Source organism: Deinococcus sp. YIM 134068 (genome assembly GCF_036543075.1).
Taxonomy (GTDB): Bacteria; Deinococcota; Deinococci; order Deinococcales; family Deinococcaceae; genus Deinococcus; species Deinococcus lichenicola.
Map to the genome: position 1 here is coordinate 1 of NZ_JAZHPF010000025.1, position 48,016 is coordinate 48,016.

The 48,016-nt window shown below is 69.8% G+C and carries 49 protein-coding genes; 26 read left to right on the forward strand and 23 right to left on the reverse strand.

All coding sequences use genetic code 11. The annotated features are described in order from the left end of the window. Positions 1 to 56: 56 nt before the first annotated feature. The gene (locus V3W47_RS16930; protein ID WP_331826405.1) at positions 57 to 809 is read left to right on the forward strand and encodes a serine/threonine-protein kinase; all 753 of its coding nucleotides are present in this window, start codon (positions 57 to 59) and stop codon (positions 807 to 809) included. A 98-nt stretch (positions 810 to 907) separates the two neighbouring features. Here V3W47_RS16930 and V3W47_RS16935 read toward each other — a convergent pair whose 3' ends face one another. Further along, positions 908 to 2,524: an alpha-amylase family glycosyl hydrolase gene (locus V3W47_RS16935; RefSeq protein WP_331826406.1), complete on the reverse strand. Its 1,617-nt coding sequence runs from the start codon at positions 2,522 to 2,524 to the stop codon at positions 908 to 910. A 91-nt stretch (positions 2,525 to 2,615) separates the two neighbouring features. On the opposite strand from V3W47_RS16935, the gene V3W47_RS16940 reads away from it, so the two are divergent. Next, complete coding sequence (locus tag V3W47_RS16940; protein WP_331826407.1) at positions 2,616 to 3,029, forward strand: hypothetical protein; 414 nt, start codon at positions 2,616 to 2,618, stop codon at positions 3,027 to 3,029. A 14-nt stretch (positions 3,030 to 3,043) separates the two neighbouring features. Here V3W47_RS16940 and V3W47_RS16945 read toward each other — a convergent pair whose 3' ends face one another. The 4 genes from V3W47_RS16945 to V3W47_RS16960 all read right to left on the reverse strand — a co-directional run bounded on the left by V3W47_RS16945 (position 3,044) and on the right by V3W47_RS16960 (position 8,725). Beyond that, positions 3,044 to 4,177: an LCP family protein gene (locus tag V3W47_RS16945; protein WP_331826408.1), complete on the reverse strand. Its 1,134-nt coding sequence runs from the start codon at positions 4,175 to 4,177 to the stop codon at positions 3,044 to 3,046. A 147-nt stretch (positions 4,178 to 4,324) separates the two neighbouring features. After that, positions 4,325 to 6,619: a DNA helicase RecQ gene (gene recQ / locus V3W47_RS16950; protein WP_331826409.1), complete on the reverse strand. Its 2,295-nt coding sequence runs from the start codon at positions 6,617 to 6,619 to the stop codon at positions 4,325 to 4,327. A gap of 220 nt (positions 6,620 to 6,839) precedes the next feature. Then, complete coding sequence (locus V3W47_RS16955; protein WP_331826410.1) at positions 6,840 to 7,532, reverse strand: hypothetical protein; 693 nt, start codon at positions 7,530 to 7,532, stop codon at positions 6,840 to 6,842. A gap of 185 nt (positions 7,533 to 7,717) precedes the next feature. Next, on the reverse strand, positions 7,718 to 8,725 hold the full coding sequence (locus tag V3W47_RS16960) for an MDR family oxidoreductase (protein ID WP_331826411.1): 1,008 nt from the start codon (positions 8,723 to 8,725) through the stop codon (positions 7,718 to 7,720). Between the two features lie 145 nt (positions 8,726 to 8,870). Here V3W47_RS16960 and V3W47_RS16965 point away from each other — a divergent pair, with 145 nt between their 5' ends. After that, positions 8,871 to 9,341 carry a hypothetical protein gene (locus V3W47_RS16965; RefSeq protein ID WP_331826412.1) on the forward strand — a complete coding sequence of 157 codons (471 nt, stop codon included), beginning with the start codon at positions 8,871 to 8,873 and terminating at the stop codon, positions 9,339 to 9,341. A 194-nt stretch (positions 9,342 to 9,535) separates the two neighbouring features. Here the strand turns inward: V3W47_RS16965 and V3W47_RS16970 are convergent, their stop codons facing one another. Beyond that, the gene (locus V3W47_RS16970) at positions 9,536 to 9,982 is read right to left on the reverse strand and encodes a hypothetical protein (RefSeq protein WP_331826413.1); all 447 of its coding nucleotides are present in this window, start codon (positions 9,980 to 9,982) and stop codon (positions 9,536 to 9,538) included. 251 nt (positions 9,983 to 10,233) lie between these two features. On the opposite strand from V3W47_RS16970, the gene V3W47_RS16975 reads away from it, so the two are divergent. From V3W47_RS16975 to V3W47_RS16985, 3 genes are all read left to right on the forward strand, one after another. Then, positions 10,234 to 11,376: an acyl-CoA dehydrogenase family protein gene (locus V3W47_RS16975; RefSeq protein ID WP_331826414.1), complete on the forward strand. Its 1,143-nt coding sequence runs from the start codon at positions 10,234 to 10,236 to the stop codon at positions 11,374 to 11,376. Positions 11,377 to 11,561: 185 nt separating this feature from the next. Further along, positions 11,562 to 13,787: a phospholipase D-like domain-containing protein gene (locus V3W47_RS16980; RefSeq protein ID WP_331826415.1), complete on the forward strand. Its 2,226-nt coding sequence runs from the start codon at positions 11,562 to 11,564 to the stop codon at positions 13,785 to 13,787. A gap of 218 nt (positions 13,788 to 14,005) precedes the next feature. Beyond that, positions 14,006 to 14,611 (forward strand): NAD(P)-dependent oxidoreductase, encoded by a 606-nt coding sequence (locus V3W47_RS16985; RefSeq protein ID WP_331826416.1) that lies wholly within the window; start codon positions 14,006 to 14,008, stop codon positions 14,609 to 14,611. 215 nt (positions 14,612 to 14,826) lie between these two features. On the opposite strand, the gene V3W47_RS16990 is transcribed toward V3W47_RS16985, so the two are convergent. Then, positions 14,827 to 16,242: an MDR family MFS transporter gene (locus tag V3W47_RS16990; RefSeq protein WP_331826417.1), complete on the reverse strand. Its 1,416-nt coding sequence runs from the start codon at positions 16,240 to 16,242 to the stop codon at positions 14,827 to 14,829. A gap of 489 nt (positions 16,243 to 16,731) precedes the next feature. Here V3W47_RS16990 and map point away from each other — a divergent pair, with 489 nt between their 5' ends. The 4 genes from map (at position 16,732) to V3W47_RS17010 (ending at position 19,403) form a co-directional block, all read left to right on the forward strand. Then, positions 16,732 to 17,493 carry a type I methionyl aminopeptidase gene (gene map / locus V3W47_RS16995; protein WP_331826452.1) on the forward strand — a complete coding sequence of 254 codons (762 nt, stop codon included), beginning with the start codon at positions 16,732 to 16,734 and terminating at the stop codon, positions 17,491 to 17,493. Between the two features lie 17 nt (positions 17,494 to 17,510). Beyond that, positions 17,511 to 18,071, forward strand: coding sequence for a 3'-5' exonuclease (locus V3W47_RS17000; protein WP_331826418.1), 561 nt, complete (start codon positions 17,511 to 17,513; stop codon positions 18,069 to 18,071). 278 nt (positions 18,072 to 18,349) lie between these two features. Continuing rightward, positions 18,350 to 18,610: a stage V sporulation protein S gene (locus V3W47_RS17005; RefSeq protein ID WP_442877241.1), complete on the forward strand. Its 261-nt coding sequence runs from the start codon at positions 18,350 to 18,352 to the stop codon at positions 18,608 to 18,610. A gap of 112 nt (positions 18,611 to 18,722) precedes the next feature. Continuing rightward, positions 18,723 to 19,403: a zinc metallopeptidase gene (locus V3W47_RS17010; RefSeq protein ID WP_331826419.1), complete on the forward strand. Its 681-nt coding sequence runs from the start codon at positions 18,723 to 18,725 to the stop codon at positions 19,401 to 19,403. A 115-nt stretch (positions 19,404 to 19,518) separates the two neighbouring features. Here the strand turns inward: V3W47_RS17010 and V3W47_RS17015 are convergent, their stop codons facing one another. Next, positions 19,519 to 19,896, reverse strand: coding sequence for a metal-sulfur cluster assembly factor (locus tag V3W47_RS17015; protein ID WP_331826420.1), 378 nt, complete (start codon positions 19,894 to 19,896; stop codon positions 19,519 to 19,521). Further along, on the reverse strand, positions 19,893 to 20,213 hold the full coding sequence (locus tag V3W47_RS17020; RefSeq protein ID WP_331826421.1) for a rhodanese-like domain-containing protein: 321 nt from the start codon (positions 20,211 to 20,213) through the stop codon (positions 19,893 to 19,895). The genes V3W47_RS17015 and V3W47_RS17020 overlap by 4 nt, the downstream gene beginning before the upstream one ends. 78 nt (positions 20,214 to 20,291) lie before the next feature. Between V3W47_RS17020 and V3W47_RS17025 the strand changes: the two genes are divergently transcribed. The 4 genes from V3W47_RS17025 (at position 20,292) to V3W47_RS17040 (ending at position 22,553) form a co-directional block, all read left to right on the forward strand. Then, positions 20,292 to 20,576: a rhodanese-like domain-containing protein gene (locus tag V3W47_RS17025; RefSeq protein ID WP_331826422.1), complete on the forward strand. Its 285-nt coding sequence runs from the start codon at positions 20,292 to 20,294 to the stop codon at positions 20,574 to 20,576. Between the two features lie 103 nt (positions 20,577 to 20,679). Continuing rightward, positions 20,680 to 21,021, forward strand: a complete 342-nt coding sequence (locus tag V3W47_RS17030) for a hypothetical protein (protein WP_331826423.1) — start codon at positions 20,680 to 20,682, stop codon at positions 21,019 to 21,021. A gap of 48 nt (positions 21,022 to 21,069) precedes the next feature. Next, positions 21,070 to 21,576 (forward strand): universal stress protein, encoded by a 507-nt coding sequence (locus V3W47_RS17035; protein WP_331826424.1) that lies wholly within the window; start codon positions 21,070 to 21,072, stop codon positions 21,574 to 21,576. Between the two features lie 224 nt (positions 21,577 to 21,800). After that, positions 21,801 to 22,553: a shikimate dehydrogenase gene (locus tag V3W47_RS17040; protein ID WP_331826425.1), complete on the forward strand. Its 753-nt coding sequence runs from the start codon at positions 21,801 to 21,803 to the stop codon at positions 22,551 to 22,553. A gap of 67 nt (positions 22,554 to 22,620) precedes the next feature. Here the strand turns inward: V3W47_RS17040 and V3W47_RS17045 are convergent, their stop codons facing one another. The 3 genes from V3W47_RS17045 to V3W47_RS17055 form a co-directional block, all read right to left on the reverse strand. Then, positions 22,621 to 23,622 (reverse strand): ABC transporter permease, encoded by a 1,002-nt coding sequence (locus V3W47_RS17045; protein ID WP_331826426.1) that lies wholly within the window; start codon positions 23,620 to 23,622, stop codon positions 22,621 to 22,623. A 103-nt stretch (positions 23,623 to 23,725) separates the two neighbouring features. Further along, positions 23,726 to 24,763 (reverse strand): ABC transporter permease, encoded by a 1,038-nt coding sequence (locus V3W47_RS17050; protein ID WP_331826427.1) that lies wholly within the window; start codon positions 24,761 to 24,763, stop codon positions 23,726 to 23,728. Between the two features lie 235 nt (positions 24,764 to 24,998). Continuing rightward, positions 24,999 to 26,576 carry an ABC transporter substrate-binding protein gene (locus V3W47_RS17055; RefSeq protein ID WP_331826428.1) on the reverse strand — a complete coding sequence of 526 codons (1,578 nt, stop codon included), beginning with the start codon at positions 26,574 to 26,576 and terminating at the stop codon, positions 24,999 to 25,001. Between the two features lie 445 nt (positions 26,577 to 27,021). On the opposite strand from V3W47_RS17055, the gene V3W47_RS17060 reads away from it, so the two are divergent. Beyond that, positions 27,022 to 27,549: a metal-binding protein gene (locus V3W47_RS17060; protein WP_331826429.1), complete on the forward strand. Its 528-nt coding sequence runs from the start codon at positions 27,022 to 27,024 to the stop codon at positions 27,547 to 27,549. Between the two features lie 7 nt (positions 27,550 to 27,556). On the opposite strand, the gene V3W47_RS17065 is transcribed toward V3W47_RS17060, so the two are convergent. From V3W47_RS17065 to V3W47_RS17095, 7 genes are all read right to left on the reverse strand, one after another. Further along, entirely contained in the window at positions 27,557 to 28,303 is a 747-nt protein-coding gene (locus V3W47_RS17065) for a class I SAM-dependent methyltransferase (protein ID WP_331826430.1), read from the reverse strand. 76 nt (positions 28,304 to 28,379) lie between these two features. Then, positions 28,380 to 29,591: a polysaccharide deacetylase family protein gene (locus V3W47_RS17070; protein ID WP_331826431.1), complete on the reverse strand. Its 1,212-nt coding sequence runs from the start codon at positions 29,589 to 29,591 to the stop codon at positions 28,380 to 28,382. 94 nt (positions 29,592 to 29,685) lie between these two features. Next, positions 29,686 to 30,810 carry an MGDG synthase family glycosyltransferase gene (locus V3W47_RS17075; protein WP_331826432.1) on the reverse strand — a complete coding sequence of 375 codons (1,125 nt, stop codon included), beginning with the start codon at positions 30,808 to 30,810 and terminating at the stop codon, positions 29,686 to 29,688. Further along, a complete protein-coding gene (locus V3W47_RS17080) occupies positions 30,807 to 31,952 on the reverse strand; it encodes an LptF/LptG family permease (protein ID WP_331826433.1) in 1,146 nt (381 codons plus the stop codon). Before V3W47_RS17080 ends, V3W47_RS17075 begins: the two co-directional genes overlap by 4 nt. A 117-nt stretch (positions 31,953 to 32,069) precedes the next feature. Beyond that, entirely contained in the window at positions 32,070 to 32,498 is a 429-nt protein-coding gene (gene fabZ / locus V3W47_RS17085; protein WP_331826434.1) for a 3-hydroxyacyl-ACP dehydratase FabZ, read from the reverse strand. Between the two features lie 78 nt (positions 32,499 to 32,576). Continuing rightward, positions 32,577 to 33,617, reverse strand: a complete 1,041-nt coding sequence (locus V3W47_RS17090) for a rod shape-determining protein (RefSeq protein ID WP_331826435.1) — start codon at positions 33,615 to 33,617, stop codon at positions 32,577 to 32,579. Positions 33,618 to 33,681: 64 nt separating this feature from the next. Beyond that, positions 33,682 to 33,906, reverse strand: a complete 225-nt coding sequence (locus V3W47_RS17095; protein ID WP_331826436.1) for a hypothetical protein — start codon at positions 33,904 to 33,906, stop codon at positions 33,682 to 33,684. Positions 33,907 to 34,277: 371 nt separating this feature from the next. Between V3W47_RS17095 and V3W47_RS17100 the strand changes: the two genes are divergently transcribed. The 4 genes from V3W47_RS17100 (at position 34,278) to V3W47_RS17115 (ending at position 37,501) form a co-directional block, all read left to right on the forward strand. After that, the gene (locus V3W47_RS17100; RefSeq protein WP_331826437.1) at positions 34,278 to 34,538 is read left to right on the forward strand and encodes a hypothetical protein; all 261 of its coding nucleotides are present in this window, start codon (positions 34,278 to 34,280) and stop codon (positions 34,536 to 34,538) included. A 207-nt stretch (positions 34,539 to 34,745) separates the two neighbouring features. Then, positions 34,746 to 35,570, forward strand: a complete 825-nt coding sequence (locus V3W47_RS17105; RefSeq protein WP_331826438.1) for a peptidase associated/transthyretin-like domain-containing protein — start codon at positions 34,746 to 34,748, stop codon at positions 35,568 to 35,570. A gap of 214 nt (positions 35,571 to 35,784) precedes the next feature. Beyond that, entirely contained in the window at positions 35,785 to 36,966 is a 1,182-nt protein-coding gene (locus tag V3W47_RS17110) for an acyl-CoA dehydrogenase (RefSeq protein ID WP_331826439.1), read from the forward strand. A gap of 85 nt (positions 36,967 to 37,051) precedes the next feature. Continuing rightward, positions 37,052 to 37,501, forward strand: a complete 450-nt coding sequence (locus tag V3W47_RS17115; protein ID WP_331826440.1) for a DUF4174 domain-containing protein — start codon at positions 37,052 to 37,054, stop codon at positions 37,499 to 37,501. A gap of 1 nt (position 37,502) precedes the next feature. On the opposite strand, the gene V3W47_RS17120 is transcribed toward V3W47_RS17115, so the two are convergent. Together V3W47_RS17120 and V3W47_RS17125 are read right to left on the reverse strand one after the other, a co-directional pair. Beyond that, positions 37,503 to 38,279 (reverse strand): class I SAM-dependent methyltransferase, encoded by a 777-nt coding sequence (locus tag V3W47_RS17120; RefSeq protein ID WP_331826441.1) that lies wholly within the window; start codon positions 38,277 to 38,279, stop codon positions 37,503 to 37,505. A 62-nt stretch (positions 38,280 to 38,341) separates the two neighbouring features. Then, positions 38,342 to 38,731, reverse strand: coding sequence for a S1 RNA-binding domain-containing protein (locus V3W47_RS17125; RefSeq protein ID WP_331826442.1), 390 nt, complete (start codon positions 38,729 to 38,731; stop codon positions 38,342 to 38,344). Positions 38,732 to 38,884: 153 nt separating this feature from the next. Here V3W47_RS17125 and V3W47_RS17130 point away from each other — a divergent pair, with 153 nt between their 5' ends. The 5 genes from V3W47_RS17130 to infB all read left to right on the forward strand — a co-directional run bounded on the left by V3W47_RS17130 (position 38,885) and on the right by infB (position 43,679). Further along, positions 38,885 to 39,481 carry a septum site-determining protein MinC gene (locus tag V3W47_RS17130; protein ID WP_331826443.1) on the forward strand — a complete coding sequence of 199 codons (597 nt, stop codon included), beginning with the start codon at positions 38,885 to 38,887 and terminating at the stop codon, positions 39,479 to 39,481. Between the two features lie 231 nt (positions 39,482 to 39,712). Next, a complete protein-coding gene (gene rimP / locus V3W47_RS17135; RefSeq protein WP_331826444.1) occupies positions 39,713 to 40,192 on the forward strand; it encodes a ribosome maturation factor RimP in 480 nt (159 codons plus the stop codon). A gap of 102 nt (positions 40,193 to 40,294) precedes the next feature. Then, positions 40,295 to 41,479 (forward strand): transcription termination factor NusA, encoded by a 1,185-nt coding sequence (nusA, locus tag V3W47_RS17140; protein WP_331826445.1) that lies wholly within the window; start codon positions 40,295 to 40,297, stop codon positions 41,477 to 41,479. 9 nt (positions 41,480 to 41,488) lie between these two features. Continuing rightward, the gene (locus V3W47_RS17145) at positions 41,489 to 41,821 is read left to right on the forward strand and encodes a YlxR family protein (RefSeq protein WP_331826446.1); all 333 of its coding nucleotides are present in this window, start codon (positions 41,489 to 41,491) and stop codon (positions 41,819 to 41,821) included. Positions 41,822 to 41,876: 55 nt separating this feature from the next. Further along, the gene (gene infB / locus V3W47_RS17150; RefSeq protein ID WP_331826447.1) at positions 41,877 to 43,679 is read left to right on the forward strand and encodes a translation initiation factor IF-2; all 1,803 of its coding nucleotides are present in this window, start codon (positions 41,877 to 41,879) and stop codon (positions 43,677 to 43,679) included. A gap of 99 nt (positions 43,680 to 43,778) precedes the next feature. Here infB and V3W47_RS17155 read toward each other — a convergent pair whose 3' ends face one another. Continuing rightward, positions 43,779 to 44,567, reverse strand: coding sequence for a hypothetical protein (locus V3W47_RS17155; protein ID WP_331826448.1), 789 nt, complete (start codon positions 44,565 to 44,567; stop codon positions 43,779 to 43,781). 463 nt (positions 44,568 to 45,030) lie between these two features. Between V3W47_RS17155 and V3W47_RS17160 the strand changes: the two genes are divergently transcribed. Next, a complete protein-coding gene (locus V3W47_RS17160; protein ID WP_331826449.1) occupies positions 45,031 to 45,357 on the forward strand; it encodes a hypothetical protein in 327 nt (108 codons plus the stop codon). Positions 45,358 to 45,415: 58 nt separating this feature from the next. Continuing rightward, positions 45,416 to 47,704, forward strand: a complete 2,289-nt coding sequence (gene secD / locus V3W47_RS17165; protein WP_331826450.1) for a protein translocase subunit SecD — start codon at positions 45,416 to 45,418, stop codon at positions 47,702 to 47,704. Positions 47,705 to 47,782: 78 nt separating this feature from the next. On the opposite strand, the gene V3W47_RS17170 is transcribed toward secD, so the two are convergent. Beyond that, positions 47,783 to 48,016 (reverse strand): hypothetical protein (locus V3W47_RS17170; RefSeq protein ID WP_331826451.1); only part of this gene is annotated, 234 nt, incomplete at its 5' end.

Sequence of the window (48,016 nt, forward strand, 5' to 3'; positions counted from 1 at the left end):
TTCCCCCCGCCCACCTCCCTACCGCCCGGCACCCCTTGTGAGTTAACGTTGCCGCAATGCCGTTGGCCGGTCGGGTGGTGGGGGAGGGGGTGCGCCTCGTGCGGCCCCTGGGGCGCGGTTCGCACAGCGTCGTGTACTTCGCGGTCGGTCCCGATGGAAAGCCCTGCGCGGTGAAAATCTTCGAGCGGGGCCTCTCCCCGCACGCGGCGCGCGAGTTGCGGCACGGCGTGGACCTCGATCACCCCAGGCTCGCCCGCGTCCTGTGCGCCGTGCAGGTGGACGAGCGGCCCGCCCTGGTCGTGTCGCTGGCGCGCGGGATCACGCTCTTCCGGCGCTACGAGCGCCGCCCCGCCCTGACGCACGACCGCCGGGCCTTCCTGCTCACGCTCGCGCACCTGCTCGGGGCGCTGGACCACCTGCACTCGCGCGGGCTGGTCCACCGCGACATCAAGCCCGAGAACGTCCTCGTGGAACCCGACGGCAGCGCCACGCTGGTGGACTTCGACCTCTCCGGCCCCATCCGCGAGGTCTTCGCCACCCCCACCCGCCTGGGCACCCCCGCCTTCCAGAGTCCAGAGGCGGCGCGCGGCGAACCGCTCGGCCCGGAGAGCGACCTGTACGGCGTCGGCGTGCTGCTCGGCTGGGGCCTGCACGGGTCGCTCCCCGAACCCGGCGTCTTCCTGCCCGTCGGCTCCGATCCCCTCTCCCCCCTGTACGCCGACCTCACCGACCCCCAGCGTGCCCGCCGCCCCTCCGACGCCGGGGCCGTGCGGGGGGAGCTGCTGAGGCTGGCGAGCCTGCCGCATTGAGGGGAGGGACAGATCAAGCCGTTTGCCCGTCCTCGACGATAGACGTGAGGGGCAGGCGATGTGAACTCACACAGCCTGCCCCCTGAACCTTCCGTTCCCTACCGCAGAATCCGCGCCTCGTTCGCCCGCAGTGGAGAGCCGCTCCCCGGCGTGTCGTTCAGGCTGCTGAGGACCACGCTTCCCCGCGCGAGTTCGCCCACTTGCCGCTCCTCCCCGCCGAAGTTGAGGAGGACGGTCAGGCGCTCGTCGCCCAGCGTGCGCTCGAAGGCGAACACGTCGGCGTGGCCGCTGTCCAGCGGGCGGTAGTCGCCGCCGATCAGGGCGGGATGCTCGCGGCGCAGGCCGGTCAGCGTGCGGAAGTAGTTCAGGTCACTCGTCGGGTCGTCGTTCTGTACCTGTACGTTCACCCGCTCGAAGTCGTCTGCGAGGGGCAGCCACGGGGTCGCGTCCGCCGGGGCGAAGCCTGCATTCGGTGTGGCGTCCCACTGCATCGGCGTGCGCTCGGGGTCGCGGCTGGCGCTCGGCACGTCGGGTTGCTGAAGGCCCGCTGGGTCCACCATCTTCTCCAGCGGGACGGGCACGTTCTCCATCCCGATCTCGTCGCCGTAGTAGACGGTCGGCGTGCCGCGCAGGGTCAGCAACAGCGTCTGCGCCACCCGGTACTGCGCGGCCCCCACCCGCGTCTTGAAGCGGTGCTGGTCGTGGTTGCCGAGCACCCAGTTCGGCCAGGAATGCACCGCCCGGCACGCCGCGTCGTACATGTCCGCGAAGGCGCGCACCTGTGCGGCGTCCCAGGGCATCAGGATGAGGTGGAAGTTGAAGGGCAGATGCACCATCGGCGCGTCGCGCGTGCCCGCGAAGGGGAGCAGCCGCTCGACCGGGAGGTAGATTTCCCCCACCATCATGCGGTCGTGCTCAGGCGTCGAGAACTCGTCCAGTACCTGCCGCAGCTCGCGGATGTACGTGTGCGTCTCCGGTTGGTCCTGCGTGTAGATGTGGAGCAGGCTGTTGTGTTCGACCTGTCCCGGCTGCCACTCGGGGTTCTCCGGCTCGTCGAGGAAACGTTCGTCCTCCGCCAGCAGCCAGATCACGTCCACCCGGAAGCCGTCCACCCCGCGCCGCATCCAGAAGCGCAGCACGTCCGCCATCGCCGCCCGGACCTCGGGATTCCGCCAATTCAGGTCAGGCTGAGAGGGCAGGAACTGGTGGAGGTAATACTGCCCGCTCACCTCATCCAGCGTCCACGCCCCGCCCCCGAAGAAGGACTTCCAGTTGTTCGGCGGCCCGCCGTCACCTGCCGGGTCGCGCCACACGTACCAGTCCCGCTTGGCGCTGTCCTTGCCCGTCTGCGCCTCCTTGAACCACGCGTGGTCCGACGACGTGTGATTGGGCACGAAGTCGAGCATCACCTTCAACCCCAGCCGCTTTGCCTCTGCCACGAGCGCGTCGAAGTCCTCCAGCGTGCCGAACAGCGGGTCGATGTCGCAGTAGTCGGCCACGTCGTACCCGAAGTCGCGCATGGGGCTGGTGAAGATGGGGGAGAGCCACACCGCCTCCACCCCCAGCGAGGCCACATAGGGCAGCCGCGCCGTGATGCCGCGCAGGTCGCCCACGCCGTCGCCGCTGGCGTCCTGAAACGAGCGCGGGTAAATCTGGTAGATGATCCCGCTCTGCCACCACTGGAGCTGTCCGGTCAGGGAGTCGGCTTGCGTCACACACAGAGCGTAGCAGGAAGGGGAGGGGACTGAATCGATTCAGAAGAGTTGCGATTTAGGGAGAGCATGTGAGCGGCTGTAGCCTGACCTCATGGCCGAGCAGGAACCCGACCGTCTCGCTGGAACGGCCCGCGATCTGGGTCTTCCCTATGACGAGAATGACCAGGACTGGGGAATTATGTACGCCGACCACACGCGCCTTCCCGAGTTCATCGCGTACTACCGGGAGCGTTCCGCCGAGTTCAACTGGGGACAACGCTATGACGTGGGAGAACTCATCCTGGCCTCCGCAAACGATGCCATCGTGGAGAGGCATCCACACGGCGATCTCCTCCCCACGATCTTCGAGTTGCTGGTAGCTGACCAGGACCACCCGGCAACTCGAATGCTCCTTGAGTATTGGTCGAGCCTCCACTCTGACCCGGAGGCCATCGGCGCGGATGAGGTCTTTCCCATCTCCCGTCTGCTGGATAGGTTGATTCAGGAGACGGGCGGGAAAGAGTAAGCGGTCTCGTTCCCTCAATCCCCCGGCGTGTCGCTCCCCAGCCTCACCGTCACGTCCGCGCCGGGCACACCCCCAGCTTGCGACACCTCCCCATGTCCCACATCGCGCAGGACGGCGGCGGCGGCTTTACCCGTGACGGTAGTGGGCACGTCGGCGCGGGGGGCGTCGGCCACCTGCACGTTCTGATAGCCCAGGCTCTCCAACTGAGCCTTGAGACGGCGGGCGGAGCCGTTCGGGGCACCGACGTTGACGACGACGACGCTCAGGGTACGCGGGTCGTTCGGGTCGCGGAAGTGATCGCGGACGATGGCGCTCAGCCCCGCGCGGTCGGGCACCCACGTCCCCCCGCCGCCGTAGTCGCCGGGAACGCTGTGCATGTTGACCTTCGGGCCGCTCAGCACCGAGCCGAGGAGCGCCCCGACCTCCTCCCGCGTGAGGTTCGACTTCGTGTTCGCGTCCAGCGCCCCGACCATGCCGGGCAGCCGCCACCAGTTCAGCGGACTTCTTACCTGCCCGACCATCGCCGTGAGAAAGGTCTGCTGCCGCGCCACCCGCCCGATGTCGCCCAGGTTGTCCTTGCGGAAGCGCAGGAAGCCCTCGGCCTGCTGCCCGGTGAGGTGCTGGAGACCCGGCTGGAGGTCGATGTGGAGATTTCCCGCGTTGTCGTCGTACTTCATGCGCTGGGGCACGTCCAGCGTGACGCCGCCCGCCGCGTCGGTCAGCGAGCGGACCGCGTGCAGCGAGAGCAGGGCGTAGCCGTCCACCCGCACGCCCGTGAGGCTCTGCACCGCGCCGACGAGCATCTCCGGCCCGCCGTGGACGTTCGAGCCGTTGATCTTGCCCCAGCCCCAGCCGGGAATGTTCATCCACGTGTCGCGCGGGATGGAGAGCAGGTTCGCCGTGCCGTCCGGGTGAAATTGCGCGAGGACGATGGTGTCGGTCAGGCCGCCGTAGTCCTCCGGGGCCGCCGGGTAGGGCCACACCGCGCTGGGCGGGTAGGTCGGCGTCACGCCCGCGAGCAGGAGCGTGGTCGGGCCGTCGGCCTTACGGGGCAGCGCACCGTAGCGGGCCAGGGCGGGCGCGGCGGGCGAACTCAGGGCGACGAGACCCGCGAGGGCGAGTAGAACGAGGAGGGCGGCACGGCGCACGGGGCGAGTGTATAGCGTCAACGGGCAGCGGGAAGCCCACCCAAAGGTTGACTCGTCCGCGTCCCCGTCCATCCCCAACAGCCCGGCGACTTGGCCTCCTCCTCGGTGGTGTTTTCCCGCCTGCTGGCAAAGTGCCGAAGGGACGCCCTAGCCGTCCAGCGCCGTCAGCACCGCGTCCACGATGCGTTCGCCGTAGGCCTCGATGCGTTTCTCGCCCATGCCGGGCAGGCCGCGCAACTCGTCCAGCGTGCGTGGCTGGCGGGCGGCGAGGGCTTCCAGCGTCGCGTTCGGGAAGATGACGAAGGCGCTGTGGCCCGTCTCGCGGGAGAGTTCGCGCCGCAGTTCGCGGAGGGTGGCGGCGACCTCTGGGTTGGAGGAGGCTTGTGGCTTGTCGCCTGTGGCGTGTGGAGAGAAGAGGGGGGTGGGGCTGGCTTCCCGTTCGGCTGGGGCTGTCTTGATCGCTGAGGCTGTCGTGACCGCAGGGCTGATCTGACCGCCTCCCCGCAGAACGCCGAGCACCGCCGCGTTGCCCGCTGTCCCGCGCTCGGCCACCGTCGGCTGACGGCTGACGGCTGACGGCTGACGGCTCCCCGCCTGCCCCCGCACCACCTCCAGCACCTCCGCCCCGTACGCCTCCAGCTTGCGCCCGCCGACGCCGCCCACGCTGCCCAGGGTGTTCAGGCTGCCGGGCCGCAGCTCGGCGATAGTCTTGAGGGTCGCGTCCGTGAAGATGACGTAGGGGGGAACGCCCTGCTCCCGCGCCCTGCCGAGCCGCCACTGGCGCAGGGCCTCGAAGAGGGGGCGGTCGTGGGCGTCCACCGGGGCGCGGCCCTGCCGGGCGGAACGCTCACGCCGCTCGGCTCTGGGGGCCAGCGCCTCCTCGCGCATCTGGAAGGTCGTCTCCCCCTTTAGGAGTGCGCGGGACTTGGGCGTCGCCATGAGGCCGTGGTGCTCCCCCGCCGCGAGGTAGCCGAGGCTGACGAGCTGGCGCAGCAGCCCGCGCCACGTCTTCTCGTCGTGCCCCCGCCCGACGCCGAAGGTGGGAAGCTGGTGGTGGCCCATCGCCCGCACCTTCTCGGTGTCGCGGCCCAGCAGAACGTCGGTGAGGTGCGCCGAGCCGAAGCGGTTGCCCGTTCGGACCGCCGCTGAGAGGGCCATCTGCGCCTCGCGGGTGGCGTCGCGGACACGGGGCGGGCTGAGGCACACGTCGCAATTGCCGCACGGCTCCTCCAGCGTCTCCCCGAAGTACGTGAGCAACACCTGACGGCGGCAGGTCGCGGCCTCGCAGTAGGTCAGCAGGGCGTCGAGTTTGGCGGCCTCCACGCGCTTCACGTCGGGCGGGGCGGCGCTCTGGTCGAGCATCCGCTTGACGTTCACCACGTCCGAGAGGCCGTAGACCATCCACGCGGTACTCGGCAGCCCGTCGCGCCCGGCGCGGCCCGTCTCCTGGTAGTAGCCCTCCATGCTCTTGGGGAGGTCGAGGTGGGCGACGAAGCGCACGTTCGGCTTGTCGATGCCCATGCCGAAGGCGACCGTGGCGACGACGATCAGCCCCTCCTCGTTGAGGAAGCGGTCCTGCGCCATGTTGCGCTCACGCGGCGAGAGGCCCGCGTGGTAGGGCACGGCGTCCACCCCCTGCGTCTGGAGCCACTTCGCCGTCTCCTCCACCGACTTGCGCGAGAGGCAATAGACGATCCCCGCGTCCCCCCCACCCGTTCCGGCCCCGTGCTCGGCGCGGATGAAGTCGAGGAGCTGGGTCTTCGGCCCCTCCTTGTTCGCCACCCGGTACTGGATGTTGGGGCGGTCGAAGGACGAGACGAACTGCGGTGCCCCGTGCAGGCCGAGGACGTGCAGGATGTCCTCCCGCGTGCGCTCGTCGGCGGTGGCGGTGAGGGCCACGCGCGGAAGGTGCGGGAAGCGCTCGGGAAGGACCCCGAGTTGCCCGTACTCGGGCCGGAAGTCGTGCCCCCACTGGGAGACGCAGTGCGCCTCGTCGATGGCGAAGAGGGCGACGGGCGCGCGGGCGAGCAGGTCGAGGGTGCGGGAGAGCAGCAGCCGTTCCGGCGCGACGTACAGCAGGTCCAGTTCCCCGGCGACCAGAGCCGCCTCCACCTCCCGCACCCCCTCCGGGCTGAGGGTGGAGTTCAGGAAGGCCGCCCGCACACCCACCTGCCGCAGCGCGTCCACCTGATCCTTCATCAGCGCGATCAGGGGCGAGACGACGATGCCCACCCCAGGGCGCAGCAGCGACGGCACCTGATAGCACAGGCTCTTGCCGCCGCCCGTCGGCATCAGCACGAGCGCGTTGCCGCCATCGGCCACCGTCCGCACGATGTCGGCTTGCACGCCCCGGAAGGCGTCGTAGCCCCAGACGGACTTCAGGACGGAGAGGGCACGCTGGTCGGTGGCCGTGCTGTTTGAAGGGGAGGCAGCGGCGGTCATCGGGTGCAGGATAGCGCGGCGCGGTTATGCTGGCGGCGTAATCGGGGAAGCGGTCAGCCGTCAGCAGTGAGGGAGACAGGGACTTAAGCGTTTCCAGACCCGTTCAGCCCAACGAGGAACAGGGTCTTTTCGCTTCTCCCCCCTTGCGGGGGAGGCCGGGTGGGGGGAGGCTAGCGCCAGCTTGCCCGATCTGCAACAAATTCCCTCAACCCCCCTTCACTCACCGCCCCGGCAACTGACTCACCAGCTCGTCCGAGGTAAGCCAGGTCGTCTCCACGTCGGTGGTGGCGCTCATGCTGCCGCTGGCGCTGACACCGCTGAGACCGTAGCTCGCGTTCACGACGACGCCGACGACGTTCCAGCCCGCCTTCGCGGAAACGTCCACGGCGACGGGAGCGGACGACGCCCCGATGAGGGAGCCGCAGTTCAGACTTCCCGTGAGGCGGGTGGCGCGGTCGGCGTAGAGCCACGCGCGGGCGCGGAGGGTGGCGCGGGGCGGAACGTAGGTCACGTTCAGGTCGGCGGCGAGGATGGAGCGCGTGCCCGCCGTGTCCTGCGCGCTCAGGGTGGCGAAGCCGTAGCCGCGCGCCGCCGCGTCGCTGCTCGTGACGGTGCCCGTGCAGCCGACCTCCGAGAGCGCGTCAGGAGCCGTCCGGGTCAGGCCCGCGAGCGCCGAGGCGTCCGGCAGCGTCAGGGTGAAGGTGCCGTCCGCTACCACATCCGCGCGGGCGAGCGTCTGCCCGGAGGAACCGGGGAGGCTCACCGTGCCCGTGCCCGACCACGTTTGCACCGTGCCCCGGACGGTCGTGGCGGGCGGCTGGTCCTCCGGCGCGGCAGGCAGGCTGGCCGAGCCACAGGCGGTGAGGGCGAGGGCGGCGCTGGTCAGCAGCGCGAGACGCGGCAGGGTGTTCATCTGCCGCTCAGCGTAGGGGTGCCGGGGGTGAGATGTCCGCGAAGAGGCGTACACGGCCACCCCCACCGCTCACCCTCCGGGGGACTTGACGGGAATCGTTCGTCGCTTCGCCGCAACCTCCGCCGGGAGGCCGCGCCGCCCAACTCGTGCCTGCTGGCGGCTGGAAGCTGGCCGCTGGCCGCTCCTTAACCGCCGATCTCCACCACCGTCCGCCCACGCACCCGGCCCGCCAGAATCTCCTCCGCAAGGGCGGGCACATCACTCAGGGGACGAATCTGGGTCACGCTTGCCAGCCGCTCTGCGGGCAGGTCACGGGCGAGGCGGGTCCACGCGACTCGGCGGCGCTCCTGCGGGCAGTTTACGGAGTCGATGCCCAGCAGGCTCACGCCACGCAGGATGAAGGGGAAGACGGTGGTGGGCAGGGCGCTGCCCCCCGCCAGCCCGCAGGCGGCGACGGCCCCGTGGGCGCGGGTGCTGCCAATCGCTCCGGCCAGCGTGTCCCCCCCCACGCTGTCCACCACGCCCGCCCAGCGCTCCTTCTCCAGCGGACGCTTCAGCGCGGGCACCTCCTCACGCCCGATCACGTTTGCGGCCCCGAGGGAGCGCAGGTAGCCTTCCTCCTCCCGCCGCCCGGTGCTCGCCGTGACCGCATGGCCCGCCGCCGCGAGGAGGGCCACCGCCGTGCTGCCCACACCGCCCGCCGCGCCCGTCACCAGCACCTCGCCGCCGCCCGGTGCGACGCCGTGCTCCTCCAGCGCGAGGACCGCCAGCATTGCCGTGAAGCCCGCCGTGCCCACGCTCATCGCCCACTCGGGGGTGGTGCCGTCGGGGAGAGGGACCAGCCACTCCGACCGGACCCGCGCGTACTCGGCATAGCCGCCGTCCTGCCGCTCGCCGATGCCCCAGCCCGTCAGCACCACCGGGGCACCGGGCTGATGTGTGCCCGTCTCGTCCATGACCACCGTCCCCGCGAGGTCGATTCCCGGCGTCATGGGATAGGACTTCAATACGCCGGGTTTGCCCGTCACGGCGAGGCCGTCCTTGTAATTGAGGCTGGAATGGGTGACGCGCACCACGGTGTCCCCGGCGGGCAGGTCGGCGGGCGTGAGGGTCTGCATCTCGGCGCGGAAGCCCGCGTCGTCCCTCACGGCGCGCAGGGCACGGAACTGGTCGGGCAGGGTGGATGGCGTCATGGGTGGGACCTCCTCGGGGAGAGCGGTGGAATTGAACGTGCCGCCCAAGCCTAGCGTGGGAGGGTCCGGCACGGCGGGATGTGGGAAACTGGGGCGACTCCGCACCCCAGCGCAAGCCGCCCAGCCGCCCCGACCGGAGGACCCGATGAGCGCCCCGTCATCTCCCGCCCCCACCGACGACCTCTCCCCGCTGGAGCAGAACCTCGCCGCCCTCTCGCCCGGACGCCGCGACTTCTTCCGGCTGGTGATCGGCGTGACCCGCGCCCTGTTCGTGCTGCTCTGGCCGCTGCTGTGGGCCGGGTGGTGGGTGTGGCGCGCCCTGGGAAGGTCGGTGGCACCTGCGCCGAGCCGGGCATGGCTGGAGAGGCCGGGGCACCCGCTCTACGTCCTCGGGGCGGGGCTGGCGCTTGCCCTCGGCCTCGTCTGCACCATCGGCATGTGCTTCTGGCCCTTCATCGCCGCGCTGTGGGTCCTCCACACCCTGCCGGGGGCGGCGGCGCAGGGCGGGGGCGCTGAGTCGCGGGTGTGGCTGTGGGCGCTGGGCGCGGCGCTGCTGGAGGCGGCCATGCTCGCCGTGTATGGGCGTCACATCCGCGCGGGGCTGTCGGGTCGGTAAGACGACGTTCGTTCGGGCCAGGAGCGGACTCCAAGCTCAAGCGTCGGAGGAGACTTCCTGCGAACGTTGCAAAAGGCAGAAGGCCAACAAGGAGAGTCCCCTGCCTTCTGCCTTCGACCTTCCCAGCCATCCACCTGCACAGGAGGTCTACTCTCATTCGGCTGACGGCTGAGAGCTAAGAGCTGACCGCTCCCCTACAGCACATCCTCGAACTCCGTCACCGCATACGCCAGCGCGTCCGTCGTCGTCGCCTGGTGGCCCGCCCACGCGAGCCAGAGGGTGTGCAGGGCGTGGCTCACATTCAGGAGGGCCGTCTGAACGCTCGGCGTCGGCTCGTCCTCGGCGGCGGCCAGCGTGACGGTGAGGTGGAGCTTGGCATTCAGATACCGCGACTGCTCGCCGCGCAGGCCGTCGTAGACGTACACCACCTCGTCCCAGCCGGGGTGGAAGCTCTGCCAGATCAGCCGCGTCACCGCCTCGTGGCTGCCGATGCAGAGGTATTCGGCGGGCACCCCCTCGGGCGTTCGCAGCCCCCGCTCCTGACACAGCCGCGTCGCGAGGCCGCTGACATCACGGTCTACAGCTTCCTGAAAGCGGGCCTGGATGACGCTGCGGGCGGAGTCGCGCGAGTCTTTGGACATAGTGAATGGAGTATATTCTGTTTCAGGCGAAATGTAAGGGCGTGAATTTAGCCCGGTCCCGTGCCCCTCGCCCCCTGTGCACTCTGGTCTGCGGGAATGTGAAGGTCAGGTCGGCCTTCTCCTGCTCCTGCCCGAGACAGGGAAGAAAAAGTTCAGTCCTGCTGGCTACTGGTCGCTGACGGCTGAAAGCTGAAGGCTCTCCACTACCCACGCCCCACATCCGCCCCCTCGCCGCGCGCTACCCTGCCCGCGTGACGCCCGTCCTCTCTCCCACCGTGCAGGACGTGACCGAGCGGGCCGTGCAGGCCATCCGCGACCATGCCGATGCCTGCGAGGCGGCGCAGGACGTGACGCCGGGGGCAGCGGCGGCCCTGCGCGCGAGCGGCTACACGCGGCTCACGCTGCCCACGGAACACGGCGGGCTGGGGGCCACGCTTGCCGAGTACGCCACGGCGCAACTCCGGCTGGGCGAGGCGAACGCGGCGCTCGCGCTCGTGCTGGCGATGCACACGCACGTCGTCGGGTCGACCTTCCAGGGGGGGACGCTGCCGGAGCCGATGCTCGCGGCCCTCGCGCGGGCGAGCGTGGAGGGGCGGCTGGTAAACGCGCTGGCGAGCGAACCCGAACTTGGCAGCCCCTCTCGCGGCGGGCTGCCCCGCACGACGGCCACGCCGGACGGGTCGGGCGGGTGGCTCGTCACGGGCCGCAAGACGTGGGCGACGGGGGCACGCGCGCTCGGCCTCGCCGTGGTGAGCGCCGCCACGCCGGAGGGAACGGTGGCCCGCCTCCTCGTGCCGATGGACGCGCCGGGGGTGGGAATCGAGCAGACCTGGGACGGCTCGCTCGCGCTGCGGGGCACGGGAAGCCAGGACGTGACCTTCACGGCGGTCCGCGTGCCCGGCGACCACCTCTCCCTGCCCGGACCGCCCCACCCCTCGGGAAGCGCGTGGTTCTGGACGGCGATTGCGGCGACGTATCTGGGCGTCGGCTTCGCGGCCCTCCACGCCCTGACGGCCTACGCGCGGGAACGCGTGCCCACGGCCCTGGGTGCCCCCATCGCCACGCTGCCACGCGTGCAGGAGAACGTGGGCCGCATCGCCACCGACCTCGCCGCCGCCCGCGCCCTGCTGCTGGAGGCGACCCGCACGTGGGACACCTCGCCGGACGAGGGGGCCGTGCCGGGCCTCGCCGCCGCAAAGGCCTATGCCACGAATGCCGCCGTGAGCGCGACCGACCTCGCCGTGAGGGTGGCGGGGGGCGCGGCTCTCACCCCCGCGCTGCCGCTGGAGCGCCTGCTGCGTGACGCCCGCGCGGGCCTGACGCATCCCCCGGCGGACGAGGTGAGCTACGGCAGCGTCGGGGCGCGGTGGCTGGGGGTGGAGGCGCGGCGGTAAGCGCCTGTCGGGGACGGGTTTTCATATACGTCGAGACGTGCTGGGACGCCTGTGGCGTCCACCCCCCACCCGGCCTCCCCCGCAAGGAGGGAGGAGCTACACCCAATTCTTGAGACACGCTCCGAGGGCTGACCTCATAGGTGCGATACCGAACCGCGCCCCCAGTCCCTCTATCCTGATCCCCGATGCGCCTCCTGCCCCGCCACTCCCCGTCCTCGCAGGCCGCGCGGCTGGCGCTTTCGGCGTTGGCGGGGTTGCTGCTCGCCGGGGTGCTGGCGCGCGGGGCGGTCAGCGTGGTGCTGGCGGTGGTCCCGCCGGGCCAGCCCTACGTGCGGGCGGTCGTGGGGACCCTCGCCGCGCTGGCGAGCGTGGTGCTGAGCTTCGGGGCGGCGGGGGCGCTGTCGGCGCGGGCGCTGCCGCTGGCGCGGCTGGGGCTGACGCGCGCTCAGGCGCGGGCGCGGGCGGGCCTCGCGGCGGGGGCGACGGCGGGACTGCTCGTCGTGCCCGTGGGCGGGCTGATGGGGCTGGCGGGTGTGTACCGGGGCGGCCTGCTGGGGGACACGCTGGGCGGGGCACAACTCGCCCTCCTCGTCACGCTGGCCTGCACGGTGTACGGCCTGATCTCCGGGGCGGTCCTCGGCCTGCTCACCCTGCGGGCGGGGCTGGCGTGGCGGCCCGCTCTCGGTGGCGCGGTCGGCTTCGGGGCGGTGGGGGCTATCGGCGGAACGCTTCTCGGCTGGGTGGGCGTGCCCGACGTGCTCGCGGGCGGGGGGTGGACGCTCCTCGCCCTCCTCGCGGCCTTCGTGGTGGCGCTTCAGGTCGTGGGGGACAGCGCGGTTGCGGCGGGGATAGACGCGGCGGCGAACAGCGCCCGGCACGATACGGCGGACGACCGGCAGCTCAAGCTCACGCTCGCCGCGCTCGGCCTCTCGCTGCTGGGGGTGTGGGGCCTCGCGGAACGGGCCGTGAGCTTCGCACAGACGCGACCGGGCCGCGCCGAACCGCTCGCCGTGCCCGCCGTCTCCGGCCTGCGCTGCCCGGCCCCGACCGATCCCCTCGAACTCGCCGTGTGGCGCGTCACCACGGGCGGTGGGCGGCCCGACCTCTCGTGCGGGACCGCCTTCCTCGGCTTCCTCCACACGCCGAACCCCGACCCGGCATACAGCACGCAGCCCCCGACCCCGCATGGCGGCTTCGACGGCCTCGCCACACAGATCGCGGGCGCGAGGCGCGAGGTGCTGTTCGCGGTCATGGAGTGGGCGGACGACCCCCGGCGCGGGCCGGGCGCGGTCATTGCGGGCGGGGTGGCCGAGCTGTACCGCCGGGTGGAGGCTGCCCCTTCCGCCTATCCCGACGGCGTGACCGTGCGGGTGGCGCTGGGAAACTTCCCGGTCACGGCCAATCTGGAGTGGGGGTCGCAGGTGTACGCGGCGACGCGCGACCTCCTCGCGGCGGGCGTGCCCCTGCGCGACGAGAACCTCGGTTGGCGCGTCGAGGTCGCCAACTACGCGGGCACCTTCCCGCACAGCCACGCCAAGCTCCTCGTGACGGACGGCGTGTGGCTCACCGTGATGGGCTTCAACGTCGGGCCGCTCCACCTGCCCTCGGCCACCACGGGGGGGCACGGTGGCGACGTGCGCGACCTCGGCGTGAGGGTGCGCGGGCCGGTGGCGCGCGACGGCCTGACCGTCTTCGACGACCTGTGGACCCGCAGCACGACGCTGGAATGTGGTCCGGACGTGACGCCGCGCACCGTCCGCGCCTCGTGCCGCAGCGGGGAGGCGGGCGTGGCCGGGCATCCGCAGGGGACCGACCGCCTCCGCCCCACGCCTGCCGGGGACGAACGCGCCTTCAGCCTCTACCGCCGCGAGGGCTTCCAGATGGCCGACGAGGCGCTGGTGGCCCTGCTGGACGCCTCCCGCACGAGCGTGGACCTGATGCACGTCAGCTTCTCCATGAACGTGCGCTGCAACCTCGCGCTGCTCAACCCGCGCCTCTGCACTTACGACGACGCCCCGCCATGGATGCGTGCCCTCGTCCGGGCCGCCGAACGGGGCGTCACCATCCGCGCCCTCCTGTACGAACACAGCTTCCTGGGGCTGGAGAACCGCATCGGTCTCGCCGCCTTGCGCCGCGAGCTGCGGAGGCGCGGGCTGGAGGGGCGGCTGGAGGCCCGCTGGTATGGAGGTGGTCTCCACGCCAAGACGATGCTCGTGGACGGACGGATGCTCACGGTGGGGAGCCAGAACCTCCACTACTCCTCGTGGACGCCGCGCGGCCTGAACGAGTACACCCTCGCCACGACCGCGCCCGCCGCCGCTGCCGGATACGCGCGGGAGTTCGCCTTTCTGTGGGGTGGGTCGGAGGAAGCGGAGTTGCCGGGGTGGCTGGGAGGGGACGGGGAGGAGTGAGGGGCAGCCTGACCCGTGCGGCGTTCGTGCGGCGTTGGTCGCCTCCCGTGACCGGAAGGGCTGGTCTCGTCAGGAAAGAGGCGCGTCCCGGTGACTCTTCGGGGGGTTCTCCTCCCCGCCCGCTACACTCGCCGCGTGTGCCGCGCCGGACATCCCCCGTCACTCCACGCTCAACCCGGAAGCGCGCGGACTCCACCCTTTTCCCAGGAGGCCCACCCATGAACATCCTGCTTCTCGGTGCCACCGGCATGGTCGGCTCCCGCATTCTGACGGAGGCACGCTCGCGCGGGCATACCGTCACCGCCGCCTCCCGCCACGGGGAGACGCGCGTGGACGCGAACGACCCGGACGCCCTGCGCCAGTTGCTCGCCGGTCAGGACGTGCTGATCGTCGCCCTCGGTCCCAGCCGCACCGACCCGGACGCGCCCCGGCTGGTGGACACCTACCGCCGCATCCTGGAGGCGGCCCGGACGACCGGCACCCGCACCCTCTTCGTGGGCGGCGCGGGCAGCCTGGAAGTCGCGCCCGGCGTGCGCCTCGTGGACACGCCGGAGTTTCCCGACGCCTACAAGCCCGAGGCGTTGCAAGCCGCCGAGGCCCTCGCCTTCCTGCGCGGCGAGGAGGGCTTCGCGTGGACCTACATCAGCCCCGCCGCCGACATTCAGCCCGGCGAGCGCACGGGCGAGTACCGGACGACCGGCGAGGAGTTGCTGACCGATGAGGGGGGACGAAGTTATATCAGCGCCGAGGATTACGCGGTCGCGCTGCTCGACGAGGTGGAGATTCCCCGGCATCCGGCGGGCCGCTTCGGCGTGGCGTACTGAGGGCGGCCAGCCGCCAGCTTCCAGCGTCCAGCGGAATGTGAGATGAGGGGCGAGGGCGAGGGAGGGCAGAGAGGTCAAATCCACCCGTTTTGCTGACGACTGCTCGGCGCGTGTCGGACCGCCCCCGGCTCATGGCTCCTCTCTCCTTGTGGGGGAGGTCGGGAGGGGGTGGCGAGCGCCGCTTGTCCAGCTCTTCGCCTTCCAGCAGGCCCTTCTTACCGCGTCGGTACCTCCGGTTGCGGCTGCGGCACGCCCTCGCCCTTCCTCACCACCCCGCCCCTCGGCAGCAGCAGGCTCAGGACCAATCCGGTGGCGACCAGCCCCAGCGCGAGGAGGTAGGCCCGCCGCAGTCCCTCCGCGAGCGCCACCCCCCCGACCTCGATGGCGGCGGGGCCGATGAGGAGGGCCATCCCCGCCACGCCGAGCGCCCCGCCCATCTGCCGGGCGAAGAGGACGCCGCTCGTCACCGCTCCCAGCTCTCCCTTTCCCGCCCGCTCCTGCGCGGAGAGGAGCAGGCTGAGCATGGAAAAGCCCATCCCGATACCGACCACGAAACCCAGCGCGGACGTGACCCACAGCGGCGCGTGGACGGCGAACGTCAGCACCGCGAACATCACCGTCAGCACGACGAAGCCGAGTTGCGAGAGGCGGGCCAGGGGCACCCGCGTCAGCAACCGCGCGCTCAGCATCGCGCTCAGCGTCCACCCGACGAGCATGGGCGTCAGAATCGCGCCCGCGCCCGTCGCCCCGCCCCCGCCGACCCCCTGCGCGTACAGCGGCAGGTACGCGATGACGCCGAAGTACGCCCCACCGCCGAGCAGGTTGCCCGCGAACGCCACGCGCGGCACCCGCTCCCGCAGCGAGCGCATGGGCAGGAGGGGGTCCGGGTGACGGCGCTCCAGCAGGACGGCGGTCCCGAAGGTCAGCAGCCCCAGCGCGACCATCGCCCACAGCCGCCCCTCCAGCCCCCAGACGGTCAGCCCGCTGCCCAGCGTGAACAGCGCCGCCCCGGTCCAGTCCAGCCGGGCGGGACGCGGGGTGCCCGTCTCCCGCAGGTGCCGCCACGCGATGAGGAGGGCCGCCACCCCGAACGGCAGTGAGGCGTAGAAGGTCCAGCGCCACGACAGGGTGTCCGTGAGCCAGCCGCCCAGCAGCGGCCCCACCAGCCCGGAGACGCCCCACACGCCGCTGATGAAGGCCTGCACCCTGCCGCGTTCGGCCAGCGCATATGTCTCCCCGACGATGGTCAGCGTCAGCGGCAGCACCGCCCCCGCCCCCAGCCCCTGCACCGCCCGCGCCGCGACGAGCCATTCCATGTTCGTCGCCAGCCCGCACAGGGCGCTTCCCAGCAGGAACAGCACCACGCCCACGAGATACAGCCGCCGCCGCCCCACCACGTCCGACGCGCGGCCCCACAGGGGACTTGATACCGTGCTCGTCAGCAGGTACACCGCGAAGGGCAGGGCATAGAGCCGCTGCCCACCGAGGTCCGCGATCACGCTCGGCATCGCCGCCGCGACCACGCTCGCCTCCAGCGCCGCGAGAAACACGCCGAGCACCAGCCCGGTCGTCGCCAGCCGCCGCGCCCGCCACTGCGCCGGGGAGAGGGGAGGGGGAGTCGGGGCGTTCATGGGAGGCAGGCTAGCGCGCGGTCGGGGAGGCGGCCTGCGGGTGTCGTTAAGGTGCGGCTTTCGGCGTGCATGACCACAATCGATCGTCGTTCTACCCGCTGGGGACGCGCCGCCCGCTCCCCCTCAAGACGCTCGATGTGCAACAGAAAGCCAGCGTGCCAGATGTACTCTTTTCTCCCTCCCTCCTTGTGGGGGAGGGTCGGGGAGGGGGGTGACGAGCACCGCTCGTCCTTCTGCCAGGCAGCGAAAACGCCTCCACTCCCCATGTGCAATTCATATCGAGCGTTCAAGCAGCAGGAGTTAAAACACGGGCCACAACCCTTGTTCTCCTCTCGCCTCGTGAGGCTTGCAAAGCTGCGAAGCGGAGAGGGTCAGGGAACGTGTCACCAGCACCGCCGCCCCCCCCACCCCGACCCACCCTCCTCGCCGTGCCAACTACCCCTTTTCACCCCGGAGCGCGTGCTAGCCTCCTTTCTTATGAGCCGTGTCATGAGCCGTGTCGCGCTGAAATCCACCCGCGAGATCGAGGCCATGCGCCGGGCGGGGGCGCTCGTGGCCGAGACCTTCCGCCTCCTCGACCCCTTCGTGAAGCCGGGTGTGACGCTGGCCGAACTCGACCGCATCGCCGAGGAGCACATTCGGGGGGCCGGGGCCGTTCCCGCCTACCTCGGCTACGGCCCGAAGAACAACCCCTTTCCTGCCACGATCTGCGCCTCCGTGAACGAGGTCATCTGCCACGGCATCCCCGGCAACCAGGTGTTGCAGGAGGGCGACATCATCGGCGTGGACATCGGCGTGCTGCTGGACGGCGTGTACGGCGACGCCTGTTACACCTACACGGTCGGTCAGGTTCGGCCCGAGGTGCAGGGCCTCGTGGACACGGCCCGGCAGTGTCTCGCGGCGGCGCTGGAGGTCGTGAAGCCCGGCAACCGCACGGGTGACATCGGCCACGCCATCCAGTCGCTCGCCGAGTCGCGCGGCTACGGCGTGGTCAAGGAGTACACCGGCCACGGCATCGGCAAGCGGCTGCACGAGGAACCGACGATCTACCACCACGGTGCCCGCTACACCGGCCTCAAGCTCCAGCCCGGCATGGTCTTCACCGTCGAGCCGATGATCAACCTCGGCACGCCCGACACCCGCCTCCTGCCCGACGGCTGGACGGTCATCACCGCAGACAAGCAGCCGAGCGCCCAGTTCGAGCATACGGTCGTCGTGACCTCGAAGGGGCATGAGATTCTGACGTTGTGACGCTGTAGGGTGCGGGGGTGGAACCCTTCGGGCGTTACCTGAATGTCGTGGACGTGGAGGCGACCTGCTGGGAGGGTCCGCCGCCGCCCGGCCAGGTCAGCGAGATCATCGAGGTCGGGCTGTGCGTCATCGACACGTTCACGCTGGAAAGGGTCGCGCGTCACCGCCTCCTCGTGTGCCCGCAGCGGTCCGAGGTGAGCGCGTTCTGCACGACGCTCACGGGCTGGACCGCCGAGGAGTTGGAGGGCGGCCTGTCCTTCCGAGGGGCGTGCCAGCTTCTCCAGCGCGACCACCACGCCGACCTCCGCGCGTGGGCGAGCTGGGGCGACTATGACCGCCGCCAGTTCGAGCGCCAGTGCCTCGCGGAGGACGTGCCCTATCCCTTTCGCAACCGCCACACGAACGTCAAGGCCGAGTATTCCCGCGCGCACGGGCTGACGAGGAAGCTCGGCATGGCCGAGGCACTGGCCTACGCCCGCCTGCCACTGGAGGGCCGCCACCACCGGGGCGAGGACGACGCCTGGAACATCGGGGCGCTCGTGCTGTCGCTGATGGAGCGGGGGGCGTGGGTGGAGTAGGCCGCAGCGTCTCTTTGCAGTAAAGGTTTTACTGGTGTGGACGAAATGCTTTGGTCGTGATCGGGAAGCTGCCTTTTGGGAGAGATGACTCCGCCGTGCTGGAAACAGAACACGGCTGTACACCTGGGGAGGCTCATCGGAGGAGCTGAGATGGCACTTCACTCAACCCCCCAGATGGGTGGGGGGTGGGGGGAATTGCCGACCCTACAAAATGAGTTTATGTTAGAAGCATTAACACTCTCCCGCCGGGGGCGGTCAGCCCTGTCGAAATCCTCCGCGTGTCGGGCAAGTCGCGGCCCAACGCCGTAGCGGGCGCGGTCGCGGCGCTCTTGCGGTCGCGCGGGCAGGTGGAGGTGCAGGCCATCGGTCCCGCCGCCGTGAATCAGGCGGTCAAGGCTCTTGCCATCGCGCGGGGCTACCTCGCGGGCGACGGCCTCGACCTCACCGCCCAGCCCGCCTTCGTGAAGCTCGATATGGACGAGGAGGAGCGGACCGCCGTCCACTTCTTCGTCCACGCGCTCCGGGTGCCCGCCCCTTGAGGATTGACTGGTCAAAGGTCTGTCCCCACCTCCCTTCGCTCAATCCTCTTGACCGCTTCCTCACGAAACCTGAGTGGGGTCGGCTAAGATATGGGCAGGAGGAAGACCATCCATGATCTTCGGCCCGTATACCTTTCTGATCATCATCATCTTCGTCGCCTCGCTGCTGATTCAGGGTTACCTGAGCCGGACGTACGGCCAGTGGGGGCGCGTTCGCAACACCCACAACATGACGGGCGCGCAGGTGGCCCGCCTGATGCTCGACGAGAACGGCCTGTCGCATGTGCCCGTGAACGTGGTGCCGGGCAAGCTCTCGGACCACTACGACCCCATCCGCAAGACGGTGAACCTGTCGGAAGCGAACTACCACGTCCCCAGCGTCTCGGCGCTGGCGGTGGCCGCCCACGAGGTCGGGCACGCCATTCAGGACAAGGTGCGGATGCCTGCCCTCGTGCTGCGCGGTCGCCTCGCCATGCCGCTGAGCCTGGGCATGAACCTCGCGCCGCTGCTGCTGCTGGCGGGCGTGTTCATGAACCTGACCGGCCTGCTGTGGCTCGGCGTGATCCTGTTCGCGGGGGCGCTGCTGTTCCACCTCGTCACCCTGCCCGTGGAGTTCGACGCCAGCCGCCGGGCGCTCGCCTACCTGAATGGGCGCGGCATCGTCGCCGGGCGGGAGAGCGGGGGCGCGCGGGCCGTCCTCACTGCCGCCGCCCTGACCTACGTCGCGGGCTTTGCGATGGCGCTTGCCCAGCTTCTGAACGTGCTCGGCATCGCGCGCAGCCAGAGCGACTGAGAGCTTTCAGCCGTCAGCGATCAGCCTTCAGCAGGAAGAGACGCCTCAGCTCCATGCCGGGGCGTCTCTTCTTTTGGCTGATACCTGACGGCTGACGGCTGAGAGCTGACCGCTCCTACACGCTGAAGCCGAACATCCGCATCTGGCGTTTGCCGTCCTCCGTCATCTTGTCCGGTCCCCACGGCGGCGTCCACACGAACTCGACGTTGACCTCGCTCACGCCGTCCAGCCGCCCGACGGCCATCTCGGCGTCGGCGCGGATGAGGTCCTGCACCGGGCAGCCCACGCTCGTCAGGGTCATGGTGATGTCCACCACGCCGCCCTCGCCCACATCCACCCCGTAGATCAGCCCGAGGTCCACGACGTTGACGGGAATCTCGGGGTCCTTGACGACCTTGAGGGCCTCCAGAATCTGCTCCTCGGTGGGCAGCCCCTCCAGCGTCGTGCCCTGCGCGGTGACGTTGGCATCGGTGATGTTCGTGTCGTCCCTCATGTCTGTTTCCCCCCGGTGGGCAGGCCACCCTCCGCCCAGGCCAGCGTGCCGCCCGCCAGATTGACGACCCGTTCGGAGTCGTAACCCCGGTCAAGCAGGTACTGACCCGCTCGGGCGCTGCGTGCTCCGCTGCGGCAGATCATCACGAGGTCGCGGTCCTGCGGCAACTCACCGTACCGTGCCTCGAACTCGCTGAGGGGCACGAGGCGCGCACCCTCGGCGTGAAGCTCCTCGTACTCGTGGCCCTCGCGCACGTCCACGAGCAGCGCGCCCCCCTGCACCATCCGTTGCCCCTCCTCGGGCGTGACCTCTCTCATGGGCATCAGCATATCCCACGCGGCCCGGCGGCACTGTGGCTGGTGGAGGAACCTGCGCGGTGGGCGTACATTGACCCCATGCCCCTGTCTGACGGCGTGACCGTCATCGACCTGCGCCCCGAGGACCTGCGACGGCGCGAGCCTCTGGACCGCCTGACACCCCTGCCCGTCCGCGCTGTGCCCCTGGACGCCATCGAGGACGGCACCCACGGCCTGAGCGCCGACCTCGGCCCGCTCGTCGTGGTGTGTGAGCGCGGCGTGCGGTCGGGGTTGGCGGCCCGCTACCTGCGCGCGGACGGGCTGGAGGCGACCGCCTACCCCGGAGGTGTTCCGGCGCTGGTTGACGAGAGCAAGACGGGCTGAGCCGCCAATTCTGTTTCCTGCTGGTCGCTGGAAGCTGGCTGCTCCTCCACCTTCTGCAAGAAACGCTCAAGCTCCCGTCCCGCTCCCGCCTCTACCCTGAGCCGTGGACGTTTCCCCCGAACAGTTCGAGCGCATGGCGAAGGCCACCCACGCCGCCTACTCCGTCCAACTCGTGCCCAGCCTGCACCTGACGCTGGAGCCGGGGCCTGAGCCGGAACAGGTCCGGTTCCTCCTGCGGCGGCAGACCACCCCCTCCGCCGAGACCTTCGGGGCCGCCGCCGTGGTCCTCAAGTCCGGGGTGGACGCGGATGGGGTCGAGGCCTTTCAGCGCGTGCTCGATCACCTGCTCGAACTCCATGAACGGGACGCGCTGCCGCCCCTGCCGGAGGAGGCCGAGGCACCCGTCGTCTGCGAGTACGGGGCGGAGGGGTTCAGGGCATCGTAATCAAGCCCCGGTAATGACCTGGTAACGGGCCGCGCCCACGCTCCGGGCATGTCCAGCGACCCGTCCCATGAGCTGTCCGCTGACCGGAGTTCCGCCCGGCCCACTGTCCTCGTCACCACCGACCTGAGCGCCCTGGGGGACCACGCCCTCGCGCACGCCGGGGCGCTCGCCGCCGGGCTGGGGGCGGAGGTGTGCGTGCTGTACGTGCAACCCGACCCGTTGACCGCCGTCGCCGACGGGATGGTCTACATTCCCCCGACGAGCGAGACAGACTTGCGGGAGGAACGGCACCGCACCGAGGCCGACCTCGCGGGCCGCCTGCCCGGCGCGCGGGTACGGGTGGAGCAGGCGACCGGGCGACCGGTGCCCCACGTCATCCTGGGGGTGGCGCGGGAGGAGCACGCCCGCCTGATCGTGATGAGCACCCACGGACGCGGCGGCCTGAGCCGTGCCCTGCTCGGCAGCGTGGCGGAGGCGGTGGCTCACCACGCGCCCGTCCCGGTGCTGCTCGTGCGCGCCTCTCATACCGTGACGGTGTGGCAGCGGGAGGGATGAGGAGAGTCGCCGAGCCGGGGGCGACCCCTCCACCCCTTCGGGGCACCTCCCCTCGAAGGGAGGCAGAACCCAATAGGCTTCCCTCGAGGGGAGCTGTCGGCGAAGCTGACGGAGGGGTTCACCCGCCGCGTCGCCCGACATCACTCGTCCAGAGCCGTCACGGTGGCCCCGCACGCTTGCTCATGCCATCCAGGTTCCTCCCGACGCACGGTAGACTCGGGGCGATGACCGCCCACAACGACGCGCCCCTCGCCCTCGTCGGGCACAGCCCCGCCGCCGCCCGTGCCCTGCGGGACGTGGGTCTCGTCGCGGTGAGCGTGCCCGGCGGCGATCTCGGCGCAGTGATCGGTGCGTGCCGCACCCTGCGCTTCTCGGGGGCGCTTGTTCACGAGTCTCGGGAGGGGGCGGCGGCGGAGGCCGTCACCCCGGACACCAGCGCGCGGCGGGCGGGACGGGTGGATGCCGTGGCGCTGACGGGGGCGGGTGCCCACGGCACCTATGCCCTCGCAGATGCGCTCTCAGACGCGGTGGAGGCGAGCGGGTACGCGGCGCGCGGCGCGGGTGCCCTCCTCCTCGGCTCGGGGGGCGACCTCGCGCGGGCGCTGCCCCTCGTGCGCTTGGGCCTCGGCAGCGTGGCCGTCGCCGCCGACAGCGCCCCCGAGGCCGAGCGTTTCCTGCGCGACCTCCCGGCGGGCACGCGCACCTTCACCCTCAGCCGCCACGACCCCGCCCTCGCCTCCCTCGCCGAGCGGGCCGACCTCGTGGTGCTCACGGGCGGCACCCTGCCACCGGGCCTCCTCCAGCCCTACCACACCCTCGCCGACCTCACCGGACGCGCGGGGACCGGCCAGAGCGGTGCCGCCATCCTCGACCTTTCCGCGCTGCCCGCCCTGCGCCTCGCCCGCCAGCTTCTCCACGCGACGGGGCAGCGGTACAGGGCGGAGGATTTGACGGGGCTGGTGGCCGAGTTGGCCTGATGAAGGCAGATGGCAAAAGGCAGAAAGCTTTTGTGGCCTTCTGCCTTCGACCTTCTGCCTATGCCGCCTACTGCGTGCTCCTCGGGTCCAGCACGTCCCGCAGTCCGTCGCCGAGCAGGTTGAAACCCAGCACGGTCAGGAAGATGGCGAGGCCGGGGAAAACCATCGTCCACGGCGCGTCGATGTAATACTGGCGCGAGTCGCTGATCATGGTGCCCCACTCGGGCAGGGGAGGCTGCGCGCCGATGCCGAGGAAGCCGAGCGCGGCGACCTCGATGGTGGCGGTGGCGATGCTCAGGGCACCCTGCACGATGAGGGGCGAGAGACTGTTGGGGAGCACGTGCCGGAAGATCATCCGCCCGGTGCCCGCCCCCAGCGCCCCCGCCGCCTGCACGAACTCGCGCTCGCGCACACTCAGGACCACCGCGCGGGCCAGCCGCACGTACACGGGCACCTGCACGAGCGACACGGCGAGCATGGCGGTGACGAGCTGCGGGCTGTTCAGCGCGAAGAGACGGTCCAGCGCGGCGATGAGCAGGGGCGGGTTGTCGCTGGAGAAGATGGAGGCGAACCCGATGGCGAGCAGGATGCCGGGAAACGCGAGCATCACGTCCGACAGGTAGCCCACCACCGAGTCGAACCACCCGCCGAAGAAGCCCGACAGCACGCCCAGCAGCGTGCCCACGATCAGGGCGAGGACGGTGCTCACCACGCCGACCTTGAGGCTCAGCCCGGCACCGTGCAGCACGCGGGTGGCGACGCTGCGCCCCAGGTTGTCGGTGCCGAAGGGGGCGGCCCAGGCGTTCACGGTGCCCGTGGCGGGGTCGCGGTACGTCTCGGCCACCTCCGGGTTCCACAGCGCCCCCACGCTCGGCGGCTTGAGGTTGAGGCGGTAGTTGCGGTCGGTCGTCGGGTCGTAGGGCTGGATGACGGGCGCGAGCAGGGCCAGCAGCACGAACAGGGCCACGATGACGGCCCCGACCTTGCCGGGCGTGGAGCGCCGGAAGCGCCGCCAGAAGATGCTGGGCTGACGCTTGGGCGCGGTGCGGGGAGGGGAGAGGGTGGTCATGAAAACCTCGGGGGTTAGGTGTGAGGGGAAAGGGGTTGGGAAAAGATGCGGGATGCGGAGACGTTCGCCTCTCCCTAATGCCTGACTCCTCAACCCTGACCCCTCACCTGTATTGAATGCGTGGGTCCAGCGCCGCGTAACTCAGGTCCACGAGCAGGTTCATCACGCTCACCACGAGGGCCGCGAAGATCACCCCGCCCTGAATCACCGGGTAGTCGCGCTGGCTGATCGCCTCGTATACCCACGAGCCGAGGCCCGGCCACGAGAAGATCGTCTCGGTGAGGACCGCGCCGCCGAGCAGCGCCCCCGCCTGCAACCCGATCACCGTGACGACGGGCAGGAGGGCGTTTCTCAGGGCGTGCTTGAGGGTCACGGTGCGTCCGGCGAGGCCTTTGGCGCGGGCCGTGCGGACGTAATCCTGCCCCAGCACTTCGAGGAGGCTGGAGCGCGTCAGCCGGGCGATGATGGCGAGCGGGATGGACCCGAGCGCGACGGCGGGCAGGATCAGGTGGCGCAGCGCGTCCCACGCGGCGGCGGGCTGGCCTCGCAGGAGGCCGTCCAGCACATAGAAGCCCGTGATCGGCTCCAGCACCGTCTCGTTGCCCAGCCGCGCGCTCGGCGGGAGCCAGCCCAGCCGCACCGCGAAGAAGTACGACAGCAGCAGCCCCAGCCAGAACACCGGCATACTCACGCCCACGAGGCTGACCGTGGTGGCGAGGTTGTCCCATGCGCTGTTGCGCCGCAGCGCCGCGATGATTCCGGCGGGCAGACCGATGGCGAGGGCGAAGAGCAGCGCCGCGAGGCTGAGTTCGGCGGTGGCGGGAAAGCGCGAGAGCAGTTCGTCGCGCACCGGGATGTTGCTCTTGATGCCGCTGCCGAGGTCGCCCTGGACGAGCTGACCCACGTAGCGGGGATACTGCGCGTCCAGCAGGTTGGCGGGGTCGCGGTAGTTGATGAACCACGGCTTGTTCAGGCCCAGTTGCTCGCGCAGGGCGGCGGAGGCCTGGGGTGTGGCCCGCTCGCCCAGCAGCGCGGTCGCCGGGTCGCCGGGAATGGAGCGCACGAACGCGAACACGACGACGCTGATACCCACGAGCACGAGCAGCGTCCGCAGCACGCGGCGGATGAGGTAATTGCCCAAGAGGACGCCTCCTTTCTCAAATAAACAACGACAGAAACACGTTGGCTCTACTTCTGCTTTTGCCCCTCCCCCTTGAGGGGGGAGGCCGGGTGGGGGTGAACAGGCAGAGCGATCACGCAAACGAACACGTCAACTCCCCATCTTCTTCTGACCGCTGACGGCTGAAAGCTGACCGCTCCCACATCAACAACGCGCGGGGCGGGCCACCCTTCCGCCCGCCCCGCCCACCCCGCGTTTACCGCTTGCCCGTCACGCTGATGGTGTTGAACGCCTCGCTGCCGAGCGGGCTGGGAATCCACCCCTTGACGTAGGAGCGGGAGGCGGCGAGCGGCTGGCTGTGAACGACCGGGATGCGGTAGTTCGCGTTGTACGTGATCTCGTGAATCTGCCCGTAGACCTTCGCCTTGTCCGCCTGCGACACGGCGGCGCGGCCCTGTTCCAGCAGGCGCTGGAGCTGGGGCGGGTTCCAATTGATGTCGTCGCTGGCGTTGGCCCCGTAGTAGGCGCTGTAGAAGTTGTCGGGGTCGCCGTAGTCACCCGTCCAGCCGATCATGTACATGTCGAAGCCGGGTTCCTTGTTGCGGTCTTCGAGGTACTTGGCCCAGTCCTCGGTCTTGAGGTTCACCTTGATGCCGATGGCGCTGAGGTCGGCGGCGATGGCCTCGGCGATGGGCTTGGGCGTCGGGAAGTACGGGCGGCTGACCGGCATATACCACAGGTCGAGCGTGAAGCCGTTCGGGAAGCCCGCCTCGGAGAGCATCTGCTTGGCGGCCTGCGGGTCGAACTTGTAGTCGGCGGGCACGTTCTTGGAGTTGGCCCACGCGAGCACCGGCGGCAGGAAGGAGGCGTTGCTCGTGCCCAGCCCGTTCCAGAAGGCGTCGGCGATGGCCTTTTTGTTGATCGCCATGCTGATCGCCATCCGCACCTTGTCGTTCTTGAGCTGCTCCTTGCGGTTATTCAGGCTGACGAAGCCCACGTTGAAGGAGGGCCGCTTGACCGCCACGAGGTTGCGGTCGGCCTGCACGCTCTTCAGCGCGTCGGGCGTGAGGTCGTTGGCGAAGTCGATGGTGCCCGCCTTGAGTTCGTTCAACCTCTGCGACGGCTCCTTGATCGCGCGGACCACGAGCTGGTCCACCTTCGCCTTCTCGCCCCAGTACAGCTTGTTGGGAAGGAGCGTCACGCGGTCGCCCGTGCGCCACGTCTGAAAGATGAACGGCCCCGTGCCGATGGGCTTGCTCGCGGGCGTGCCGTACTTCGCGCCCTCCTTGCGGATCGCGGTCGGGCTGGCGATGCCGAAGTACCCGGCGGCGATCACGTTGGGAAACACCGAGGAGGACTTGTTGAGGTCTACCCGCACGGTGTAGTCGTTCACCTTCACGATGTTCTTGATGACGGCGGTAGCGTCGCCCTTGTAGCCGCCCAGCAGCTCGCCCACGATCTCGAAGGTGCGGCCCTGGTCGCGGAAGCCGTAGGGGTGCGCCTTGTCCCACCAGCGGCCCAGGTTGAACACCACGGCGTCGGCGTTCATGGGCGTGCCGTCGTGGAAGCGCACGTTCCGGCGCAGCGTGAAGGTCCACTGGGTCGCGTTCGCGTTGCTGCGCCAGGCGGTCGCCAGGCCGGGCGCGAGGTCGGTCGTGCCGTTCTTGAAGTCCACCAGGGTGTCGTAAATCTGGCGCTGCACGAGGATGCTGATGCCGTCGGTGATGTTGCCGGGTTCCAGGCTCACGGGGTCGCCGTTCGCGCCGAACACGAGGGTCGCGGCCCCGGCGCTGGGAAGGGCGGCAAGCAGGGCGGTCAGGAGCAGTTTCTTCATGAAGCCTCCGGGGCACCGCCGCACGACGCGCCCCGCCCAACATGGGAGGAGTCGGACGTGAGCGGCAAATAAAGGGACAACGTGCGTTCAGGGTAGGGGTGCCCCGAGGTGGTGTCAAGGATGAGGCTGGGGAGGCTGTGGAGGACGCCCCGATTCTGTGTAGGGCCGGGTGGTGGGGTTGCCCCGTCGTTCCCCTCCTCCGGCCTTTGACACGAACGCTCGATGTGAACCAGAGACCGGGCAGGAAGGGCGTGTTCGCCGTCTGGCAGGAGGACGAGCGGTGCTCGTCACCCCTCTCCCCGACCCTCTCCCGCAGGGGGAGAGGGAGAAGAAAGCACTTCTGGCACGCTTATTCTCTATACATAGCAAGTGTCACGAGGGGAGAGAAGAGATCAACGCCCAGGCTCGCCTTGCCTTCTCCTCCCCAAGCGGCAGAATGCGGGGCGTGCCCAGCGGACGTGTCCACAACCTCATCAATATCGCCACCTACAGCGTGCTTGCCGCCGGAGTCCTCGTCGCCACCCGGACGGGGCTGCTCACCGTCACGCCCGTGCAGGCCCTGAACTTCACGCTGGGCTTCGCGGCGGGCACCTTCCTGCTCTCGCCCGACCTCGACCTCGCGGAAGGGCGGGTGGACAGCAAGCGGCACTGGGGTCTGCTCGGCGTCCTGTGGGTGCCCTACGGCATGATCTTCAGTCACCGGGGCCTCTCGCACACCTGGGTCGTCGGCCCGCTGACCCGCCTCGCCTACGTGGCCGTGATCGTCGCCCTCGTCGTCGGCCTGCTGCGGACCTTCGTGCCGGACCTTCCCCTGCCGCGCATCCCCGAGCCGATCAGCCTGAAGTTCCTCGTGCCCATCCTCCTCGGTTACTACCTCAGCCAGTGGCTCCACCTCATCGCCGACGGGGTGAGGCCCGATCACGGGATGCGGCGGGGAATGCGCGAGGTGCGGAAGGTGCGGCGGCGGTTCTGAAAGGAGGTCACTCCTCCCTCCGCCGCGTCTGGAACACCATCACCTCACTCGACTCCTCCAACGGCCCGCCCTGAAAGCTGCCGCTCACGCGCGGGGCCTCGAAGCCCGCGCAGCGCAGGAGCCACTCGACCTCGTAGCGCGTGTAGTACCGTTGAGTCAGGGTGTAGTGGCGTCGCCGGAGGGTGCCGTCCGGGGCCGCCGTGTCCGCGAAATACTCGGTGGTGACGTGCTGGCGCGGGCGGTCATGCCGCTGGACGAGGAACACGTCGGTCCGCGAGCCGTCCGGGGCGTGGAAGGTCTCGCCCTCGTGCCGGACGGTGTTCATCTCGCCGAAGCGGGGCACGTACAGATCGAAGACGAACGCGCCACCGGGCCGCAGGTGCGCCCGCAGGTTCTCCAGCGCCGCCAGTTGCTCGGACGGCGTGTACAGGTGCATCAGCGAATTGAAGGGGGCGATGACGAGGGGAAAGCGTTCCTCCAGCGCGAAGGTCCCCGCCTCCCCTTGCACGAACTCCAGCGTCAGCCCGCCCTCTGCCGCCCGCACACGCCCGCGCTCGATCATCCGCGCGCTCGGCTCCAGCCCGACCACCCGCATACCCCGCCGCGCGAGGTAGGCCGTGACCCGCCCCGTGCCCGCCCCGACCTCCAGCACCGGCCCCCCGGCCCGCTCCGCCACGCCCGCGTAGAAGTGCAGGTCGTCGCGGTACACATCGTACTGGTGGTCGTAGAGGTCGGCGAAGTCGTCGTAGTTCACGGGGAGAAGGGTAGTGGGTTGTGGTCCGTGGGGAGTGGATGAGGGTCTTTCCCACTTCCCACTCCCCACGGACCACTCACCGTTCCCCGAACCGGGCCACGAACGCCTCCCGCGTCACCACGCTCAGTTGCGGGTCGCGGGGCGGCCCCTCCGTGCGGTAGGCGCGGCGCAGCACGCCCGACCACGCGCGCAGGCGGCGGGCGTCGGCAGATTGGAGGTTCTGTGTCTCGAAGCCGAGGCGGGCGAGCAGGGCGGCGAAGGTGCTCACGCCGAAGATGACCCGCGCGTCCGCGAGTTCGGGCCGGGTCTGGAGGTCGCGGGCGAGGTCGCGGAAGTCTCCCTGCGCGAGCCGGAAGCTCCGGCGCAGCCCGAGGTCCACGAGGAGCGGGCTGTTGAGGTGAAGCTCGGCGGCGGGGGTGCCCTTCGGCACGGGTGTCCCGTCCGCCAGCGTCACGCCCTCCAGCGCAAAATGCGTCGCCCCTATGCGGAACAGGTTGTCCGCCCGTCCCCCCACGGGCTGGATGCCGCCCGAGCGGTCCACCACCCGGTCCAGCTCCCACAGCAGGCGGCGCGGGAGGTCCCGTGCGGTCAGCGGCGCGGCTCCGTCCAGCTCACCGAGTGGCACGAGGTCGTATCTCCGTCCCCACAGGTCGGCGAGGAGACCGGGAAGCGCGGGCACCGTGTTCCGTGCTCCCGGCCCCGCGTCGTGGAGGACGACCACCGCGCCGGGGTGGGCCAACTTGTTGACCCGCGCCCGCACGCTCTCCGGCGTGGACGCCGGGTGCCAGTCGCGCCCCTCCACGCTCCAATGGGCACCTGTCATGCCCGCCGCGCGTTGACCGAGCAGGGTGGCGAGGGTGTAGCCGCCGTGCGGAGGACGGTGCAGCCTTACCCGTCGCCCGGTCACGGCAGAAACGCGCCGTGCCGCCCGCACCGGGTCGAGGAAAGCTCCCCACGGCGTCCGCAGCCAGGCGTGGACGTGCCGCGCCGCGTGGGGTTCGACCTCGTGCCCCTCCGCGAGCATCCGGGCGATCAGGTCGGGGTGGGCCTCTGCACGCCGGGCGATCACGAAGAAGGTCGCCCGCGCCCCCACATCCCGCAGCGCGTCCAGCACGGCGGGCGTGGTCGCACGGTCCGGCCCGTCGTCAAAGGTCAGGGCCAGGGCTTTTTTCTCCTGCCTGCCCTCGCGCACCAGTCCCCAACCCAGCCGCTGCACGAGCAGGAAGGGGAGGCCGACGTACCCCAGCAGGGCGAGGGCACCGAGTCCCAGCCAACTACGCCGTTTCATATCACCTCCGAGAAGATTTGAAGTGTTCTGTATGGATGAAAACCCGCTCTCCCGCTGGTCGCTGGCGGCTGGAAGCTGGCCGCTCGTCGCCCCCTCACTCCCGCCCCAGCTTCCGCAGCAATGCACACGCCACCCTATCGGCGGCGTCGGGCACCCCGAGGCGAGCGGCGTTCGCGCTCAGGCGGGCGTACTCGTCCCCGTCGAGCGCGCGGAGGACGGCGGGTCTCAGGTCCGTGATCCCCCGCGCCCACAGCGCCGCCCCGTGCCGCAGGAGGTAGTCGGCGTTGTGTTCCTCCTGCCCCGGAATGGGGTCGTGGACGACGAGGGGGACGCCCAACGTCGTCGCCTCCGCCACCGTCAGCCCGCCCGCCTTGCCCACCACGAGGTCGGACGCGGCGAGCAGTTCCGGGAAATCGGTCGTGAAGCCCAGCGCGTGAACGGTCGCCCCGCCCACCCGCGTGACCCCCCGCTCCCGCGCCCCCGCCAGCACGAGGACTTGCACCCTCTGTCCCAGGTTCGTCAGCTCCGCCAGAACCCGCTCCAGCGCCCGGTAAGTTCCCGTCCCCCCGCCCGACACGAGGATGAGCGGCTCGCCCGGCCTCAGCCCGTGCCGCTCGCGGAGCGCCGCCTTGTCCGCCCCGATCAGCTCCCGGAACCTGGGCGAGATGGGAATGCCCGTCACGGCCACCTTCTCCGGTGAGAGGCCGCGCTCCACCATCTGCTCCCGTGTTTCCGGCGCGGCGACCATCACGAGGTCTGCCTCGTGCCGGACCCAGTGGTGGTGGACGCGGTAATCGGTGACGACAAGCGCGTTCAGGAAGGAGCGGCCCGTGCGCCGCCGGGCGGTTCCGGCCAGCGCCGCCGACGCCCAGTAGCTGCTCACCACCACGTCGGGCTGGCTGTATTCCAGGTCGGCGAGCATTCCCCGCACCCCCACCCAAGAGAAGGCGCGGCTGATGAAGTTGACGGGGTGGTCGAGGTCCGTGAGGCGGTAGAACCCCCGGTACATCCAGGGCGCGTGCCGCAGCTCGAAGTCGTACAGGTCCACCGTGACCTTCCGCTCGGCGGGGTTGAGGTACGTCACCGCGTCACTGTGGCGCTCCTCGAAGGCCACGCCCCGGTCCCGGAGGGCCTGCTGCACCGCCTGTTGCGCCTGATGGTGCCCTGAGCCGATGGACGCCGACACGAACAGCGTCCGCAGGGGAGCGTCCCCCCTCACGCCCGCCTCAGCAGCCACAGGCCCGCTCCCGCGAAGACCACGTTCGCCAGCCACACGCCGAGTTCGGGGAGGGCGGGCAGGCTTCCGGCTACCGTCAGCCCGACGAAGAACAGGAGATAGTAGGCGACGGCGATCATCAGCGCGATGCCCAGCGACACCCCCAGCGTCCGCCCGTAGCGCAACGCGAAGGGCAGGGCCGCGAGCGCGAGGACGAGGTTCCCGAAGGGCAGCGCGAGCTTGCGGTTCAGGTTGATCCGCGCGTCCCGCCGCTCCGCCTCGGGCACGCCGGGCGCGGTGAGGGCGGTGACGAGCTGCGGCCAGCCCTGCGAGTCCGCCCCGATGGCGTCCGCGTACTGGGCGAAGGTCTCCTGCCGCGAGAGGCCGGTGTCGAGCGTCAACGTGTCCTCCGCGCGCTCGGGCAGCACGACGCTGGGAAAGACCTCCGCCACCGCCGCGCGGAAGGCCGCCGGGTCGTTCTCCGGCACGCGGGCGAGATTCGCCGCCGCCCCGTAGTTCACCGTGAAGACCTGATAGCCCGTCAGATTCAACGTGTTGCCCTCGAACGTGCCCGCGTCCGCGAAAATCACCGTTCCGCGCCGCAGGTCGCCGGGCTGCCAGCGTTCCACCCGCACGCCGCTCATCCGCCGCGTCCCGTGGTCGTACCCCGCCAGCGACAGCGTGAGGCCGCCGCGCAGGTCGAGCGTCTGCCCGACGAGGCGACTCAGGCCCGTGCCCGTCAGTACGTCCCAGTACAGGCCGCGCGTCTCCACGTTCGCCCTCGGGGCCACCCACAGGCTGAGCCACACGGCGAGGGCCGTCACGAGCGCAGCCACCACCGCCACGGGCCGCGCCACCCGCCCCAGCCCAATGCCGCCCGACTGCACCGCCACGAGTTCGCGCTCGGTGGCGAGCCGCCCGAACGCCACCACCGTCATGAGGACGACCGCCATCGGCAGAATCTTGACGAGCGTATCCGGCACCTGAAGGCCGATCCACCGCCCCACCAGCCCCACGGGCACCCCCCGGAGCCACTGGCTGCTGACGAAGAAGTACCCGAAACTCAGAATGGCCGTGAACAGCAGCGTGCCCGACAGGAGGGGCGGCAGCAGCTCACGGAGGACGTAGCGGGTGAGGCGGGTCATGGTGCCCCTGCGGGGCGGGAAGTGGGAAGTGGGGAGTGGGAAGTGGGAAAGACGTGGTGCAGGCCCAAAGCTTTCGCCCAAACCTCCACTGACCACTGACCACTGACCACTACCCCCTCACCCCTTGCCCACCGCAAACAGAATCGTCGCCTCCGCCGCCACCACGCCCTCCACCTCGGCGCGGCAGGTCGTCTTGCCCAGGCCACGGCGCAGGAACTCCAGTTTGGCGTGCAGGTGCAGCTGGTCGCCCGGAATCACCTTGCGCTTGAACCTCGCCCCCTCCACCCCGGCGAGGTAGCCGATGGTCCCCGGCTCCATCTGGTCGTGCAGACAGAACATGCTCGCCTGCGCCAGCGCCTCCACGATGAGGACGCCCGGCATCACCGGCTCCTGCGGAAAGTGGCCGGGGAAGAAGGGTTCGTTCACCGTCACGTTCTTGAGGGCGTGGACCCCGCCGTTCCCGGCCATGAGCACCCGGTCCACGAGGACGAAGGGGAAACGGTGCGGCAGGACCTTGAGCACGTCCTGAATGAGCAATGGTTCCATAGTTGACCTCCTGTGAGGCAGGGGAGAGGCCGGGGCGCATGGGTGGCCCCGGTGGAACGGCGGAAGGTGGCGGCGGGGCTAGCGGCGCAGGTAGTGGTCGCTGGACACGAGGCTGTCCCCGAGAAGCGGGATCATCTCCAGCGCCATACCCGTGCCTACTGCGACGGCCTCCACGGCATTGTCGGCCACGGTCACGGGGATGTTGGTCGCGCGGCGGATGAGTTCGTCGAAGTTCCGCAGCAGCGAACCGCCCCCCGTCATCACGATGCCCCGGTCGAGGATGTCGCTCACGAGTTCGGGCGGGGTGATCTCCAGCACGCGCTTGACGCCCTCCACGATCTGCGTGACGGGTTCGTGCAGGGCCTCCACGACCTCGCGGCTCTCCAGCGTGATCGTCTTCGGCAGGCCGTTCACGAGGTCGCGCCCACGCACCTCGGCGGTCAGGTTCTCGCTGTCGTCGAGGAGCATCGCTGCGCCGACCTTGACCTTGATCTCCTCGGCGGTGCGCTCGCCCACGAGGACGTTGTGCTTGCGCCGCACGTAGCGGATGATGCTCTCGTCGAACTCGTCGCCCGCTACCCGCAGCGACTCGCTGACCACGATGCCGCCCAGGGAAATCACGGCCACGTCGCTGCTGCCGCCGCCGATGTCCACGATCATGCTGCCCACCGGCTCGGCGATCTTCAGCCCCGCCCCGATGGCCGCCGCGAGCGGTTCCTCGATGAGAAAGGCCCGCCGCGCGTTCGCGTTCAGCGCCGCGCGCAGCACGGCCCGCCGTTCCACGTCGCTCACGTTGCTGGGCACGCCCACCATCAGTTGCGGTTTGATGCCGAACATGCGCCCGGCCCCGCCCTGCACCTTCTGGAGGAACATGGTGATCATCTTCTCGGTCAGGCCCTCGTCCGCGATCACGCCGTCCTTGATGGGCCGCACGGCGATGATGCCGCCCGGCGTGCGCCCGATCATGCGGTACGCCTCCTCGCCGACGGCCTTGACCTGCTTGCTGTCGCGCGTCATGGCGATCACGCTGGGTTCCTGAAGAATCAGGCCCCGGCTCTTGCTGTAAATCAGAAACGTCGCGGTGCCCAGATCGATGCCGATGTCTTCAGAAAACCTCACGCCATGCCTCCGGTCAAAACGTCCCAATCGTAGCACGCGCTATGAAGACGGCCTGAAGCCGCCCTCAGCCACGTGGTTTGCAGTATGCCGCCAGCCCCGCGAGCAGACTCGTCAGCGCCATCAGCCCCAGCGCGCGGGTGAAGGTCGCCACGCCGCCGAGGCCCACCTGCCCGCTGAGCACCGTCTCCAGGCTGCCAACGGAGCGCAGCCACAGCGGGGCGTTCGGATTGAGCGAGGCGAAGACGCCCAGCGTAAGGGCCGCCAGCGCCGCCACCATCAGAACGAGCAAGACGACAAGGAGCCACCTCAGCGCCCGCATTCCCGCACCGCCACCCGAACTGTCGCCGTCATCGCGGGCATTGTAGAGACTGTGGGCGCGGGTTGAAGCCAGATGAGGGCGACGGCCTGACGATATAGCCCTGATCGTCTTTTCGTGACCAAGTGAGAGTCTTCGTGGGTGTGAAGAGATAAGCAAGTGTCGCTTGCTCCCCCCACCCGGCCTCCCCCGCAAGGGGGGAGGAGCTAAAAAACCTGGGCGCTCGAAGAGTTTCGGCGAGGCGAGCGCCCTTCCAAACCAGCCCGTAAAACCTCATCACTCATCGCTCGACACTCATCACTTGCCCTGACGAGCCTCCCAGCCAACGCTCTACACTCCGCCCCGTGACCCCGCCGCCCCTTCCCGCCCGAGTCCGCGTCACCCGGCCCCCGCTGCCGCTCGCGCCTGCCTTGAAGACGGCGGCGGCCCGGCTGTGCCCCGCTGCCCCGCTGGACGCCCTGACCGCTGTGGCCCTTGCCATCGCGGGCGGCGCGGTCATCGGCGCGGCCTTACGGTGGGAGGGTGGGGAGGCATTGGGCATGGATGTCGGCTGGAGAGGACGTGGTTTGGAGGAGGCGTTGAGAGAAAGTCTGGCTTCGGGTTGAGGTTGAGGGAAGCCCGGCAAAGTGACGTAAAGGGTTCAAGACTTCTTCGTGGCGTGGAGACGACGAACGCCGCTCCAGCGTTCTTTTTTGCTCGGAGCAGCCCTCTTCGCAAAGGCTTGAAGAGACCTTAACAACACACCCTTAGCCTTCCTCCAATTGCGGTCCAGACGAGAAAAAGCGTCACTCAGGGCCGAGGAGAACTTCCCCATGACCCAGCGCCAGATCATCACCCCATACCCCGCCGACGACCACGACCACCACGATGACTTCAACAACCTCGGCCTGACGGCGGACGTGAACATGCTGTCGCGCCCGGTGGTGGACCGTCGCCGGGTGCTGGCGCTGGGGCTGCTCGGCATCGGGGTGCTCGTTGGCTGCGGCACGGGGGCCGTCACGCCGAGTACCGACACGGCCACGGGCACAGGGACGGGCACGGGCACCGCCGACTGTCCGACCACCATTCCAACCGAGACCGCCGGACCATACCCCGCCGACGGCTCGGTGGCGTCGGGGCAGTCGATCAACGTGTTGACGCGCTCGGGCATCGTCCGTTCGGACCTGCGGACCAGCCTCGGCACGGGAAACACGGCGTCGGGCGTGCCTCTCACTCTGACCCTCAAGCTCGTGAACACGAACGCGAGTTGTGCGGCGCTGTCCGGCTACGCGGTGTACATGTGGCAATGCACGCAGGGCGGCAATTACTCGCTCTACAGCTCGTCCATCGTCGGCGAGGACTACCTGCGCGGCGTGCAGGCGTCGGGGGCGGACGGCACCGTCACCTTCACGACCGTTTTTCCCGGCTGCTACGCGGGCCGCTGGCCGCACATCCACTTCGAGGTCTATCCGACCCTCGCCTCGGCCACCTCGGCGGCCAACAAGATTCAGACCTCCCAGCTCGCGCTGCCCGAGGCCACCTGCCGCGAGGTCTACGCGACCAGCGGCTATACCAACAGCCCGGCAACCTCAACCGCATCACCCTCGCCAGCGACAACGTATTCAGCGACGGCTACAGCACCCAGATGGCGACCGTGACGGGCAGCACGTCGGCGGGCTACACGGCCAACCTGACGGTGGGGCTGGCCCGCTGAGAATCGTTTAGGCAGAGTCGTCCGGGTTCCGTCGGGGAGAACATCTCAGGCGGAACCCGGATGCTTTTACTTTTCTTCTGCTGACGGCTGACGGCTGACGGCTGACCGCTGACGGCTGACCGCTCCCCCAACGAACGCCCGTTTGCTAGCGTATCCCCATGACCGCCACCGCCAGCCCTCCCGACTCCGGCATGGGGTTCGCCCTCTCCGACGACCAGCGGCTGATCGTCTCGCACGTCCGCGACTACTGCCGGGCAAGGGTCGCGCCGCTGGCCGCCGGGTACGACCGCAGCGGCGAGTACCCGCGCGAGCAGCTTCGCGGCCTCGCCGACCTCGGCCTGCTGGGGGCGACCGTGCCCGAGGCGTGGGGCGGGGCGGGCCTCGACGCCGTGACCTACGCCCTGTGCCTGGAGGAGATTGCCGCCGCCGATGCCTCCGTCGCCGTGATCGTCTCCGTGCAGAACGGCCTGCCCGAGCGGATGCTCCTCAAGTACGGCACGGACGCTCAGCGGGAGAAGTACCTGCGCCCGTTGGCGACGGGGCAGCACATCGGTGCCTTCTGCCTCACCGAGAGCGGGGCGGGCAGCGACGCGGCGAGCCTGCGCCTGCGGGCCGAGCGCGATGGGGACGAGTGGATTCTGAACGGGGCCAAAGCCTGGATCACGAGCGGCGGTCAGGCCGACACCTACCTCGTGATGGCGCGGACGGGCGGTCCCGGCGCTCGCGGCGTGAGCTGCCTCGTGGTGGAAGGGGATACGCCCGGCCTCTCGTTCGGCAAACCCGAGGAGAAGATGGGCCTGCACGCCGCGCACACGACCACGGTGACGTTCGACGGGGTGCGCGTTCCCGCCGGGAACATGGTCGGGGAGGAGGGACAGGGCCTGATCATCGCGCTCTCCAGCCTCGACTCCGGGCGCGTCGGCATCGCCATGCAGGCGCTCGGCATCGCCCGCGCCGCGCTGGAACACGCCGTCCGGTACGCGAACGAGCGCGAGCAGTTCGGGAAGAAGTTGCGCGAGTTCGAGAACGTCGCCTCCAAAATCGCCCGTATGTCCGCGCGCATCGAGGCCGCCCGGCTCGTGGCGCTCAAGGCGGCGTGGCTGGGGGAACAGGGCCTTCCGCACGGCAAGGAGGCGAGCATCGCCAAGCTTCTCGCCTCGGAGGCCGCCGTGGACGCCACCCGCGACGCTATCCAGATTTTCGGCGGCAACGGCTACAGCCGCGAGTACCCCGTCGAACGCCTCTACCGCGACGCGAAGGTGACGGAGATTTACGAGGGCACCTCGGAGATTCAGCAACTAGTCATCAGCCGGGCGGTGTTCGGGGAATTGATCGGATAAGGGAGGGCGGACGGATGAGGGCGCGTGCGGGGCTGCTTGAGCTTGCCCGTGTTGTCATCCCACCTGGGGCGGGCAGGCTGAGAGTATGGCTGTCCGTGTCCTCCCCGTCGCCCTTGCCCTGCTGAGCGTGGGTGTGGTAACCGCCGCCCCCTTCACCCTGAAGACCGCCGGGGGCACGCCCTGGTCATTGGCCTCCGTGCTGGGGCGTGAGCGGGTTCTCGTCGTCAACAACCCCACCGTGTCCTATCTCGCGGAGGTGCGGCGGCAGGACGTGGAGTTGCAGGTGCGCGACCTGCGGGTGGTGGCGCTACTCCCCCCCGGCGACGCGCGCCTGAATGTCCCACGCACCCTCATGCTGACCCTGCTCGCCGACCCCGGCGGACGGGCCGGGGCACCGTATGGCCGCACAGCCCTGATCGGCAAGGACCGGGGCGTCAAGGCCCGTTACCGAAGTCTGCCCGACCTGGAGACAGTGCTGGGGCTGATCGACACGATGCCCATGCGCCAGCAGGAGCGCCGGGAGCGCGGGCGCTAAATCAGGGACGTACGGCCAGCGCCCGCAACCGCACATAGTCGGCCACCCAGTCCTGCCCGTTCCACAGTCGGGGCCGGGCCAATTCCTCGGCGTGAGCGAGAACCGCCGCCCGTTCGTCGTCATTCAGGGGTGAGAGCCATCCGCCCGCGAACCCTTCCAACCACGCCCGGAAGCCGTCCGCGCCGCTTAGGACCGAGAGGCGGCCAAAGAGGTGCAGACGTTCGACGCGAAAGCCTGCCGCCTCCAGAGTTGTGGCGAGTTCGCCCGGACTGGGAAAGACCCACGGGTGCGCCAGCGCGGGCAACCCCAGGTCCGCCAGCGCCCCCTCCACCGCCTCCCGCACACCGAGCACGTTGCCCACCCCGCCCATCTCCAGCACGAGCCGTCCGCCGGGGCGCAGGGCCGCGTGCAGGTTGGCGAAGACGGGAGGCAGCGGCCTCATCCAGTGCAGCGCCGCATTGCTGAACACGGCGTCGAACTCCTCACGGAAGGTCAGGAGGTGTGCGTCCCCGACCTCGAAGGTGACGCCGGAAGAGCGTGCCCGCGCCCCAGCGATCATGTCCGGCGAGGCGTCCACGCCCGTCACCACCGCGCCGCTCCCCGCGATGTGGGCCGTCAGCTCGCCCGTCCCGCATCCGAGGTCGAGGATGCACTCACCCGGCTGCGGCACGAGCCAGCCCGACACGAGGTCGCGGCTCGACTCGTAGACGAAGGCGTGGCGGTCCCGGTAGTGCCTGGCCTGCCAGTGGTCGGTCGGGGGTGGGGCGTCGGGCATCATGGGTCGCTCCAGGGATGCGAAAACCCGCCCGGTGGGGGGCGGGGTCGTGAGAGGAGGGCGCGTTATTTCTTGCGCTTGGCCGTGGCGGGTCCCTTCTTGCCGCCGCCCCCGCTGCCGCCACGCTCTTTGGCGTCGCGCATGAAGGAGCGCAGCTTGGCCTCGAACTGCGGACTCTGGCGACCGATGGCGCGGGGGCGCGGAATCTCCTCGGGTTCCTCCAGCAACTCCTTGATGGAGAGGTCGAGGCGGCCCCGCTCGTCGCGGCCCAGCACCTTGACCTCCACGTTCTCGCCCTCCCGAACGTGGTCGTGGATGTTCCGCACAAAGGAATGCGCGATCTGCGAGATGTGGACGAGGCCGGTCTCACCGTTCTCGAACTGGATAAACGCACCGAAGTCGGTGACGCGCGTGACACGGCCCTCGACGACCGCGCCGGGGTCAAGCTGCACCAAGGGTGCCCTCCTGAATCAGCATGAGGCAGAGTCTACACCATGCCCCGGTGACCTGCACCCCGGCGGATGAGGAAGCTTAAGAAGGAGGTCGCCCCCTCCCCGCGCCGGTCCACTCCATCCGCGCCAACACGCCCACCCGTTACAGTGAAGATCATGAAGCTTCGCGGCACGCTCGGCGGCCTCAACCTCCTCCTCGAACCGGGCGACACGGCGGCGGGTGTCACGGGCGCGCTCGCCGCCCGCGCCGACCTGCTGGGGTCGCACGTGACGCTGGAGATCGGGGGCGACACCGACCCCGCCGCGCTGGAGGCCGCGCTGAGGGCCATCCGGGGCGCGGGGGGCACGCCGGGCCGCGTGCGGGCACCGCGCGTGACCGTGCCGGGGGCGGGCGACGACGGCAGCGCCCGGACCGTCATCCTGCCCCACGGCCTGCGCGCGGGCTTCCGGGGCGAGTACCGGGGCAGCGTGGTCATCCTCGGCGACGTGAACCCCGGCGCGGAGGTCGTGGCGGGGGGCGACGTGATCGTCATGGGTGCCCTGCGCGGCGTCGTCCACGCGGGCTACGGCGGGCACGCGGACGCCATCGTGTGGGCGCGCCCCATCGCCAGCGCCCAGATTCGCATCGGCGACGCCGTGGCCCGCGCCCCGGAGGGCAGCAGCCTGAGCAACATGCGAAAGCTCGACGGCCACGAGGTCGCCGAGCAGGCCCGCTTGCAGGACGGGGTGATCGTGATCGACGCGCAGCGGTGAGTGGTTCGTGGTCAGTGGGCAGTGGGAAGGCTGGCTGGAGCGGGAGCTTTGGCGGGATTTCCACTCCCCCCTTCCCCCTTCCCACTCCCCCCTTTGTGACCCGTTCCCCTGCCCCTCCCCACATTTGGCGTATACTGCTGGGGTAATTCCTCGAACGAGGGGTGGGTGCTGTAGCCCACCTTTTTTCGTGGAGGGGGGTGGTGGAGGGCCGCGCTCACCGTGGCCGACAATATGAATAACAACGCAACCGACAACTTAGGTGGCACCTCAAGTAGCCTGCACGGCCTCGCGGACGGGGTGCTGCGGCCCCTGGGCTTCGAGGTGCTCGACGTGCAGGTGCAGAATCCGGGGCGGCGGCCCATCGTGGTGATCCGCATGGACCGCCTCGACGAGCAGCCCGTCACGGTAGAGGACCTCGAGGCGGCCAGCCGCGCGGTCGGGGCCGAGTTCGACCGCCTGGACCCCATCTCGGGCGAGTACCGCCTGGAGCTGGAGTCGCCGGGGGCCAAGCGGCCCCTGACGCGGGCGCGGCACTTCGAGCGCATGGTCGGGTTGAAGGCCCGCGTGCGCGGCGACGGCCACGCCTTCACCGCCCCCATCAAGGCCGTGCAGGGCGAGCAGGTCACGTTCAGCGCGGAGGGCGGGGACGTGACCCTGACGGTGGGGACCTTCCAGGGCCACCTCGCCGAGTTCCCCGATCGCCACCGTTAGGAAGGCCCGGTGCAGAAAGCGGATGGCTGAGAGCTGACGGCTGACGGCTGACCGCTCAAAGCTGACCGCCCCCGACAACTCCCCCCAGGAAGGAAGAGTGGTATGACCCAGGGTGAATTCAATTTCGCGGACGCGCTGCGTGAAGTGGCGCAGGCCCGCAACATCAACGAGATGCAGCTCATCGAGGCGTTCGAGCAGTCGCTCGCGCAGGCGTACACGCGCAACGTGGAGCCGGATCGCCGGGTGGAGGTCCACCTCGATCCCGTGAGCGGCGAACTCGAAGTTCTGATCGTGCGCGAGGTCGTGGAGAAGGTGGAGGACGAGAACCTCCAGATCAGCCTCGCCGACGCGCTGGAACTCGACCCCGGTGTGGAACTGGGCATGGAGATGGAGTTCCCGGTGGACCGCGAGAAGTTCTCCCGCATCGCCCTCCAGGCCGCCAAGCAGACGCTGACCCAGAAGATGCGCGAGACCGAGCGCAACGTGGTCTTCAACGAGTACAAGGACCGCGAGGGGCAGGTTCTCACGGCGCAGGTCGTTCGCTCCGACAACAAGGGCAACTGGTTCGTGGAACTCGGCGCGGGTGAGGCCATCCTGCCGCCGCGCGAGCAGATTCCCGGCGAGAAGCTGGTGCCCGGCAACCGGGTCAAGATTTACCTCAAGGAGGTTCGCAAGACGCCGAAGGGGCCGACCATCCTCGCGTCGCGGGCCGACGAGCGGCTGCTCGACTACCTGCTGCGGCAGGAGATTCCCGAGGTCGCCAACGGCATCGTGGAGGTCAAGGCCATCGCGCGCGAGGCGGGGCAGCGGTCGAAGGTGGCGGTCTACTCGCACAACTCGAACGTGGACCCCATCGGCGCGTGCATCGGGCACCGGGGCAACCGCATCCAGGCGGTGACGGGTGAGCTGGGCCGCGAGCGCGTGGACGTGATCCTGTGGGACGGCAACACCCGCGATTTCATCCGCAACGCGCTGTCGCCCGCGAAGGTGGGTCTCATCGAGGTCCATCCCGACGGCCACGACGCGACGGTGACGGTCACGCCCGATCAGCTCTCGCTCGCCATCGGCAAGGGCGGGCAGAACGTGCGGCTGGCGGCCAAGCTAACGGGCTTCAAGATCGACCTGCGCGAGACGGCGGCGGTCAGCGACCTCGACGCCGCGATGCAGCAGGCCATGCAGGACGAGCGGACGGCCCCGACGACGGGCGGCGCGCAGTCGGCCTTCGACGCGCTGTTCCGGGACAGCAAGTCGGTCGCCACTGCCCGCCCGGACGACACCCAGGAGTAAGGTCCCACCATGAGCGCCGCGCCAGCACCCGCCCCCAGAGTACGTCACGTCCCGGAACGGTCCTGCGTGGCCTGCCGCCGCAAGCGTCCGCAGGGCGAACTCGTGCGGATCACGCGGACGGCGGAGGGCTGGCGGGTGCTGGCGGGCAAGCGGACGGGCCGGGGCGCGTACGTGTGCGCCGACTCGCCCGAGTGCTGGGCGGAAAAACGCCTGCGCCGCGCCTTCCGGGCGGACGCCCCGGCGGTGAGCGCGGCCCTGCTCGCCCGCCCGTCCACCGCCCAGCCCAACCTCATCCACCCAGACCCGACTCACACAGCTACGGATCAGCCTATGACACCCTGATCTTCCGCCCCCCGCCGCGCTTGCGGCCAGGAGGGGGCACTCACCGGAGGTGAGCATGTCGAAAGTTCGCATCTATACCCTCGCCCGCGATCTGGGCGTGGACAACGGCAAAATGCTGGAAATCCTGGGCGGCCTCGGCGTGTCCTACAAGAGCGTGAGCAGCACCATCGAGGACGACACCGTGGAATTGATCAAGCAGATTCTGGAGGAGGAGAAGGCGGGCGGCACGGCCTCGACCTCGACCGCCGCCGAACCCGCCCAGGCCAGCGTTCCCCAAACTCAGGCCGCCCCTCAAGCCGCCGCGACCGCCACCGTGGAGCGCGAGCCTGAGCCGCAAGCCGCCGCCGCCCGCGAAATCCCTCACCGCGCCCCCGTCGTCACGATCATGGGGCACGTGGACCACGGCAAGACGAGCCTCCTCGACTACATCCGCAAGACGAAGGTGGCGGCGAAGGAGGCGGGTGGCATCACCCAGCACGTCGGCGCGTTCGAGGCGCGGACGAGCAAGGGCAAGATCGTCTTCATCGACACGCCGGGCCACGAGGCGTTCACGACCATCCGGGCGCGCGGGGCGAACGTCGCCGACATCGCCATCATCGTAATCGCCGCCGACGACTCCCTCATGCCGCAGACCCGCGAGGCCATCGCCCACGCGCAGGCCGCGAAGGTCCCCATGATCGTGGCGATTAACAAGATCGATCTGCCGCAGGCCGACCCCGACCGGGTGAAGACCGACCTGACCCAGCTCAACCTCGTGCCCGAGGAGTACGGCGGCGACCTGATCGTGGTGCCCGTGAGCGCGCGGACGGGCGAGGGCGTGGAGGACCTGCTGGAGTACATCTCGCTGACCGCCGAGCTGGAGGACCTGCGCGCCGACCCGAAGGGCGAGTTCAGCGGCGTGGTCATCGAGAGCCGGGTGGACCGTCAGGCGGGCGTGCTCGCCACCGTGATGGTGCAGGAGGGCACGCTGCACGTCGGCGACTTCCTCGTGGTGGGCGAGGGCTACGGCAAGATCAAGGCGCTGACCGACACGAACGGCGGGCGCATCAAGGATGCCGGGCCGAGCACGCCCGTGCAGGTGCTGGGCTTCTCCGAGACGCCCGTCAGCGGCGAGACGGTTCGCAGCGCGAAGAACGAACACCAGGCGCGCGAGGTCGTGGCGGGGCGCGTGGGCGTGCGGCGCGACGCCGAGGACGCGCGGGGCCGCCGCCGCCTGACCCTGGAGGAGATGATGGGGCCGCTGGGCGAGACGCGCACGGTGAACGTCATCCTGCGCGCCGACACCCAGGGCAGCCTGGAGGCCATCCAGGGCATCCTCGCCAAGAAGGAGACGGACGACGTGAAGATCAACGTTCTCCTCTCCGGCATCGGCTCGCCGACCGAGGGCGACGTGCTGCTCGCCTCCACCGCCGAGGCGACCATCCTGTGCTTCAGCGTGACGGCGGCGGGCGGCGTGAAGAAGATGGCCGAGCAGAAGGGCATCGACCTCAAGAGCTTCCGTATCATCTACGAGCTGATCGACGAGGTGGACCGCCTCATCAAGGGGACCGTCGAACCCGTCTTCGAGGAGCGCTACCTGGGCCGGGCCGAGGTCCGCATGATCATCAAGCACCCCAAGAGCGGCAACATCGCGGGGTCCTACGTGACCGACGGGCTGCTGCGGCGCAACGCGAAGGCGAAGGTCACGCGCGGCAAGCAGGTCGTGTACCAGGGCACCATCGTCGGTCTCAAGCGTTTCAAGGACGATGTGCGCGAGGTGCAGACCGGTTACGAGTGCGGAATCAACGTCGACTGGAACGAGGTGCAGGAGGGCGACATCATCGAGGCGACCGAGATGGTGGAAGTGACGCAGGCGTAGGGAGCGGCCAGCTTCCAGCGACCAGCGGCCAGCAACAGATAAAAGAGAGGGGTAGCTTCCCAAAGTGGGGGCTGCCCCTCTTCGTTGTGGGGGAGAAGGCTAGTTGTTGAAGTTGCGCGGGGTGGTCTGGCCGTCGCGGGTGGGGGCGTTGCGCCGCCCGCCGAAGTCGAGGCCGAAGTTGGCGTCGGCCTGGGCGCGGGTGAGGAGTTGCTGGGCCTGGGCCTGGGAGAGACGCCCGGCGCGGACCTCGGCGGTGAGGGTGGTGCGGAGGGCGGCGACGGCGGCGTTGTGGACGGCCTGCGTGCTGACGCCCTTCGCCTGGGCGAGCTGGCGGACGGTCTGCCCGCTCTGGAGCTGCTGGAAGAGGGCCTGCTCGCTCAGGCCGAGCGTGCGGGCGACGGCGGCGCTGATGGCCTGGCCGAGACTGCCACGCGTGCCCCGCTCCTGGGTCTGGGCATTCGGGGCGTTCAGCGCACCCCGCCCGTTGTCGAAGTCGCCGCGCCCCTGACCAGCGGGGCCGCCGAAGCGCCCGAAGTTCAGCGGGGCGTTCTGCAAGCGGTTCTTGAGGTCGGCGGCGCGGTTCTGGGCGAGGTCCCCGTTCCGCACGGCCTGGTCGATGGTGGCGTTCCCGGCGGCGACGGCGGCGGCCCGCAGACGCTCCACGCTGACGCCGAGTTGCGCGGCGAGGCGTTGCAGGTACACGTCACCGTAGTTGGTGGTGCTCGTCTGGCGCGTGGGGGCCGTGCCGGGCTGGGCGCTGCTCTGGCCGGGCTGGGCGGGCTGGACCCGCTGGGGCGCGGCCTGCTGGGCGAAGACCAGTCCCGCCGTGAGGGGCAGGGAGGCAACGAGGGCGAGGAGGGCGGTACGGTTCTTGGAGTTGGCTTTCACAGGTGACACGCTCCTTTTCTGGGGGTGTGCCGGGCCGAACGACCGGGCACGTGGTCAGGGTGAAGGGGGGAGGTTAAACGGAGGCTAACGGGGTTGGAGGGGCGAGCGTGGCACGTCTTGCGCGGCCTCTCAGGGTTGGGTCAGAAGGACGTTGGGTCGGGGGGATTTAGGGTGTTCTTTTTGCTCCTCCCCCTTGAGGGGGGAGGCCGGGAGGGGGTGAACGGGCCTGGCCTCCAGGAGACAGTGGGAAGGCCGAAGCCCCTTCTTAACAGTTGAGCCGGTCACACGCCCCCTCACCCCGGCCCTCTCCCACGAGGGGAGAGGGAGTAGACCCCCAGTCCCCTTTGAGGGATTCTCCGGCAAACCGTTCCGACCGCTTTGCTATCCTGTGGCGCTTCGCCGTTCGGCCCCGCCCGACGCCGCGTGACTTCCTATGCCTCAGCCCCAGCCCACTTCCAACTCCGTGACGCCCCCGTGGCGCTCGCGTGTGGCGGCGTGGCCGGGGCTGCTCACTCTGCTCTCGGTCCTCGCGGTGCTGCTCGGGCACCAGCCGCCCGTGACCGACTCCGGCGCGCGGGTCACGGCGGGCAGCGTCGCCCCGGCCCTCCCGGAGTTGAGGCCCGCGCCACAGCCCACACCCGGCCCGGCCCTCCTTACGGCCACGCCGCCCGAACCCTTCCGGGTGCCGGGGCGGGCGGACAGGGTGGGCGACCTCATCCCAATCTGGACGGCCCCCCTTCCCAAACGGAGCCTCGCCCTCCTGGGACGGCGACAGACGGACGGCGGCTGAGGAACAGGACCTTCTGCCCTCTGCCATCCGCCTTCTGCCTCTTCCCGGAGTCCTCCCTGTGACCTACAACAATTCAAATCGCAACCGCCGCCCACCCCCCCGGCGCGCGGCCCCGACGGCGGGCAAGCCGAACCGCTGGACGGGTCTCTTCCTGCTGCTCACGCTGCTCGGCAGCCTGCTCTACATCTGGCGGCCCTGGGAACACCCGCAGACGCCCCTGAGCCTCTGGAACGCCCAGTACCAGTTCATGACGCTGGGGCTGGACCTCAAGGGCGGCCTTCGCATAGAGCTTGCGCCCGAGGGCGGCCCCGCCACCCGCGAGGAACTCGACCGGGTGAAAACGGTCATCGAGAACCGCATCAACGCCCTCGGCGTGGCCGAGCCGACCGTCACCGTGGCGGGTGGCCGCCGCGTGGTCGTCGAGATTCCCGGCGCGACCCCAGCCGTGCAAAACCGCGCCCGCGAGATCATCGGCCAGACGGCGCGGCTGGAGTTCCGCATCGTGAACCAGGGCGCGCAGCCCGACCCGACGCTCGCGCAGCAGAAGCCGGAGACGGGCGGCTACCAGCTCACCGACCTCGGCCCCGTTCAGGCGACGGGCGAGGTCATCTCCAATGCCCAGTCGGCGACCGACCCGACCTCCGGGCGCTGGGTCGTCACCTTCCAGAACACGGACCAGGGCGCGCAGACCTTCGGCACCTTCACGGGCCAGAATGTCGGGCGGCTGATGGCGGTCGTGCTCGACGACCAGATTCAGTCGGTGGCGACGATTCAGCAGCGGCTGTTCCGCGACGTGCAGATCAGCGGTTCCTTCGACGCGGAGGAGGCGGGCCAGCTCGCGCTCGTGCTGAAGTCGGGGTCTCTTCCCATCAAGATCAGGACCGAGGCCGAGCGCGCCATCGGGCCGACGCTGGGGGCCGACGCCATCCGCAGCGGGGCCATCGCGTCCCTCATCGGCATCGCGCTCGTGTTCGCCATGCTCTTCGTGTACTACGGCTTCTGGTTCGGGCTGGTCGGGGCGCTGGGCCTGCTCTTCTCGGCGGTCGTGATCCTCGGCCTCCTGGGCGGCTTCGGCGTCACGCTGACGCTGCCGGGCATCGCGGGGCTGGTGCTCACCATCGGCGGGGCGGTGGACGGCAACGTGGTCTCCTTCGAGCGCATCAAGGAGGAGATGGCGAAGGGCAAGGGCATCAAGAACGCCATCGCCGCCGGGTACGAGCATTCCAACATCGCCATCCTCGACGTGAACGCCGCGCAGCTTCTCTCGGCGCTCGCGCTCTACAACTACTCCACCGGGGCGGTGAAGGGCTTCGCCGTCACCCTCATCATCGGCGTGGTGGCCTCCACCTTCTCGAACCTCGTGTTCGCCAAGTGGTTCATGCAGTGGCTCGCGGGGCGCAGGCCGAACATGAGCGCGCCCACCCGCATCGGCAAGACGAACATCGCCTTCATGCGGGCAGCTCCCATCGTCACCACCGCCAGCCTCATCCTCGCCCTCGGCGGCGGGCTGATCCTGGCGACGAAGGGTCTGAACTATGGGGTGGACTTCACCTCGGGCACCACCCTGACCGTGCGGGCGAGCGCGAACACGACCACCGAGCAGATGCGCGCGGCGGTGACGGGCGCGGGCGTGGGCAAGGTCAACGCCCAGAGTGCGACCATCCAGCGCGACGTGACGCCGGGCCTGAGCGGCGCGCAATACACCGTGAAGGTGCCCGAACTCACCTCCGCCGAGGTCCAGACCCTCGGCACCGCCGTCGCCCGGCTGCCGCAGGGGGAGGTCCAGTCCTCCGAGACGGTCGGCCCCGCCGTGGGCCGCGAGCTGACCCAGAAGACGGTCTATGCCGTGCTCCTGGGCCTCGGCCTGATCCTCGTGTATGTCGGCTTCCGCTTCGACTTCGTGATGGGGCTGGGGAGCATCGTGGCGGCGGTTCACGACGTGGCGATCGCTATGGGCCTCTACAGCCTGCTCGGTCTGGAGTTCACCATCGCCAGCGTCGCCGCGCTGCTGACGTTGATCGGCTACTCGCTCAACGACTCCATCATCGTGTCCGACCGCATCCGTGAGAACCTGCGGGAGATGCGTGGCAAGAGTTACCGCGAGATCGTGAACACGTCCATCAACCAGACGCTCTCACGCACCCTGATGACTTCCGTATGCACCATGCTCCCGCTCGTCAGCCTGCTGATCTTCGGCGGCCCGGTGCTGCGCGACTTCAGCCTCGTGATGCTCGTCGGCATCCTCGTCGGCACGTACTCGTCCATCTACATCGTCGCCCCGATGGTCGTGTACCTGGAGGAGTGGAGGGCACGCCGCAAGAGCGGGGCACAGCCCGCGAAGGCGTAAGCGAAGGGGGAACAGGGGGCGGCTTCCGGTAGAGGGCCGCCCTCTCTTCTTTGAAGGAGCTAACCGTGCTGAGGCCGCTCAGCAAACGACGAAGATGATGCCCGTGTCCTTCTCAGTCGCCCCGTCCATGACCTCTTCTACAATCCCCAAGGCCCCATCCTCTCGAAGAACCTTTAACCACTCTTCCTGACCGCCTGACAGAAAGTATGAGAAAGCGTCCCCGGTAGGGGACACTTTCTGTTTGTGACAACTGAAAATGCCGCCGGGGACGCTCCTCGACTCTACCAGGCTGTCCTGGCTCAGCTCCAGACT

Excerpts from the sequence above, each read along its gene's own strand:
- V3W47_RS16930 (WP_331826405.1), top strand. The coding sequence starts at position 57 with ATGCCGTTGGCCGGTCGGGTGGTGGGGGAGGGGGTGCGCCTCGTGCGG.
- V3W47_RS16940 (WP_331826407.1), top strand. The coding sequence starts at position 2,616 with ATGGCCGAGCAGGAACCCGACCGTCTCGCTGGAACGGCCCGCGATCTG.
- recQ (WP_331826409.1), bottom strand. The coding sequence starts at position 6,619 with ATGACCGCCGCTGCCTCCCCTTCAAACAGCACGGCCACCGACCAGCGT.
- V3W47_RS16955 (WP_331826410.1), bottom strand. The coding sequence starts at position 7,532 with ATGAACACCCTGCCGCGTCTCGCGCTGCTGACCAGCGCCGCCCTCGCC.
- V3W47_RS16960 (WP_331826411.1), bottom strand. The coding sequence starts at position 8,725 with ATGACGCCATCCACCCTGCCCGACCAGTTCCGTGCCCTGCGCGCCGTG.
- V3W47_RS16965 (WP_331826412.1), top strand. The coding sequence starts at position 8,871 with ATGAGCGCCCCGTCATCTCCCGCCCCCACCGACGACCTCTCCCCGCTG.
- V3W47_RS16970 (WP_331826413.1), bottom strand. The coding sequence starts at position 9,982 with ATGTCCAAAGACTCGCGCGACTCCGCCCGCAGCGTCATCCAGGCCCGC.
- V3W47_RS16980 (WP_331826415.1), top strand. The coding sequence starts at position 11,562 with ATGCGCCTCCTGCCCCGCCACTCCCCGTCCTCGCAGGCCGCGCGGCTG.
- V3W47_RS16985 (WP_331826416.1), top strand. The coding sequence starts at position 14,006 with ATGAACATCCTGCTTCTCGGTGCCACCGGCATGGTCGGCTCCCGCATT.
- V3W47_RS16990 (WP_331826417.1), bottom strand. The coding sequence starts at position 16,242 with ATGAACGCCCCGACTCCCCCTCCCCTCTCCCCGGCGCAGTGGCGGGCG.
- map (WP_331826452.1), top strand. The coding sequence starts at position 16,732 with ATGAGCCGTGTCGCGCTGAAATCCACCCGCGAGATCGAGGCCATGCGC.
- V3W47_RS17010 (WP_331826419.1), top strand. The coding sequence starts at position 18,723 with ATGATCTTCGGCCCGTATACCTTTCTGATCATCATCATCTTCGTCGCC.
- V3W47_RS17015 (WP_331826420.1), bottom strand. The coding sequence starts at position 19,896 with ATGAGGGACGACACGAACATCACCGATGCCAACGTCACCGCGCAGGGC.
- V3W47_RS17020 (WP_331826421.1), bottom strand. The coding sequence starts at position 20,213 with ATGAGAGAGGTCACGCCCGAGGAGGGGCAACGGATGGTGCAGGGGGGC.
- V3W47_RS17025 (WP_331826422.1), top strand. The coding sequence starts at position 20,292 with ATGCCCCTGTCTGACGGCGTGACCGTCATCGACCTGCGCCCCGAGGAC.
- V3W47_RS17035 (WP_331826424.1), top strand. The coding sequence starts at position 21,070 with ATGTCCAGCGACCCGTCCCATGAGCTGTCCGCTGACCGGAGTTCCGCC.
- V3W47_RS17040 (WP_331826425.1), top strand. The coding sequence starts at position 21,801 with ATGACCGCCCACAACGACGCGCCCCTCGCCCTCGTCGGGCACAGCCCC.
- V3W47_RS17045 (WP_331826426.1), bottom strand. The coding sequence starts at position 23,622 with ATGACCACCCTCTCCCCTCCCCGCACCGCGCCCAAGCGTCAGCCCAGC.
- V3W47_RS17055 (WP_331826428.1), bottom strand. The coding sequence starts at position 26,576 with ATGAAGAAACTGCTCCTGACCGCCCTGCTTGCCGCCCTTCCCAGCGCC.
- V3W47_RS17070 (WP_331826431.1), bottom strand. The coding sequence starts at position 29,591 with ATGAAACGGCGTAGTTGGCTGGGACTCGGTGCCCTCGCCCTGCTGGGG.
- V3W47_RS17080 (WP_331826433.1), bottom strand. The coding sequence starts at position 31,952 with ATGACCCGCCTCACCCGCTACGTCCTCCGTGAGCTGCTGCCGCCCCTC.
- fabZ (WP_331826434.1), bottom strand. The coding sequence starts at position 32,498 with ATGGAACCATTGCTCATTCAGGACGTGCTCAAGGTCCTGCCGCACCGT.
- V3W47_RS17105 (WP_331826438.1), top strand. The coding sequence starts at position 34,746 with ATGACCCAGCGCCAGATCATCACCCCATACCCCGCCGACGACCACGAC.
- V3W47_RS17110 (WP_331826439.1), top strand. The coding sequence starts at position 35,785 with ATGACCGCCACCGCCAGCCCTCCCGACTCCGGCATGGGGTTCGCCCTC.
- V3W47_RS17115 (WP_331826440.1), top strand. The coding sequence starts at position 37,052 with ATGGCTGTCCGTGTCCTCCCCGTCGCCCTTGCCCTGCTGAGCGTGGGT.
- V3W47_RS17120 (WP_331826441.1), bottom strand. The coding sequence starts at position 38,279 with ATGATGCCCGACGCCCCACCCCCGACCGACCACTGGCAGGCCAGGCAC.
- V3W47_RS17130 (WP_331826443.1), top strand. The coding sequence starts at position 38,885 with ATGAAGCTTCGCGGCACGCTCGGCGGCCTCAACCTCCTCCTCGAACCG.
- rimP (WP_331826444.1), top strand. The coding sequence starts at position 39,713 with ATGAATAACAACGCAACCGACAACTTAGGTGGCACCTCAAGTAGCCTG.
- nusA (WP_331826445.1), top strand. The coding sequence starts at position 40,295 with ATGACCCAGGGTGAATTCAATTTCGCGGACGCGCTGCGTGAAGTGGCG.
- V3W47_RS17145 (WP_331826446.1), top strand. The coding sequence starts at position 41,489 with ATGAGCGCCGCGCCAGCACCCGCCCCCAGAGTACGTCACGTCCCGGAA.
- infB (WP_331826447.1), top strand. The coding sequence starts at position 41,877 with ATGTCGAAAGTTCGCATCTATACCCTCGCCCGCGATCTGGGCGTGGAC.